At 74.5% G+C, this 57,671-nt stretch carries 22 protein-coding genes and 1 pseudogene (1 of these 23 running past the window's edge); 15 read left to right on the forward strand and 8 right to left on the reverse strand.

The genetic code is table 11. The features are described 5' to 3' along the window. The 3 genes and pseudogenes from ABZ862_RS32130 to ABZ862_RS32140 form a co-directional block, all read left to right on the forward strand. Window positions 1-438: pseudogene (locus ABZ862_RS32130) on the forward strand (2-oxoacid:ferredoxin oxidoreductase subunit beta); the annotation flags it as partial. A gap of 141 nt (window positions 439-579) precedes the next feature. Then, window positions 580-3,312 (forward strand): LuxR C-terminal-related transcriptional regulator, encoded by a 2,733-nt coding sequence (locus ABZ862_RS32135; protein ID WP_360965901.1) that lies wholly within the window; start codon window positions 580-582, stop codon window positions 3,310-3,312. 168 nt (window positions 3,313-3,480) lie between these two features. Further along, window positions 3,481-3,687, forward strand: a complete 207-nt coding sequence (locus ABZ862_RS32140; RefSeq protein WP_360965904.1) for an acyl-CoA carboxylase subunit epsilon — start codon at window positions 3,481-3,483, stop codon at window positions 3,685-3,687. Window positions 3,688-3,831: 144 nt separating this feature from the next. Here the strand turns inward: ABZ862_RS32140 and ABZ862_RS32145 are convergent, their stop codons facing one another. Together ABZ862_RS32145 and ABZ862_RS32150 are read right to left on the reverse strand one after the other, a co-directional pair. Beyond that, on the reverse strand, window positions 3,832-4,545 hold the full coding sequence (locus ABZ862_RS32145; RefSeq protein ID WP_360965907.1) for a PAS domain-containing protein: 714 nt from the start codon (window positions 4,543-4,545) through the stop codon (window positions 3,832-3,834). Between the two features lie 454 nt (window positions 4,546-4,999). Continuing rightward, window positions 5,000-7,867, reverse strand: coding sequence for an AfsR/SARP family transcriptional regulator (locus ABZ862_RS32150; protein WP_360965910.1), 2,868 nt, complete (start codon window positions 7,865-7,867; stop codon window positions 5,000-5,002). A 383-nt stretch (window positions 7,868-8,250) separates the two neighbouring features. Here ABZ862_RS32150 and ABZ862_RS32155 point away from each other — a divergent pair, with 383 nt between their 5' ends. From ABZ862_RS32155 to ABZ862_RS32195, 9 genes are all read left to right on the forward strand, one after another. Continuing rightward, complete coding sequence (locus tag ABZ862_RS32155) at window positions 8,251-10,161, forward strand: fatty acyl-AMP ligase (protein ID WP_360965912.1); 1,911 nt, start codon at window positions 8,251-8,253, stop codon at window positions 10,159-10,161. After that, window positions 10,155-11,975: an acyl-CoA dehydrogenase family protein gene (locus ABZ862_RS32160; RefSeq protein WP_360965914.1), complete on the forward strand. Its 1,821-nt coding sequence runs from the start codon at window positions 10,155-10,157 to the stop codon at window positions 11,973-11,975. The genes ABZ862_RS32155 and ABZ862_RS32160 overlap by 7 nt, the downstream gene beginning before the upstream one ends. A gap of 38 nt (window positions 11,976-12,013) precedes the next feature. Further along, entirely contained in the window at window positions 12,014-12,295 is a 282-nt protein-coding gene (locus ABZ862_RS32165) for an acyl carrier protein (protein WP_360965917.1), read from the forward strand. Between the two features lie 110 nt (window positions 12,296-12,405). Next, window positions 12,406-15,546: a beta-ketoacyl synthase N-terminal-like domain-containing protein gene (locus tag ABZ862_RS32170; RefSeq protein ID WP_360965920.1), complete on the forward strand. Its 3,141-nt coding sequence runs from the start codon at window positions 12,406-12,408 to the stop codon at window positions 15,544-15,546. Continuing rightward, window positions 15,543-16,622 (forward strand): 3-oxoacyl-ACP synthase III family protein, encoded by a 1,080-nt coding sequence (locus ABZ862_RS32175; RefSeq protein ID WP_360965923.1) that lies wholly within the window; start codon window positions 15,543-15,545, stop codon window positions 16,620-16,622. The genes ABZ862_RS32170 and ABZ862_RS32175 overlap by 4 nt, the downstream gene beginning before the upstream one ends. Further along, window positions 16,622-16,939, forward strand: a complete 318-nt coding sequence (locus tag ABZ862_RS32180) for a hypothetical protein (RefSeq protein WP_360965926.1) — start codon at window positions 16,622-16,624, stop codon at window positions 16,937-16,939. The genes ABZ862_RS32175 and ABZ862_RS32180 overlap by 1 nt, the downstream gene beginning before the upstream one ends. A gap of 148 nt (window positions 16,940-17,087) precedes the next feature. Next, window positions 17,088-19,016: an HAD-IIIC family phosphatase gene (locus tag ABZ862_RS32185; RefSeq protein ID WP_360965928.1), complete on the forward strand. Its 1,929-nt coding sequence runs from the start codon at window positions 17,088-17,090 to the stop codon at window positions 19,014-19,016. Continuing rightward, window positions 19,006-19,323, forward strand: a complete 318-nt coding sequence (locus tag ABZ862_RS32190; protein WP_360965930.1) for a hypothetical protein — start codon at window positions 19,006-19,008, stop codon at window positions 19,321-19,323. The genes ABZ862_RS32185 and ABZ862_RS32190 overlap by 11 nt, the downstream gene beginning before the upstream one ends. Continuing rightward, the gene (locus ABZ862_RS32195; RefSeq protein WP_360965933.1) at window positions 19,320-20,180 is read left to right on the forward strand and encodes a 4'-phosphopantetheinyl transferase superfamily protein; all 861 of its coding nucleotides are present in this window, start codon (window positions 19,320-19,322) and stop codon (window positions 20,178-20,180) included. The genes ABZ862_RS32190 and ABZ862_RS32195 overlap by 4 nt, the downstream gene beginning before the upstream one ends. Here the strand turns inward: ABZ862_RS32195 and ABZ862_RS32200 are convergent. Continuing rightward, window positions 20,160-21,152 carry an AfsA-related hotdog domain-containing protein gene (locus ABZ862_RS32200; RefSeq protein WP_360965936.1) on the reverse strand — a complete coding sequence of 331 codons (993 nt, stop codon included), beginning with the start codon at window positions 21,150-21,152 and terminating at the stop codon, window positions 20,160-20,162. The two genes, ABZ862_RS32195 and ABZ862_RS32200, sit on opposite strands and share 21 nt — an antisense overlap. Window positions 21,153-21,286: 134 nt before the next feature. Further along, window positions 21,287-22,270 carry a hypothetical protein gene (locus ABZ862_RS32205; RefSeq protein ID WP_360965939.1) on the reverse strand — a complete coding sequence of 328 codons (984 nt, stop codon included), beginning with the start codon at window positions 22,268-22,270 and terminating at the stop codon, window positions 21,287-21,289. Window positions 22,271-22,437: 167 nt separating this feature from the next. Here ABZ862_RS32205 and ABZ862_RS32210 point away from each other — a divergent pair, with 167 nt between their 5' ends. Beyond that, window positions 22,438-22,617, forward strand: a complete 180-nt coding sequence (locus ABZ862_RS32210; RefSeq protein WP_360965942.1) for a hypothetical protein — start codon at window positions 22,438-22,440, stop codon at window positions 22,615-22,617. Window positions 22,618-23,676: 1,059 nt separating this feature from the next. Here the strand turns inward: ABZ862_RS32210 and ABZ862_RS32215 are convergent. The 4 genes from ABZ862_RS32215 to ABZ862_RS32230 all read right to left on the reverse strand — a co-directional run bounded on the left by ABZ862_RS32215 (window position 23,677) and on the right by ABZ862_RS32230 (window position 30,529). After that, on the reverse strand, window positions 23,677-26,223 hold the full coding sequence (locus tag ABZ862_RS32215) for a LuxR family transcriptional regulator (protein WP_360965945.1): 2,547 nt from the start codon (window positions 26,221-26,223) through the stop codon (window positions 23,677-23,679). A gap of 951 nt (window positions 26,224-27,174) precedes the next feature. Beyond that, window positions 27,175-27,924, reverse strand: a complete 750-nt coding sequence (locus tag ABZ862_RS32220) for a VC0807 family protein (protein ID WP_360965947.1) — start codon at window positions 27,922-27,924, stop codon at window positions 27,175-27,177. Window positions 27,925-28,004: 80 nt separating this feature from the next. Continuing rightward, complete coding sequence (locus ABZ862_RS32225; protein WP_360965949.1) at window positions 28,005-29,141, reverse strand: Gfo/Idh/MocA family oxidoreductase; 1,137 nt, start codon at window positions 29,139-29,141, stop codon at window positions 28,005-28,007. Continuing rightward, window positions 29,138-30,529 carry an NDP-hexose 2,3-dehydratase family protein gene (locus tag ABZ862_RS32230; RefSeq protein WP_360965952.1) on the reverse strand — a complete coding sequence of 464 codons (1,392 nt, stop codon included), beginning with the start codon at window positions 30,527-30,529 and terminating at the stop codon, window positions 29,138-29,140. Before ABZ862_RS32230 ends, ABZ862_RS32225 begins: the two co-directional genes overlap by 4 nt. Before the next feature lie 367 nt (window positions 30,530-30,896). Here ABZ862_RS32230 and ABZ862_RS32235 point away from each other — a divergent pair, with 367 nt between their 5' ends. Then, entirely contained in the window at window positions 30,897-43,559 is a 12,663-nt protein-coding gene (locus tag ABZ862_RS32235; protein ID WP_360965954.1) for a type I polyketide synthase, read from the forward strand. Between the two features lie 48 nt (window positions 43,560-43,607). Continuing rightward, on the forward strand, window positions 43,608-57,671 hold the 5' portion of the coding sequence (locus ABZ862_RS32240) for a type I polyketide synthase (protein ID WP_360965957.1). It continues 1,086 nt past the right edge of the window; only the first 14,064 of its 15,150 coding nucleotides appear in the window; it begins with the start codon at window positions 43,608-43,610; its stop codon lies off the right edge, out of view.

A 57,671-nucleotide genomic window follows, 5' to 3' on the forward strand; every position in this document is an offset into this window, starting at 1 on the left:
CTCGTCGAGATCTACCAGAACTGCAACATCTTCAACGACGGCGCCTTCGACGCCCTCAAGGACAAGCAGCAGGCCGAACAGGCACTGATCCGCCTGGAGCACGGGCAGCCCGTCCGCTTCGGCACCGACCTGTCCAAGGGCGTGGTACGCGACCGGAGCACCGGTGACCTGGAGGTCGTCGACGTGACACCCGAGAACGAAGGACGTGTCCTCGTGCACGACGCGCACGCCGCTTCGCCCGTCACCGCCTTCGCGCTGTCCCGGCTCGCCGACCCCGACACCCTCCACCACACCCCCATCGGGGTCTTCCGATCCCTCGAACGGGCCGTATACGACACCCAGATGGCCGACCAACTCGAAGCCTCCATCGAGCAGTTCGGCAAGGGAGACCTGTCGTTGCTGCTCAGGGGCAAGGACACCTGGACCGTCGCCGGCTGACACCCGCCGCCGGCCGACCGCCTCCCCCGGTACTTCCTGCCGTGCAGCCACCGGACAGCGTTGCGCGCCCCTAGGGCGCGCATATGCCTTCCTAAACTGCAGACACCAGAGCAGGGAATCCGACCGGGAGGGGGCGGGTCCATGGTGCTCCTGCACCGTGACGACGCGACCGCACGGCTCGACAAGGCGCTGCGTGCCTGCGCGGACGGCACGGCCCAGTTGGTGCTCACCGAAGGCGCTCCCGGCTGCGGGAAGACGCGCTTCCTCTGGTACGCCGCGGACACCGCCGCCGCGCAGGGCTTCACCGTGCTGCATCTCGCCGCCGACCCCGCCGGCCGGCGCCGCGACCGGGCGCTGCTGCGCCGCCTCACCGCCGTGCTCACCACCCTGTACCCCCCGGGCGAGGACGCCGCACCCGGCGGCGGGTTCGGTGACCTGCTCACCGCCGCCTGCGCCCGCGGACCCGTGGCCCTGTGCGTCGACGACGTGCAGTACGCCGACCGCGGCTCGCTCGACGAACTCCTGCGCCTCGCCCACGCGTTGCGCGGCGCGCCCCTGATCACCGTGCTGACCCGCTCCCCGCACCACCGTTCCGACGGCGCCGGACTGCACACCGAACTGCTGCGCCACCCGGGGTTCGTCCGCATCCCGCTCGCCCGCCTCGATGTCCGCGACACCGCCGAACTGGCCCGCTTCTGGGGCATGGCCGTGCCCGCCGACGCCGCCTTACGCCTCCACCGCCTCAGCGGCGGCAACCCGCTCCTGGTGCGCGCCCTCCTCGCCGAGACGGCCGGTGCCACCGGCAGCCCCGCCGATACGAGCGGATCCGACGGCGCCGGGCCCGATCCCGAGCCCGGCGGCCCCTTCTCCGAGGCGTTCGTGACCTGCGTACGGCGCTGCGGTCCCGCCGCCCGGCGGCTCGCGCTCGCGCTCGCCGTGCTCGGACCGCAGGCCGACCTGCCCCGCGCCGCCCGCCTCGCCCGCCTCGGTGCCGACGCCGCCGTACGCGCGCGGAACGTACTGCGGGCCGCCGGGCTCGTCACCGACACCGGCCGGCTCCCGCACCCCGTCGCCGAGTCCGCCGTCCTCGCCACGCTGCCCGCCGAGCAGCGCCGGGCGATGCACCGGGACGCCGCCCGGGTGCTCCACCACGCGCTGGCCGAACCGGTCCTCGTGGCACGCCAGTTGCTCGCCGCCGGGGCCGCCGCGCACGACTGGGAGATCCAGGCGCTGCGGGACGCCGCCCCGTACGAACCGGGCCCCGCCACCGGACTCGACGGCGCCCAGGCCTTTCTGCGGCTGGCCCGCGCGGGGTGCCGCGACGAGCCGACCCGGCACCGGGTCACCCTGCAACTCGCCTCCTACACATGGCGGTTGCATCCCGCCGCCGCCCACCGGCTGCTCGACGAGCCGTACGCGGCCCTGCGCGCCGGACAGCTCTCGCCCGCCGACGCCGGCTGGCTCGCCAGGCTGCTCGCCGCCCAGGGACGGGTCGCGGAGGCCGACGAAGCCCTCGCGCACGCCGATCCCGACGTCCGCCCCGCGCCCGACGGGCTGCCGCTCCGGCTGCTCGGCACCGGATCGCCCGGCACCCACGACCGGCCCGGCGGGCAGCCGGCGCGGGCCGCCGCCCGGTGGCTGGTCCCGGGCAGCCGCGACGATGTCGGCGCTGCCGAACGGCAGCTCGACGAGACCCCGTTGACGCCGGCCACCTACGAGTCCGTCAGCCGCGCCCTGCGTACGCTCGTGCATCACCGGCCGTACCGGGCCGCCGCCTGGTGCGCCCGGCTCGCGGCGCAGCCCCTCACCCGGGAGGCCCCGGGCTGGCAGGCCGCGTTCGCCACCGCCCACGCCGACGCCCTGCTGCGGCTCGGCGACCTCGACGGCGCCCGGCGCGCCGCCGCCTCCGCGATCGACCTGCTCGGCGGCCGGGGAGGCCCGTTCCTGCTGGCCCCGCTCGCCCTGCTGGTGCAGGCGCTCACCGAACAGGGCGAGTACGCCGCGGCCGCCGTCCATCTGCACCCCACGCTGCCCGGTGAGCCGTACTCCACCGTGCACGCCCTCGCCTTCCTGCGCGCCCGCGGCCGTCACGCGCTGGCCACCGGGCGGCCCCAGGCGGCCCTCGACGAGTTCCTGGAAGCCGGCCGCATCGCCGGACGCTGGGGCGCCGACCAGCCCGACCTGCTGCCCTGGCGCACCGACGCCGCCGAGGCCCTGCTCGCCCTCGGGCGGCCCGCCGAGGCCCAGGCCCTGATCGCCGACCAGCTCGCCCTACCGGTCGGTACCGGGGCACGGGTGCGCGGAGTGACGCTGCGGCTCAGCGCCGCCACCGCCGAACCCCGGCGCCGCGTCGCTCTCCTCGCCGACGCGGTCGAGGAGCTGCGCGACTACGGCGACCGCCTCGAACTCGCCCGCTGCCTCGCGGATCTGGGCGGCGCGCTGCGGCTGAGCGGCGAGGGCAACCGGGCCGGGACCGTCATCCGGCGGGCCTGGCAGCTGGCGGCGGACTGCGGCGCCGTACCGCTGCGGGAGCGGATCCGGCCGACCACGGGGGCCGAGCGGGCCCCGGAGCTGCCGGAGCTTCCGGAGCGGCCGGGGCAGCCGGAACAGTCGGAGCGGCTGGGAGGGGCGGAGGCTGTGGCGGAGGCTGTCCGCCGGGGTGGGGACGACGTCCGGCTCAGCGGTGCCGAGGAGCGGGTCGCCGCCCTCGCCGCGCACGGGCACACCAACCGCGAGATCGCGGCCAGGCTCTTCGTCAGCGCCAGCACCGTCGAGCGCCATCTCACCTGCGTCTACCGCAAGCTCGGCATCGCGCGCAGGCAGGACCTGCCGCTGGAGCTGCGGATGGGTGCCTTCGAGCCCGCCGAGGGCTGAGCAGCCCCTGGGGGCCCTGCGGGGAACCCCTGTGCGTCGCCGACCCGCGTGCCGCGCACGTTACCCGTGCCCGTGCTGGTTCCCGTGCTCGTTCAACGGATCTCCAGTCGGCCGCGAGAGCGCGTGGAGAGCCGTGCCACACAGTGTCCGTGAGACTGAAGGAGAACCATGGACCTGGTGAATGACGGGGGTGGCGCGTCCGCGCTGCGGGTCGAGCGCGGGCAGGCCAGCGAGGAGGAACTGGCGGCGATCACCGTCGTCCTGCTCGCCCTGCGCGCGGGCGGTACGACGGACGCCGGCGGCAGGCCGGGAGCGGGGCGTGCCCGCTGGCGCAACGGCCCGGACACCTACAAGGCACCGCACAGCTGGCGGTGAGTGGCCGGAAACCGACGGTGCGTGCGGACGGTGGCCCCGTGCCCCTACGGGGCCGTCCGCTCGGCGGTGGGACAGGAACCCGGACGAGGAACCCGGACACCGGGGCGGACGCAAACGTTTCGGCTACCGAACGTCCGCGCGCGCTTACTTGATGAACTCCGGCGGCACCCGCGGCGGCCACTGGCCCACCGTCAGCATGCCCAGCGAGTGCGCCCGTGCGACCAGCGCCGCCCGGTTCGGGGCCTTGAGGTTCCTGAGCATCAGCCCGACGTGGTACTCCACGCCCTGGCGGCTCAGGTAGAGCCGTGCGGCGAGCTGCACGGTGGAGGCACCCGCGGCGACCCCCTCCAGGACCTGCGCGTCGAGCTTGCTCAGCAGCCGCTCCTTGGGGTGCGCGGCGGGCTCCGCGCCGCCCGGCGCGCCCGCGCCCTCCTGGTCGGGGCGCACCTGGACGACGATGCCCGCGAGGTCCCCGCTGGTGTCGTGCACCGCGATCCCGGTCAGCCCGGCGGAGAACACCCGGCCCGCGCCGTTCAGCCCCACCATGCGCTCGTCGAAGCGGTTGCAGCGGCCTTCGGACAGCCGGGCGAAGTGCCGGTCGAGGTAGGTCGGGGAACTCGGGTGGAGCAGCTCGTAGAGGCTGCGGCCGCAGGTGTCGGCCGCGGTCCGCCCGAACTGCCGGGCGAAGTCGGGCTCGGCCGCGACGATCTGCCGCTCGGGGTCGAGGTGGGCGGTGTAGGTGCGCCGGTCGCCCGGCGGCAGGGGCCGGACGGAGTGCGTGTACCGGTGTCCGACTGCGGCGCGCGGCGTGGTGATCCGGTGGTCGGCGGGCAGGACATCTGTGATACGAGTGGTCATTTCGTACCGCTTTCTGTTTCCACATCCACGTACGGGGCACAGTGCTTGCCGCCTTGCACGGCCGGCCTTCGCGCAACACCGGGCGAGGGCCGGGGATCAAGGAGCGGGCCTGGTTCTCGTCGTCTCGCAGTCCCCTCGTCCGATCGGGGACGGGAAGGGACTTTTACGACTCCACCACCGGCCGCTTGTGGTTTCGTTGTGCCGGGCATGCGGTTCTCTTTCGGCCACCGTTCACTGCTCAACTACAAGGGCGGGGCAAGCGAGCGGCCCTGCTGGGCTGGGCGGGACCACCTGGCACGGGTGACCGAACGCCGTACTCCGGCCACGCGCTGTCACACCGGAAGTGAGAAAGGCGGTTCCGCGCCGCCCTCGCGACGCGGAACCGCCAACGTTGTCAGCGCGCCGGTCGTGGATCCGGGGACCCGCGGCCCGGGGTGCGCGGTGCCGTACGCGTTCAGTCCAGGCAGGGCACCAGCCGCCACACCCCCGGCCGGACCTCGGACCAGCCCTCCGGGCGGTGGCCCCGGCCGCTGACCCGGTCCAGCCAGCGCTGGGCGTACGACTCCAGGTGCGGGTCGCTGAGCGCCGCCGCCATGTCCAGGCAGTCCGCGAAGTGCGCCCCGGCGGCGTCCGGGCCGGCGTTCTCCAGCGCCAGCAGCCCGAGCGCGCGGTGTGCCTCGTAGCGGCCCCGCGGGTCGTCGGCCACGGCGTCCAGGGCGGGGGAGAGCAGCGTCGCCGCCTCCTCCAGACCGCCCGCGTCCAGTTGCAGATCGGCGAGCCCCACCAGCGCCCGGCCCCGCTCCACGGTCGCCGGTGCCGCGTCCGCCGTCAGCAGGGCCCGCTCGTAGAACTCGCCCGCCGCCACCAACTGCCTCCGCTGCCAGGCCAGATCACCGAGCGAGCGCAGCAGCCGCGCCTCGGCCGCCAGGTCCTCCTGCTGGCGCGCGGCGTCCAGGGCCAGGGTGTGGCAGGTGTCCCAGGCGTCCCAGGACGCCCGCGCCTCCAGGAACTCCGTCATGGCGTCGGCCAGTTCCATGGTCTGCGCCCACAACCCGACCGCGTGACACTGCCGTACGACGTCCACCAGGCCCTTCTCCCGGCTGCTGAACCACTCCAGCGGATGCGGCGCGTCGGGCTTGGTGCCGGCGTGGGCCGCGCGCAGCTGCGCGGTGAACTCGGCCGCCAGCCGCGCCGTCGCCGAGCGCGCCTCCGCCGCCGGGCTCTCGGAGGCCAGGCACTCCAGTGCCAGCAGCCGCCACAGCGGGTGCAGCCGGTAGTGCGTGCCGTGCTCCGGACCGCTCGCCACCCGGCGCAGCAACTGGGCCCCGACCAGCGCGTTGAGCACGTCCACGGTCTTCGCGACGTCCTCGCCGAGCACCGCGGCGGCGCCCCGCGGGCAGAACGGCCCCGCCGGCAGCAGCCCCAGCAGCCGGAACGCGTGCCGCAGCACCGGCTCGGTCTCCTCGTAGCCGGAGCGCAGCCGCGCGTGGAAACCGGGCGCCGCCGCGCTCAGCTCGGCCAGCCGCCGCTGCTCGCTGCGCAGCCGGGCCGCCAGCATCTCGGTGCCCCAGTGCGGCCGCGAGGCCAGCCGGGCGGCCGCCGCGCGCAGCGCCAGCGGCAGCCCCTCGCACAGGGCGGCGATCTCCCGTACCGCCGCCTCGCCGCCGTGCTGCGGGATCAGCCGTCCGGCCGCCGCGGTGAACAGCTGCCGTGCCTCGTCCTGGGGCAGCACGTCGAGTTCGAGCACCCGGTCGGTCAGGCCCTCGGGCAGCCGGCGGCAGGTGAGGAGCGCGGTGCTGCCCGGGGTGTCCGGCAGCAGCGCCCGTACCTGCTCGGCGGACTCGGCGCCGTCCAGGATCAGCAGCAGACGCCGCCCCTCGGTGAGCCGGTGCAGGACGCCGCGCAGTCCGTCCTCGTCGGCGGGCAGCGGTCCCGGTGCCTCCAACTGGTGCAGCAGCCGGGTCAGCGCGGTCGCCGGGTCGGGGGGCTGGGAGGCGTCGATCTCCAGGAACACCCTTCCGTCCGGGAAGAGTTCGGCCAGGGTGTGACCCGCGGCGACGGCGAGCGCGGTCTTGCCGATCCCGGCGGCGCCGGTCACCGCCGCGCAGCCGCCGGGGGGCACGTCACGCAACAGGACGCCCAGCTGGTCCAGTTCGTCGGGCCGGCCGGTGAACGCCGGGTCGCGGGGCGGTATGTGGTCGAGGGGGAGGACCGGTGACACGGGGTGAGGAAGGTGTGCGGGGCGCGGGGGGTCCTGGGGGTGGCGTCGCCGGGTGTCCGCGGCGGACCTCTCCGGTACGGCGGTGACGGCGGACGTCGGTGTCCGCGGCCGCGTCTGTGCCGATTCCTGTGCCTGCGCTAGAGCGGGGGTTGCGGCGCTCGTGCCGGGGACCTGGTGCGGTTCCGGTTCCGGGTGCGGGGCGGGTGCCGGAAGCGGTACCGGCATCGGCTCCGCACCCGGCGCCGTGATGGTGGGGCCCGCGGCCGGTACCCGCTCCCGTTCCGCCTCGGACCGCGTGCCCGCCGCACCCGCCGTCCGTACCGCGCCCGACGGATACAGCAGTTCCGGGTCCCCGGCGAGGATCCGCTGGTGCAGCCGCTGGAGCTGCGCTCCCGGCTCTATGGCCAGCTCGGCCACCAGGCTGCGGCGCAGCTGGGCGAAGATGCGCAGCGCGTCGGCCTGCCGTCCGGCCCGGTACAGGGCCGTCATCAGCAGCATGTGGAACTCCTCGCGCATCGGCATCTCGGCCACCGCGGAGTGGAGTTCGCCGATCAGCTGCTGATGGCGGCCGAGCTGGAGCTCGGCGCGGAGCCGCTGCTCGAGGGCGGCCGCGCGCATCTCGCCGAGCCGTACCGAGGTGCGGGCGAGCAGCGGGCCGTGCGGGGTGTCGGAGGCCAGCGGGGCGCGCCACAGCCGGAGGGCGCGGCGCTGGAGGTCGGCCGCGGCCGCCGCCTCGCCGCGCAGCAGCGCCGCCTGGCCGCTCTGGTGCAGTTCCTCGAACACCACCAGGTCGAGCTGCGCCGGGTCCAGGTACAGCGCGTAGCCGGGCGGTCGGGTGACGAGCGCGTCCCGGCCGTACTCGGGATCGGCGGCGTCCAGCAGTTTACGCAACTGGGAGACGTAGACCTGGAGGGTGGTGGTCGCGGTGCGCGGCGGGTTCTCGCCCCACAGTTCGTCGATGAGGTGGTCCACCGCGACGATCTCGTTCGGCCGGACCAGTAAAGTGGCCAGCACCACGCGGATCTTGGCCGCCTTGGGCCGGAGCGGTTCGGCCGCTCTGGACGAGGTGATCTCCAGTGGACCCAGGATCCGAAAACGCATGTTCCCACCCTCTTCTCGGTCGCGCGCCGGTCGGCGGGATCGGACGGCTGCGGGCTTCTTCGGGTTCCCGGGCTTCCCGGGTCCTGCCTGGCCCGCCGCGCCGCCCGCTCGGGGCTGCCTCGGTGGAGGTCCGACGACGGAGACGACGGATATGACGGATACAACGGATGTGGCGGATACGACGGTTCGTGGTGCGTCAGGTCGTTTCCGTGTCCCAATGTAGGCGTCGGCCACACCCCAGAATCGGACAGCCGTACCCCTGATTTCCGTGAAGCGGGTTGTATTGCAAGCCGCGCTTTAGCCCTTGATCCCACGATGGTTGCGCTTCGGCGGCAGAGGGGTGTCCTGTGCCCCGCTTCGTACGCACCATGAGGGGGCTGACGTTGACCGCTGCATTCACCACCTTCACCCGGCGGCTGCAGGAACGCGCTGCCACGCTCGGTGACGCCGACGCCCTGGTGTTCCTGCGCGACGGCGCGGACCGGGGGCACCGTCCGGCCGCCGCGGACCCCGGCGTGAGCGCGGGTGCCGAGCACCTGACGTACGCCACGCTCGACCGCCGGGCCCGCGCCCTCGCCGTACGGCTGCGCGAACACGGCGCGGAGGGGCGGCCGGTGCTGCTGCTGTACCCGCCCGGTCCCGAGTTCCTCGTCGCGTTCGCGGGCTGCCTCTACGCCGGTGCGGTCGCCGTGCCCGCGCCGCTGCCCGGTGACCGGGGCGAGCGGCTGCAACGGGTGTCGGGCATCCTCAAGGACACCCTGGCCCGGCTGGTGCTGACCGACACGGCGCACGCCGCGGACACCTCGCTGTGGCTGGCCGTGTCCGGCGGCGGAGAAACGGTTTGTCTGGCCACCGACATCGATACCGGCCTCCCCGGCGCCGCCGGCAGCGGTCCGGACGCGGACGACTGGCGTCCGCCGGCCACCGGCCCGGACGACCTCGCCTTCCTCCAGTACACCTCCGGCTCCACCAGCAAGCCCCGCGGCGTGATGGTCACCCACCGCAATCTGATGGCCAACCAGGCGGCGCTGCAACGCCTGCTGGGGACGACCGCCGAGGACCGCTTCGGCAACTGGCTGCCGCACTACCATGACATGGGACTCATCGCCCATCTGCTGCACCCCCTCTACCTGGGCACCGCCGCCGTGCAGATGGCCCCCGCCGCCTTCATCAAACGGCCGGTCGGCTGGCTGCGCGCCTTCGGGGAGTACGGCCTGACCGTCGGCGGCGGCCCCAACTTCAGCTACGACCTCTGCACCCGCCGTGTCACCGACGCCCAGCTCGACGAACTCGACCTGTCCGGCTGGCGGCTGGCCCTGTGCGGCGCGGAACCGGTGCGCGCCCGCACCCTGGACGCCTTCGCCCGCCGCTTCGCCCCCGCCGGGCTGCGCGCCAGCAGCCTCTACCCCGGCTACGGCCTCGCCGAGGCCACCCTCGCCGTCTCCGGCGGCCGGCCGGGCCTCCCCGCCGGCCGGCTGACGGTCGACGCGGCCGGCCTCGAACACGACGAACTCCGTCCGCCCGCCGCCGGCCGGCCCATCCGCACGCTCGTCGGCGCCGGCCGGATCCTCGACGACGACTTCGATCTGCGGGTCGTCGACCCGGTGGCCTGCGCCGAGATGCCGCCCGGCCGGGTCGGGGAGATCTGGCTGCGCGGCGCCAGCGTCGCCCGGGGCTACTGGCACCGCCCGCTGGAGACCGACGACACCTTCCGCGCCACGCTGGCCGGCACCCCGGGCGAGTTCCTGCGCACCGGCGACCTCGGCGTCGTCGACGACGGCGAGCTCTACATCACCGGGCGCCTCAAAGAGGTCGTCATCCTCAACGGGCGCAACATCTACCCGCAGGACGTGGAGTGGGCGATCCGCGAGGTCGGGCCCGCCCTCGGCACCGGGCACGGCGCCGTGTTCACCGTCGGCGCCGACCGCGAGCAGCTCGTCGTCGTCCAGGAGGCCCGCGTCCCGCGCCAGGACGCCGACCGGCTGCGCGACCTCACCCGCGCCGTCCAGACCCTCGTCGGCCAGGACTTCGACGTCCCGGCCGGCAACGTCGTCCTGGTGCGGCCCGGCACCGTACGCCGTACCACCAGCGGGAAGGTCCAGCGCACCCTGATGCGCAGCCTGTTCCTCGCCGGTGAGATCACCCCCCTGTACGAGGTCCTCGACCCGGCCGTGCGCGACCTGATCACCGCCTCCTCGGCGACCGCCGGGTCTCCGGCGACCGCCGTCCCCGCCACGGAGGCCGAGGACGCCCCCGCCGCCGCCCACGACATGGTGCGGAGCACCCGATGGTGACCTCCGCGTCTCCGTCCGCGCTGCTCACCCAGCCCCTGCCGGCCGGCTCACCGCCCGGCACCTCCCCCGGCTCCCCGGCCGGCGGTGGAACGGCGGCGGAGCGTGTCGCGCGCATCGAGACGCTGCTCGGCGACCCCACCGACCCCGGCAACCCGGTCGGCCACATCGCGCTGCTGCGCGCCGACCGGCGGGCCGTGCTGTCCGCCGACGCCGAGGCGCTGCTCGACGACTTCGGCATGAACCGCGAGTTCGTGCCGGTCCGCCTCGGTGGCCGCTTCGACTCCGCCGAGACCCTGCTGCGGCTGATGCGGCCCGTGTTCCGGCGCGACGTGGCGCTCGGCGCGGGCTACGGCATGACCACCTTCATGGCCGCCTCCGACGTCTGGATGACCGGCACCGCCGACCAGCAGAACTGGCTGGCCGCACTGCTGCTCGCCGGTTCCAAGGCGGCCATCGCCCAGCACGAGACCGCCCACACCAACGACTTCGTACGCAGCGGGGTACGCGCCCGCGGCCACCCCGGCGGACTGTCCGTCACCGGCGCCAAGCCGATCATCAACAACCTGCACCGCTCCGACGCCCTCGTGCTGTTCTGCCGTACCGGACCGGAGACCGCCCCCGGGGCCGCGACCGTCGCGGGCAGCCACTCCGCGCTGCTCCTCGACCCGCACACCCTGCCCCCCGACCGCTACCGGGTCACCCGCCGGCCCGCCGTCCTCGGCCTGCGCGGCTGCTACTTCGCCGGGGTCGAGCTCGACGAGTGCGTCGTCCCGTACGACACCCTGCTCGGTCCGCTCGGCGGCGGCGCCGCCACCGCGCTGCGCTCCTTCCAGGTCAGCCGCACCCTCATGGCGTCCCTGGTGTCGGCCGCCGTCGACACCGGGCTGCGCACCGCCGTCTCGGTCGACCGCAGCCACCGCCCCGGCCGCGGCGGAGCCGACCCCGCCGACCCGCAGCACACCGCGGGCACCCTCGCCGGGGCCTTCGTCAACCTGCTCGTCTACGACTGCCTCGCCGTCGTCGCCACCCGGGCACTGCACCTGCTGCCCGCCGAGACCAGCGTCTACTCCGCCGCCATCAAACTGCTCCTGCCCCAGGTGCTCAGCGACACCATGTACGACCTCGCGACCGTCCTCGGCTCGCAGATCTACACCCGGGAAGGCACCGTCGGGATCTTCCAGAAGCACATCCGCGACGTGCCCGTCGTCAGCCTCGGCCACGCCGGCACCGTCGCCTGCCAGGCCACCATCATCCCGCAACTGCGCTCCCTCGCCGAGGACTCCTGGTTCGCCGGGACCGAGGCGCCCGCCGAGCTGTTCCGGCCCGGCGCGCCCCTGCCACCGTTCGACTACGGCCGTCTCGCCCTGGCCTGCGGCCGCGACAGCGTCAGCGCCACCCTCCTCGCGGTCGCGGGCTCCCTGCCCGGCGCCGACCCCGTCGAGCGGGCCCTGCGCACCCTGGCCGAACAGATGATCGCCGAACTGCACGAACTGCGCGGCCGGGTGCTCGCCCTGCCGCCGCTGAGCGCCGACCAGCCGGTCGGCCCCGCCTGGTTCGCGCTGACCGACCGCTACGTGCTGCTGCTGGCCGCCGCCGGTGTCCTCGGGGTCTGGCACCACAACCGGGGCGGCCCCGACCCCTTCCTCGCCGACCCGGCCTGGGCCGTCGCGGCCCTGCACCGCATCGCCCAGCGCCTGGGGATCCCCGCCGTCGAACTGCCCGCCGAGTGCACCGCGCGCGTGCACCGGGAGGTCCTGGCCCGCTACGGCGACCGGCGCAGCTTCGACCTGTACAACACACCGATTCCGGGCTGAGCGAGGGCCCGCAGCATCAGAACAAGGAGCCTTCAGGGATGAGCCCCTCCCCGCCCCGGCACACCGAGGTCCCGCTCCAGCAGTGGCTGACCACGCATCTCGCGGTCTACCTGGACCGGCTGCCCGAGAGCATCGAGGCGACGGTGCCCCTGGCCGAGTACGGCATGGACTCGGTGTGCGCGCTGAGCCTGTGCGGCGACATCGAGGACGACTTCGGCATCGTCGTCGAGCCGTCGCTGGCCTGGGACCATCCGACGGTCGCCCAGCTCGCCGCCTACCTGGTGACACGCGGCGCCGACCTCGAACGGGGGAAGCGGTGAACGCGGGGGCAGCCGGGGTCGGGGGCGAAAGTACGGGGGCCGACACGGCCGGTGCCGTTGCCGACGCTTCGGCCGGCGCTGCTGCGGGGCCCGCGGAGGCCGGGGTTGCCGTGGGTGCGGCCGGTGCCGAGGCGGAAAGCCGGGCCGCCACCGACGCCGTCGGCGATGACGGCACTGCGGTGCGGCCCGGTGTCGTGGCCGGGGCCGTGGCGATCGTCGGGCTGGACTGTGTCTTCCCCGGGGCGCAGGACGCCGAGGCGTACTGGGATCTGCTGATGCGGGGCGGCGACGCCGTCGGGCCGCTGCCGTCCGACCGCGGCGGGCCCGGGTTCGACGACGGGGTGCGCGGCGGATTCGTCGACGCCGTCAGCGTCTTCGACAACGACTTCTTCGCCATCGCCTCCCGCGAGGCCGCCGCCATGGACCCGCAGCAGCGGCTGCTGCTGCAATGCGCCTGGCGGGCCCTGGAGGACTCCGGCCGGGCCCCCTCCACCCTGGCCGGCAGCGACACCGGGGTCTTCGTCGGCGTGATGGGCAGCGAGTGGGCCCAGCTCCACATGGGCGACTACGCGCACATCACCCCGCAGCTCGGCGTCGGCAGCAGCGCCGGTATGACCGCCAACCGGATCTCCTACCACCTCGATCTGCGCGGCCCCAGCCTCGCCGTGGACACCGCCTGCTCGTCCTCCCTGGTCGCCGTCCACCTCGCCGTCAACTCGCTGCTGTCCGGGGAGTGTTCGACGGCACTCGCGGCGGGCGTCAACGTGGTGCTCACCCCCGCGCTCGGCATGGTCTACCAGCAGATGGGACTGCGCGCCCCGGACGGCCGCTGCAAACCGTTCAGCGCCGACTCCGACGGCATCGGCCGCAGCGACGGCGCCGGTGTCGTCGTACTGCGCCGTCTGGAGGACGCGCTCGCCGACCGCCAGCGCGTCTACGCCGTCATCCGCGGCACCGCCGTCAACCAGGACGGCCGCAGCAACGGCGTCACCGCGCCCAGCCGCTGGTCGCAGCAGGCGGTGGTGGCCGCCGCGTACCGCAGGGCGCGCATCGCGGCGGACCGGGTCCGCTTCATCGAGGCGCACGGCACCGGCACCGTGCTCGGCGACCTCATCGAGTGCGCCGCCCTCGGCGAGGTGCACGCCGTACCCCGTGAACAGCCCTGCGCCATCGGCTCGGTGAAGGGCAACATCGGCCACACCGAGGGCGCCGCGGGCATCGCCGGACTCATCAAGACCGCCCTCGCCCTGCACCACCGCATCGTGCCCGCCAGCCGCTTCGCCGCCCGCGAGAACCCCCGGCTCCGGCTCGCGGAACGGGGACTGGCGCTGCTCAAGGCACCGCTCAGGCTGCCGCCCGGCGAAGTCCTCGCCGGAGTCAGCAGTTTCGGCATGGGCGGCACCAACGCGCACGCCGTCCTCGCCTCCGCGCCCCGGGTACCGGTCACCGCCGCACGCGGCCCCGCCGGCGCCGGGGTGTTCACCCTCTCCGCCGACACGCCCGAGGCGCTGCGCCGCAACCTCGCCGCACAGGCCGACGCCCTCACCCGGCGCCCGCGCGGCGACGCCGCCTCCGTCTGCTGGACCAGCAACCAGGCCAAGACCGGACTGCCCTACCGCGCCGCGTTCACCGTCCGCGACACCGTCGATCTCGCCGCCGCGCTGCGCACCGCCGCCGGGGACGACGAACAGACCTGGGCCCGGGTCACCGACCGCGCCCTGCGCCCTCCGGTCATCGCCTTCCTCTATCCCGGGCAGGGCGGCCAGGAGCCGGGCACGACCGCCGTCCTCTACCGCGAATCCGCCGTCTACCGGCGCCATCTGGACGAGGCCGACGACGTACTGCGCCCGCACACCGGCCGCTCGGTGCGCGATCTGATCATCGCCGCCGACCCCGAGATCCACCGCCCCCGCTGGGCCCGGCCCGCCCTGTTCGCCGTCGCCCACGCCCTCACCGCCACCCTCGCCGACCTGGGGGTGGTCCCCGACGCCGTCCTCGGCCACGGCACCGGCGAACTCGCCGCCGCGGTGGCCGCCGGGGTGCTGACCCTGGAGGACGCGGCCCGCCTCGCCGTGGCGCACGGCACCGTCGCCGACGCCCTGCCCGCGTGCGCCGCGCTCGCCGTCCGCGGCTCGCGCGAGGAGATCGCCGACGTCCTCGCCGCCCACCCCGGTATCACCCTCGCCGCGGTCGACGGCCCCCGTGACCTCGTCCTCGCGGGCCCCCACGGGCTGCTGACCCAGGCCGCGCGGGCGCTCGACGCGCTCGGGGTGGGCAGCAGCCCGCTGCCCGGCCGCCACGTCGGCGCCGGTGCGGCGGGCGACGCCGACGCGGCGCGGATCGCCGAGCTCGCGGGCCCGGTGACCGCCGCCCCGGCCCGTATCGTGCTGGCCTCCGCCGCGCAGGGCCGGCTGCTCGAGGACGAGCTCCCGGACACCGGGTACTGGGCCGGGCTCGCCACGGCACCCGTGCGGTTCGGCGACGCGCTGGCCGCCCTCGTCACCGGCACCGCCCCGACCTGCCTGGTCGAACTCGGCCCCGCCCCGCACCTGCTGCGCACCGCCGAACGCGCGGGGCTGCCCGCGGGCATCCGCCTGCTGCATCCCGCCCCGGGCCGCGCCGCCGGGCACACCGAACTCGCCCAGATGATGGGCGAGTTGTACCTCAGCGGGGTCGAGCCCAGCTGGGACGCCCTCTACGAACCGGGCCGCCGCCGCACCGAGCGCCTCGCACCGTACGTCTTCTCCGACGCCCGCCGGTTCCGGCACACGGTGCCGGGTGCGCCGGGTGCGCCGAACGTGCCGAACCAGCGGACGACGGTGGCTCCGGTGACCGCGTCGGTCACCGCGACGGTGAACTCTTCGGCGAGCGCTCCGGTGAGTGCTTCGGGTACGGCACCGGCTGCCGTTCCGGCGGTTCCGGCTGCTCCGGTGGCTCCGGAGGTGGAGAGGCCGCCCGCCGTGACGGTCGCCGCCCCCGCCCCCTGCGCCCCGGACGCCGCGCTGTCCGTCGTCGTGGAGGCGGTCATGGAGATCGGCGCGTACCCGCGCGAGCAGGTCGGCACCGACACCCGCATCTACGAGGACCTGGGCTTCGACTCCGTGATGATCATGCAGCTGAAGAACCGCCTGGAGCAGCGGCTGCCGCCCTCCGGAGGGATCACCGTGCAGCAACTGCTGCCTGCGCTGAAGTCGGTGGGCACGCTGGCCGCGTTCGTACGAGAGCTGACCGGTTCGGAGGTCACCGCATGACCGGCACCGTCGGACCCACCGCACCCCCGCCGTCCCCGCCCGCCCTGATGCACATCGCCGGCACCGGCAGCGCGCTGCCCGGCGAGCCCGTCGACAACGCGGCCCTCAGCGGGGTCTTCGGGATCAGCGAGGACTGGATCGACATCTTCGTCGGCACCCGCACCCGGCACTTCGGCTGGGACGCGGCGAGCGGGAAGGTCACCCACACCCTGGCCGACCTGTGTGCCGAGGCCGCCGGACGGGCGCTGGCCGCCTCCGGGCTGGGCCCCGCCGACCTGGACTTCCTCATCCTGTCCACCGCGACCCCGGACGCCCTGCTGCCGTCCACCGCCACCGAGACCGCCGACTACCTGGGCCTCAACCAGTTGCCCGTCCACCAGATCCAGGCCGGCTGCTCCGGTGCCGTACAGGCCCTCGACCTGGCCCGTGCCCTGCTGGCGGGCGGTCACCGGACGGGCCTGGTGGTGTCCGGCGACGTCTCCGCCCGCTTCCTGCGGCACGGCCAGGACGCCGCCGAACTGGCCACCCAGGAACTGGTCAACTACGTGCTGTTCGGCGACGGCGCCGGGGCCGCGGTGGTGACGACGGAGCCGTACGACGACTCGGCGGTGGCCGTACGCGCCCTGCTGCACCGTTTCGCCGGGCGGGGCCGTGCGCCCGGGCAGATCGTGAACTGGCGCGGCCTCGCCGAGACCGAACCGGACCGGCCGATGCTCTTCGAGGACTACAAGACCATCGAGGAGCAGGTCCCCGCCCTCACCGGCGAGATCGTGTGGGAACTGCTCGACTCGGCGGGCTGGAGCGCGCAGCAGCTCGACTATCTGCTGCCGCCGCAGCTGTCGGGGCACATGACCGACCGTATCGTCGCCGGGCTCGGACTGCCGCCGGGGTGCCGCGAGGTGTCCTGCGTCCGCGACACCGGCAACACCGGCAACGCCCTGCCGCTGCTGCAGCTCGACCTGCTGTCGGACCGGCTGGCCCCGGGGGAGCGGGCGCTGGCGGTGTCGGTGGAGTCCAGCAAGTGGATCAAGACGGGGCTGGCCCTGGAACGCCCCGCGCAGACAGGACGGCCCTGATGGACGATGCCCGGCACACCCTCCGCGACGTCTACGACACCGGCCAGCTGGCCGTCTCCTGCCCGGCGACGGCGGGCCTGCTGGCGTGGCTCGCGCTGTCGGTGGCGATACAGCCGACCGCGAGCCCACCCCGGCCGGACCGCCGGCCATCGGACCACCGTGCGCCGGACCACCGTGCGCCGGACCACCGCCCGCCGGACCATCGGCCATCGGACCACCGGCCGGACCAGCGTCCCGTGCGGGGCCCGGACGACCTCGCGCCTGCGCCCGCCCGCGTCCGCTCCTCCGCGCCCGCACGCAACGGGGTGAACCGGTGAACGCCACCCCGGCCGCCTGCCGTGGTGCGGTCCGGTCCCGGCGCGCGGTTCCCGTCCGTCAGGTGCCCGGTGAACGGGCGGTGTCCGGGGAACCGGCGGTGCCCGGCCGGGGCCGTCCCGCCGGACCGGTGCCGAGGGGGGCCCGATGATGACGGCCACCCCCCTCGGCATCCTCCGTGAGCTGTATCGCGCCGGTCGGCTCGCCGCCTCCTACCCGGAGGTGGCGGGCCTTCTCGCGCGGGTCACCGACGCCGCCGACCGGTCCGGGGAACAGATCGCCGACGACCTCGCCCGCTGCGGCGCCGTACTGGCCAGGGTGCGGCCCGAGGAGGTGCTCGCCCACCACCCCGGCACCCCCGTCGTCACCGTCGCCGTCACCGGGCACTCCACCACCGCCCAGCTCACCGACCCGCTCGTCGCCGAGCTGGCCCGGCACGGTCTGCCGACCCGTACCGTCACCGGCGACCACGGCGCCTACCTGCGTGATCTCACCGACCGGCACAGCGAGTTGCGGCGCTGCGAGCCGGAACTGACCGTGTGCGTGCTCGGTGCGGAGGCCGTGCTGGAGGAGCTGCCGCTGCCCTGGGGCGTACCCGATGTCGAACAGGCGTGCGACAGGCTCCTGGGGCGGATACACGCCGTCGCCGACGCCCACGACGCGTACGGCACCGGCGTCCTCGTCCTCACCACCGTGCCGCTGCCCCGCGCCGCCACCCACCAGCTCGTCGGCCTGCGGCAGCGGGCCCTGCTCGGCGCGGTGTGGCGGGAGTTCAACGCCCGCCTGCTGCGGCTGGGCGCCGAGCGGCCCGCCGTCGCCGTCGTCGACCTCGAACCGCTCGTCGGGGCCGGCGGACCGGTCGCCGACGAGCGGCTGGCGCTCTACACCCGCAGCCCCTACAGCGCCGCCCTGTTCGCCGCCCTCGCCCGCGAGGCCGTGCATGTGCTGCGTGCCCGGCGGGGCATGACCCGCAAGTGTCTCGTGCTCGACCTCGACCACACCCTGTGGGACGGCGTGCTCGCCGAGGACGGCCCCGACGGCATCCACTGCGGGCCCACGCCACGCGGGGAGCCGTACGCCGCCTTCCAGCGGGTGGCCCGGCAACTCGCCGCGCAGGGCGTACTGCTGGCCGTCAGCAGCAAGAACGACCCGGGACCGGTGCGTGACGTACTGGCGGACCATCCCGACATGACCCTGCGCGAGGCCGACTTCGTGACCGTACGGGCCGGCTGGGACGGCAAGGACGAGGCCCTGCGCTCCATCGCCGGAGAGCTCGGCATCGGGCTCGACGCCCTGGTGTTCGCCGACGACAGCGCCGCCGAGCGAGCCCTCGTACGGCACCGGCTGCCCGACGTCACCGTCGTACCGCTCGGCGACGAACCCGCCCTGCACATCGGCCGGTTGCTCGCCGACGGATGGTTCGACACCCCGCACCTCACCGACGACGACCGGAACCGCACCGGACGCTACCGGGCCGCCGCCGCCCGCGAACGGCTGCGCGCGGAGACCGGCTCCCACGACGCGTACCTGCGTGAACTGGACATCGTCGTACGGCTCTCCCCGCCCCTGCCGCACGAGATCGAACGCATCGCACAACTCTCCCTGCGCACCAACCAGTTCAATCTCACCGGCGAACGCGTGCCCGCCGAGCGGATCCTCGGACCCGGACGGCGCCCGCTCGCGATACGGGTCAGTGACCGCTACGGCGACAACGGGCTGGTCGGCGCGGTCCTCGCCCGGGAAGACGCCGACGGGCTGCACATCGACAACATGCTCCTCAGCTGCCGGGTCCTGGCCCGCGGCATCGAGGACGGCTGCCTGACCGCCGTACTGTCCCACGCCCGCGGGCGCGGACTGCCCGCCGTCCGCGCCCGTTACCGGGCCACCCGCCGCAACGGCAGGGCGAGCGGCTTCTACCCCTCCCTCGGCTTCCGGCCCGAGCCGCACCTCGCCGATGCCGCCGACGGCACTCAGCCGGGCACGGAGACCTTCTTCCGGCACGATCTGGCCGACATCCCCGCCATGCCCGGCCATCTCACCGTGCGGGCCGACCTCGAAGGAGACGCCGATGAGCCGTGACCGTCCCACCGGTCCCACCGGCCCCACAGACATCGCCGCCTCCGATACGGCCCGCTTCCTCGATCTGCTGCGCGACGGTCTCGGTCTCGACCTCACCGAGGAACAGGCCGCCGCCGACTTCGACACCCTGTCCGACTGGGACTCGGTCCAGCTGCTGCGCCTGGTGATGGTGCTGGAGCGCGAGACGGGCCGTCCCGTCCCGGTCGGCCGTGTGCTGCGGGCCCGCAGCATGCGCGAGATCCAAGAGCTGGTCGGACCGGTCGAGCCGGTCGAGCAGGTCACGAACGAACGGACGGACACCCGATGAACGCCGCGGGCGGGGACCTGGTCGAGGTCACCGCTGAGGACACCGACTGGGCGGAGGTCCGCGAGGACCTGCGCCGGCACGGCACGGCCGTCGTCCACGGACGGCTCGCCGACTGGCGCCCGCGCGCGCCGGACGGCCCCGCGCTGCGCGCCGTGCTGGGCCGCGACTGGTCGCGCTACCGGGCCATCGGCCACCCCGACATCCGCGAGCGGTACGCGGCCTCCCGGCGCCTCCTCAAACATGCCGCGGCGGCCGCGCTGCGCGCCGAGGCGATCGACCTCGAACTGGCGTACGGGCCGACCGGGCGGCCGTATCTGCGGGGCTGCGACCAGATCGACATCAGCCTCAGCCACACCGACGACCTGCTGCTGGTCGGCCTGACCACCCGCGGGCTGATCGGCGTGGACGCCGAACGCGCCGACCGCAGCATCTACGCGCGCGGCCTGACCCGGCTGATCTGCACCCCGCACGAGAGCCGGATGCTGACCCGGCTGCCGGAACCCGAGCGCAACCCGAGCCTGGTCCGGCTGTGGACGCTGAAGGAGGCGTACAGCAAGGCCATCGGCCAGGGCATGCAGTTCCGCTTCAACGAGTTCGGATTCGGACCGGAGAGCCGCCCGGTCCAGCTGAACCGCCCCGACGGCACACCCGGCGCCGGGGACGAGTGGACGCTGCGCACCGCCGTGCTCGACAGCGGCGGCACCGCGTTCGTGGTCTCCGTCGCCGTCTACGACGCCGGCCTCGGCCGCACCCTCGACACCGAGATCACCACGATGCTCGACGCCGAGGCCGCGGCCGTCATCCGGGCGGCGCTGGAGGCCGAGCGGAGGGACTGGTCACAGATCCTCGACGACTGACATGACCGCCTCGGTCACCGCCCGCCCGGCCTGCGAGAGGGCGAGCGTCAGCGACACCAGCGGCCGTCCCAGCGGGTCCTGTCCGACCGGCTGCGCCACCGCGACGCAGCGCAGCGGCAGATCGGGTTCGGCATGGCCGCGGAAGTGGGTGTGCAGGGCGACCGGCGCGCAGTGCCGCGGGTCGAGTCCGTGCAGCCGGTGCACGGTCAGCAGCGCGGTCTGGCGCAGTACCTCGAGCAGCAGCACCGAGGACACCGCCCCGTCCGGCCGGGCGAGCGCCTGAGGCCACCGGGCGGGCGGCTGCACCGCCGCCGACAGCCGCTGCCCGCCCACGGTCACCGGGGAGCGCAGCAGCACGTTCGCCACGGCGGCCCGGCCCACCTCGCCGGGTTCCGGCGCCGGGGTGCGGGGGCCGGTGCGGTCCTGCTCCGGGTGCCGGCCTGCCGCGGCGGCCAGCGCGGAAGTGCGCGAGTGCTCGCGGTGGTTGTGGTGCGCGAGCGGTGCGAGGAAGAGCAGGCTGGCCGAGCCGGTGCCCGCCGCGACCCCGTCGATCTCCAGGCCGACGTCGAACTCCAGGGCCCGCGGGACACCGCCGATCACCTTGTCGGGCCGTACCCGCAGGGCCGCGGTGAGGGTGCCGGGGCCGGTGTGCCGACGCCACGCGCTCACGTCGTCGGTCTGCACCCCGAAGCGGTAGAACACCGGCACCCGGTCGGCGGCGACCCCGAAGTGCGCCTGGCCGATGCCCCCGCTGACCTGGCGGACCATCGCCATGGCCGCCTGCAGGTCGTGGCACCGGTCCGGTCCGTCGTTGAACAGCGGGTGGCCGGTGGGGAGATCGCCGGTGAGGACGAACTCCTGGGTACGGTCGTCGGGACTGCCCGGCAGCCGCGGGCTCCAGTGCCGGGGCCGGTGCACCAGATGGCGGCTGCCGAGTCCGTGGCCCGCCGATGCGGGCAGCGAAGTCTCCAAGCTCGCCCTCCTGGACGTGTCCTGAAACGGTCCCCCACAGCCTGCCGTCCCACGGGGCGCGTATGCCACTTGACACGGTGGCAGGTTGTGACGTGGCAGCCAGTACCGGGCCGCCACAGGGACGCCGCGTCACGTCATGTCAGGTCGTGCAGGCCCGCCTGGGCGATGTTCACCCCGGCCTGGAAACGGCTGGTGGCGTCCACGCTCAGCATGATCTGGGAGATGTAACGGCGGCAGGTGCGCACCGACATGCCGAGCCGGCGCGCCACCAGCTCGTCCTTGTAGCCCTGCGCCATCAGCTTGATGATCGACCGCTTCAGGTCGTCGGTGATCTCCGAGCTGTCCTCGGCGCCGGGCGTGAACTGGGTGGCCCCGGTCCACAGATGCTCGTAGACCCGGCAGATGAACGCGACCAGGGTCGGCTCGCGCACCACCACCGCCCCGCGTGCCCTGCCGTCCACCGGTGGTTCGGGCAGAAAGGCCACCTCACGGTCGTAGATGACGATGCGGTCGATCAGCTCGTCGGTGGTGCGCACCTCCGCGCCGTGCTCGGTCACCGCCCGCACGTACGACGTGGTGGCGAGGTCGCTGCGCGCCGTGTGCTGGTAGAGGTGCCGGATCCGCACCCCGCGGTTGAGGCGCTCCAGGGTCTTGGGCCGGGCGTTGGCCAGCAGATTGGAGGGCCGGGCGCCGCCCGGCTGCGCGGTGAGCATCTCGCTGCGGCAGCGCTCGCCCTGCTCGTCCAGCACGGCCTGTAGGGCGTGCACGTCGCTGATCACGTCGAACGCCTCGGCCTGGTTGCGCTGCTGCCGGCTGGCGAAGTACGTGGAGCGCAGGGCGCCCATGGCGCTGCGGATGTCGGTGACCTCCCGCTGGAGGTCACGGATGCGGCTCTCGGCCGGCCCCACCAGGTCGGCCACCGCGGTGTCGGGGCTCACCGGTATCAGCAGGTCCGGCTCACCGGGCATGGGACGCAGCAGGCTGAGCGCGATCAGGCGCCGCTCGACACGGGCGGCCTTTTCGAGCGAGACACCCAGTGCGGTCGCCATCTCCTCGCGGACAAAGCGGCCCAGCAGCACGGCATTGCGGTACGCGCTTGCCTCGGAGTCGTCCAGCATGGCGAAAGTGCCTGCCGGGAGCGGACTTTCCGGCATTGGTGGCTCACCTCCCCCCGCGACGGAACTTCTGGCCAGGCAACTTTACGACACCAGGAATCCCTTGGGTTGAAAACCCGGCTCATGGAGTCTTGTGAGTGCCCGGCCAACTGTTGAACTAAGGGGTAGGTATGAGCAAGCTCGCGCTGCGAATCACGACCGGACTTCTGGCCGCCGCCGCATTCGTCGGTGCGCTCGGGGTCGGGATTACGACGACCACCAATGCGCTGGGGGGTGCGGCGGGGGTGACCATGGCCGTACCGGCGCATTCCGCCTTCGTGGCGACGCCCGCCGACGACCAGTGGGGCTGATGCATCGAGTGTGACAGGGCGGACCGGCGAGACCATGGTCCGCCCCGCTCGCATGTCCGTGATGTGACGTCCCGCCCCCGCTTCGCTGAACAGCCGGCCACGAAGAAGAACGAAGGCCCGCCGCCTCCCGCGGCGGGCCTTCGTCGTGCCGTGGCCCGGTCCTGGCCCGCCCCGTGTCCGGCTCTCACCGTGCCGGGGCCTGCGGGTGCGTCCGCACCGGGTACCCCGGGGGGTTTCCAGGGGCGAACATGGCCGCGGTGACGGGGGGACGGTACCGCGACGTCCGCGTTGCTCCCGGTCGCTCCGGTTCGATCCGGGTCGCTCCCGGTGACTCCCGGTGGTTCCGGGGGCGCTCCTTTTCGGCCCTGTCCGGATCCTTTCCGCGCGGTGGGACGTCCGGCCCGCAGTCCTCGGGTGAATTGTTCGGCTGTCGCGCGCTTTCGCCTCTTTCTCCGTACCTGTCGGAACGCTGTCGGCCGCCCGGCCGGCCGCCGGACCCCCTTGAGTGCACTCCACCACCGGCGGAAAACCACCTAACCGTATGGTCGGTCGGTTTGCCCCGGCGTGATGCGCCGAGAAGGACGCACCGCTCGCCGGGACGCTCTCCGACGGCCGCCGGACAGCCCCCGGGCGGCTCCCGGACGGTCCTTCGGCGGCCGTCCGGCAGACCTCCGGCGAGCGCGGAAACGGTTCGGCCGGCCGGTCCCGCAGGGCCGTGCCTGCGGCTTCGGCATCCGTCCGGGTCCGCGGGGCGCCGATGGCCGGAGCGCGGCGCCGGAACGATCCTGCATTTGCTGCCGCAATGACGAAGGGGCGTTCCGGGCGCCCCGGCCGCATACGGCGGATGGCCTGTTCCGCTGCGGGCGGGGCCGCGGGCCGTCCGGCTGATCCGCAGGTCGCGGGCGGGCGCGGGGCGGACCGTCCCGCGCCGGGGCCCCGCTCCCGCCGGGCCCGCCGCCCGCCGGGTTCCGCCCGCGTCACGGCCCTCGCGGGACCGGCCCGCGAGGGCGGGGCGGGAGGTCGGGCGGGGGAGGCGGGTGGCGAGGCCGGGCGGGGAGGTCAGTCCGCGGGCCCGGCCCCGGGGCCGGGCCGTTCCCGCGGTGCGGGCGGAGATTTCTCCTCGGAATCCGTGAGCGAGAGGAAAAGGACGACCTGCGCACGGGATTTCACGCCGAGCTTCTTGAAGATACGGCCCATGTGCGTCTCGACCGTTTTCACGCTGATCTTCATGCGTTCCGCGATCTGCTGATTCGTGAGACCGGGTCCGATGAGGCTCGCTATTTCCTTCTCCCGGGCACTCAGCGGGACGGGACCGGATCCCGCCGAATTCGTTCCGGGCGGATTCTCCAGAGTCTCGATCAGATCCCGTGCCTCGTCCGCCGCCTCGAAAGCCGTGAGCCGGTCGAATTCCGCCGCCGCCAGACGCGCGTGGCACACCGGAGTACGGTGCCCGGAATTCATTCCCAGCCGTGCCAGCGCCAGCGCGAAAGGAGCCAGCGCGTTTCCCTGCCCGTACAGCAGCGCCAGATCGAGACCGTGCTGGAAACACCGGCGGGCCTCTCTCGGGTCACCGGTGTCCACCGCACTCTCGCCGAGCCGCAGCCACGCCTCCACGACCACGGCGGCCTCCGCACGGCCGAGCCCGCTCAGCAGCGGAGCGGTCTCCGCCGCCAGTTCCCGTGCCGTCCCCTCCGCTCCCGCCGCCGCGTGCGCGGCGGTCAGCAGGGCCAGGGCACGGCCGTACGCGGCCACGTCGCCCTCCGGTACGGAACGCACCGCGCGGCGGGCCGCGGACAGCGCCGCCCGCCACATCGGCCGCCCGGACTCCAGCAGCAGCGTGGCCAGTTCGGCCCGTACCGCGGCGCCCGCCGCGCCGGTGACGCCGTCCTGGGCGAGCACCGCGCGCAGCACCCGCCTGGCCTGCGCACGGGCGCCGAGCAGTCGCAGTGCGCGGGCCCGCCACACGGCGGCCTCGGCCCACTGCTCCGCGGTGCCGGTCTCCGGCCCGGCCGCGGCCCGGGGCGGCGTCCCCGCCGGCGTCTCGGCCGTCCCGGGCGGTGCCCCCTCCGGGGGGCCGTCCGCGCCCGTCCGCGGCCACAGGCGGGCGTACTCGGTGAGTGCCTCGGCGGGGCGCCCGCACAGCACCAGCGCCTGGCAGTGCAGCAGCCGTACGCCCGGTGGCGGGTCGGGGTGCTGGGCCGCCCTGGCCGCCGCCCACGCGGCCCGCGCGGGCTGGGTGAAGACCGCTTCCCGGGCCCATGCCGCCAGCCGCTCCGCCTCCCGGGCCGTGGGCGGCACGGCCGCCTCCAGCAGCGCCGCGACCTCGGCGTCGGCCCGGTCGCCGCCGGTCGGCCGGGCGCGCGCCAGGTCCCGCGCCGCCCGCCGGTACGTCTCCCCCGCCGCGCGGTGCAGCAGCGAGCGCAGCACGGGCCGGCGGAACCGGAACAGCCCGCTCACGCCGTCCGGTCCGGCGATGCCCTCGGCGCACAGCTCGTCCACGGCGCACAGCGCCTCGCCGAGGCCGAGCCCGGTCACGGCGGCCACCGCCTCCGGGGTGAACGGGTCGCCCACCGCCGCCGCGGCCAGGGCCGCCGCGCGGGCCGGCGGGGAGAGCGGGCCCAGGTCCGGTGCGGTGGCCGACAGGGGTAACGGGCAGGGCCCGCAGGTCAGTTCCAGGCTGCTGTAGGGGGCGTACGGGGGGTGGGGCGGACGCGGGCCGTGCGGGACGCCCGCATCGTCGGCGCCGTCCGTGCCGTAGGCACCGTATGCGCCGTAGGTGCCGTCCGGGGCCGCCATGCCGTCCGTGCCCTCCACGGCCGCCCCGTCCTCCGCTTCCGCGCCGTCGGACAGCACCCGCAGCAGTCCCGGCACCCCGGCCGCGTCCCGCAGCACCAGCGCCCGGCGCAGCGGGCTCAGCCCGGCGGGCAGCAGCGCCGCGGCCTCGTGCCGGGGCAGCGGCCGCAGCACGATGTGGCGCGCGGCGCCCTCCGGATGGGCCAGCGCGGCCAGCCTGCGCGCGGCCGGGCCGCCGCCGCGGAACGCGAGCACCGTCAGCAGCGGAGCCCGCGGCGGATGACGCAGCAGGTGGTCGGCGAGCTCGGCCGTCTCGGGTCCGGCGCGGTGCGCGTCGTCCAGGACCAGCAGCAGCCCCCGCCCGTACGTCTCGCCCGCCAGATGCTCCAGCAGCGTGCCCAGGGCCCGCACGACGGCGTGGACGTCGAGGTCCCCCGGGCCGTCCAGGGGACCGCCGAGCGCCGGGAAGACGCGGGCCAGTGCGTTCAGACGGGCCGCGCCGAGCCGGGCCAGGGCGGCGGGGCGGGTGGCGGCGAGCCGGGCGAGCTGGTCGTCCAGGGCGTCCACCACGGCGTGGAAGGGGCGGGCGGTGCTGTTCCGGGCCGCTCTGCCGCAGGCCACGGTCCAGCTCCGGCGCCGGGCCGCGCGGGCCAGTTCGAGCGTCAGCCGGGTCTTGCCGGTCCAGGGCTCGCCGGACAGCAGCACCAGCCCGGCGCTCGTGTGCGTGTGTTCCAGTTCCTCGGTCAGGAGGGCCGGTCCGGATGCCCGGGCGCCCGGTCGGCGGTCTCCCGTGGTCTTGGTCCCGTGCGGCACGGGGCCTCCTTCGTCGTTGCGGCTGCCCCCGCAGGCTGGCGCAATCGTCAGGTGCGTTCCAAGCGGTCGGTGCTGGCCGGTGGGTGCATGGCAGGAAGTGCAGGTGGGCATGGGTGCGGGCGAGTCGGTGTAGGGGAATTCCCCGATAGGTGGTGAAGCCCCCGAATAGCCGGTGCTCCGGCAACAGGTGCATCGAGCAGCCGGGTGGGGCGGGCGCTGAAAGTGTCGGAAATCTGCGTTCCTCCTCCTCTATTCAAGCGATTTTCGAGCAGGTCTGGACTTGGTCTCAAGCATGTGTGCGTTCCTCGCGGGCGTGTGCGAACCGGTCTTTCCGCCAAGGAAGTTGGGGCACAGTAGACGGAGCGTGCCAAGCCGGGAAGCCGTACGCCGGGGAATCGCGGCCGGGCGCGCGCGGTCCGCCGCCGATGCCGCCCGTGTTCTCGCCCTTTCGGCGTGCGGCCGGTTGTAGCGGCGGCGGCCCCCCGGACCGGGGCGCACGGATATTCCACCGGGCTAAACCTGTGAGTGGACCGTGCCCCTGCGTCACGCGCTCCGCGCGGTCCGTGAGGGCTGCCTGGTCGGTCCGGGTCGCCGGGTCGCCGGGTCCGTCCGGGCCGCACGGGCCGTGGCCGGTGCGCCGGACCTCTTCACATCGGCCTTCGCGGCGCAGGGGGCCGGTGTGCCCGGCAGGGCCGAGAACCCGCCGCGGGGGAGGGGCGGGCGGCGGGGCGCGGCGACGGCGCGGTTCCCGGAGTGCTTCCCGGGGCGCTTCCGCGGAGGCGGTGCCGCGGCCCGGGTCCGAATGTTTGCTCGACACCGGGGCGGCGAAGAACCGCGCGGGACCTACATGGGTGGTTTCAGGACATGGACCGACATTGCGGAACTATTGCTTAAACCTTTTTTCAAGGGGCAAAGGAATCATGAAAAACGACCGCGGAGTCTGGTCCGGCCTCAGCCGCCGTCCCGTTTCGTCCCGGTCCCCGCACGTCCGGGCAGCCCCTCGGGGAAGATCTTGGCGAACGTGCCCGATCGGTACAGCGAAATCTGTGTGACGACCTGCAGCACCACCCAGGTGACCGCGTACAGCGCCGCGTCGAGTGCCGGAACGGTGTCCACCGGCAGGGTGTAGGCCATCACCAGACGCAGCAGGGCGTCCACGAGCAGCCCGAGCCCCCACACCACGGTCAGCGCGCGCCAGATCCGCCGGAACGCGCCGTCCGTTTCCCACAGCCCCTCCAGCACCCCGGCCCGGCCCGGCAGCAGCGCCTTCACGGCCTGGTAGGTGAAGGGCCGGGCGGTGAACAGGGTGACCAGCAGCCACCCTCCGGCGAGCGCCGTGAACAGGCTGTTGCGCGCCAGCACGATCCGGGGGCTCGCGGTGAGCAGCGACGCCACGGCGCTCACCACGAGCAGCGACACCGTGAACATGCCGATCGCGTCCAGCCTGCGGTGCCGGACGGCCGAGTGCAGGGTGTGCAGGGCGGGCGCGCTGCCGCTCACCAGCAGGGCGGTCAGCTCGCCCGCGCCCAGGGCCCGCAGCAGGTAGTACAGGCCGACGGGCAGCACGATGTCGCAGACGACGGTGACGACGAACGCCCAGGAGCCGCCCTTGGCGGGCGGTGCGGCGGGTGCGGCGGCGGGGGCGGAGGTGGTGGGGGAGGGTGAGGCGGACGGGCCGGGTGACGGGGCGGGGGGAACCATGAGGGTGCTCCTGTGCGGGGGCAGGCTCGGGCGTACGGCGCGGTGCCCGGCCCCGGAGTGCGGGGCCGGGCCGGGACGGCTCAGTTGCTCGGGACGGTGACGGCAGGTCTGTTGCGTTCTTCCCTGCCGGCGTCCTGGGACACCGGCACCCGTACAGCCTCCTTCTGCACCGCGTCCACCAGCTCCATGCCGGCCACCGCCGACTCCCGCGCCGCGGCCTCGGCCGCGCCGCTGCCCGCGTCGCCCCGGCGTACCGCGGCGGCGAAGGAGGTGAGGCAGCCGCGCAGCTGGTCGGCGGCCGGAAGCGTGAACCGTTCCTCGTGGTCCTGTTCCTCCAGCACCAGCACCGGCTGGAACGCCGGCGGCGGTGTGAACGCCCTCGGCACCGTGAGCCGGGCGCGGTCACCCCACAGGGTGTACGTCGACGCGTAGGCGTGCTCGAAGCCGAACGTCGCCTCGGCGAGGACGCCGTCCGGGGACGCCAGGAGTGCCTGGCCCGACAGATCGAGCCCGTCCTCCTCGCGTACCCGCAGCACCGCGCTGAGCACCCGCAGTCCGGTGCCCAGCAGCAACTGGGCCGCGCGCAGCGGATAGACGCCCACGTCGAGCAGCGCGCCGCCGCCCATGCCGGGCGTGTAGCGGATGTCGTCGGCGGGCAGCGGCGGGATGCAGAACGCGGCCTGGAGCGTGGTGACCCGGCCGAGCCGCCCCTGCCGGAACAGGTCCGCCGCGTAGGTGTGCTGCGGGTGGTGCAGGAACATGAAGTTCTCCCGCAGCACCAGACCGCGCGCCTCGGCGAGGTCCGCCAGCTCCCGCGCCTCGTGGGCGTTCACGCCGATCGGCTTCTCGACCAGCACATGCTTGCCGGCGAGCAGCGCGCGCCGTGCCCAGACGTGGTGCAGCGCGGTGGGCGTGGAGATGTACACCGCCTCGATGTCGGGGCGGGCCAGCAGCGCCGTGAAGTCCGTCTCCGCCGCGCAGCCGAACCGTTCGGCGAACCCGGCCGTCTTCCGCGCCGACCGCCCGGCCACGGCGACCAGGTCGACCTCCGGCGTGGCCACCGCCGTGGGCAGCACCCGCCGGGCCGCGATGGACGACGTGCCGAGCGCGCCGATCCGCACCGGACCGGTACCGGGGGTGCCGGCGGTGCCAGGGGTGCCAGGCGTGGCGGTGCCGGGCGTGGCGGGCCTTCGCGGAGCCGTTCCCGCCGTGCTCACAGCGTCCTCAGCGCCGCGACCAGCGTCCTTGCCTGGACGTTCAAATGGTGGCTGTAGCGCAGCAGTTCGTCGAGCTGACGCAGGGTCAGCCAGCGGAACTCGTCGGAGACGGCGGGGAACTCCCGCTCCGTCTCGACGATCATGTAGTGGCTCTGGGCGTTGCGGAACCGGCCGCCCTCCTCCGACAGCACCACGTCGTACCGGGCGCCCGCGCGCCGCTCCAGGGCCTCGGCGAGATACGGCGGCCGGTCCTCCGACGGCAGGTGCTCGTAGTTCTCCGGCACGCACTGGACCGTCGGGCCCAGCTCCACCACGTCCAGGAACCCGGGCTCGGCCCGCGCGCGCAGCAGCACGTGCGGCACGCCGTCGATCCGTTTCACGAACAGCGCCGCGACGCCCATGCCCCGGGGCTCCAGCAGCGGCTGCGTCCAGGCGGGCACCTCACGGCCGCGCGAGGACACGTCCACGGCGACGACGTCGAAATACAGCCCGTTGCAGTGCGTCACCGCGTGCGGGGTGCGCAGCCAGCCGTTCGTCTGCGCCAGCGGGATCGGGGCGACCACGACCTCGTGCTCCGCGCGCCGCCGGGTGATCCACGTACGGATCTCCCGGTCCGGGTGCAGCGACCAGCCGGCGTCGCCGGCCGGGCCGTCGTCCGCGCCCCGCCAGTCCGGCAGACAGGACAGCACCGTACGGGCGTCCATGTTCACCACGTTGTCGTGCCGCATCAGCAGATTGACCTGGCCGAGCGTCAGCCAGGCGAAGTCGTCCCCGGCCCGCACCTCCGGGCCGACCTCCACGATCATGTTGCGGTTGCGCTTGTGCAGGAACCAGGAGCCCTGCTCCGACTGGAGCACGTCCGCGACCACCCGCCCGGGGTCCGGCCTGCGGAACGCGTCCAGATACGGCACCGCCGAACCGCCGTGCACGCGCGTGTAGTTGCTCTTCGTCGCCTGCACCGTCGGGGACAGCTGCACGCCGTTGACGTTGCCCGGCTCCGACTTCGCCTGCATCAGCAGATGCGGTACGCCGTCGAAGTCCCGCAGGGCGATGCCGAGGATGCCGATCTCCGGCTGCTGGATGATCGGCTGCTGCCAGGAGCGCACCGGCCCGAAGTCCGACTTCACCGTGAGGCCCCGCACCGAGAAGAAACGGCCGCTGTCGTGCCGCAGGTCGCCGGTCCGGTTGTCGAAGCGCCAGCCGCGCAGCGCCGTGAACGGCACGCGCTCCACGTGCTGTTGCTGCTCGGCCTGCCGTTCGGCGAGCCAGGTGAACATCTCCGCGTTGCTCATCACCCCGCCCTCGACCGCCGCCGCCGACACCGCAAGCCGGGACAGCAGGGGAGGAGCCGAGGTGCCGGGCGACAGCACCAGGTCGGTCGCGGTCATGGCATCCGCCTCATCTCGCTCATCTCGCTCAAGTGCTCGGGGTGCGTCGACGACGACTCGCGGGTCCGGCGGTACGGACGGCCGTCCGGGCGGCCGGCGTGCCCGCGCGGGCTCACGGCAGTCGACCGCCGCCGTACGAGGGTGCCGTGCCGAGTTCGGGCATACGCCTAGACTTGCCCCCCTTGCCCGGACCCTCCCGCGCCCGCTATGGCGCAGGTCCGAGGGCCCCCGGGCGCCGGTCGCCGACCCGGTGGGCAGGGCCTAGAAATTCCCCTAGAGCACCTGGCAGGAGCGCTGAGCGCGCCGGACGCCGTGCCACCGTGAGGGCTGCCCCGACCCCGTCGCCTTGGTGTTTGGAGTGCCATCCATGAACGAGCCGGTACCCGCGGACGCCGCCGCCCAGAGCCCCGTTCCGGCCCACGAGACCGTGGGCGAGGACGCGCGCGCGGCCGAGCCCGGGGGCGGGTCCGGAGCCGAGTTCGTCGCCGACGCGTCCGTGGAACCCGTCGCCGTGGTCGGGCTGGCCTGCCGGCTGCCCGGCGCCGACGGGCCGGACGCGTACTGGAGCCTGCTCACCGAAGGGCGCAGCGCCCTCACCGACGCGCCCGGCGACCGCCGCCCCGCGGGTGAGGGCGACGTCATGGGCCACAGCACCTCCGTCCCGTATCGCGGCGGATTCCTCGACGCCCCCGGCGACTTCGACGCCGGCTTCTTCGGGATCTCGCCCCGCGAGGCCCAGGCCATGGACCCGCAGGCGCGGCTGGTCCTCGAACTCGGCTGGGAGGCCCTGGAGAACGCGGCCCTCCCGCAGGCCCGGCTCCCGCACGCCACCGGCGTGTTCATCGGTGCCGACGCCGCCGACTACGCCGGTCTCGTGCACCGGCAGGGCAGTGCGGGCGTCGGCCACCACACCACCACCGGTCTCAGCCGCGGCCTCATCGCCAACCGCCTCTCCTACGCCCTGGGCATCGGCGGCCCCAGTCTGAGCGTCGACACCGCCCAGTCCTCCGCGCTCGTCGCCGTCCAGCTCGCCTGCGACAGCCTGCGGGCCGGGGAGTGCGAACTCGCCCTCGCCGGCGGCGTCCACCTCAACCTGGTCCCTGAAAGCACCCTGGCCCTCGCCGAGTTCGGCGGCCTCAGCCCCGACGGCCTGTGCCACACCTTCGACGCCCGCGCCAACGGGTTCGTGCGGGGGGAGGGTGCCGGTCTCGTCGTCCTCAAGCCGCTGTCCCTGGCCCGGCGCGACGGCGACCACGTGTACGCCGTCATCCGCGGCGGTGCCGTCAACAACGACGGCACCGGAGCCACCCTCACCACCCCCGACGCCGCCGCCCAGGAAGCCGTGCTGCGCAGCGCGTACGCCCGCGCCGGCGTCGCCCCCGGCAGCGTCGACTACGTCGAACTGCACGGCACCGGCACCCGGGTCGGCGACCCCGTCGAGGCCACCGCGCTCGGCGCCGCCCTCGGCACCGACCCCGCCCGTACCGCCCCGCTGTCCGTCGGCTCCGTGAAGACCAACATCGGCCATCTGGAGGGCGCGGCCGGGATCGCCGGGCTGCTCAAGGTGGTCCTCTGCCTCGCCCACGGGCACCTCGTGCCCACCCTCAACCACACCACCCCCCACCCCGCGATCGACCTGGCCGGACTCGGCCTGCGCGTCCAGCTGGAGACCGCCGAGTGGATCCCGGCGCAGGCCGGACGGCCGCTGCGGGCGGGCGTGTCGGCCTTCGGGATGGGCGGCACCAACGCCCACCTGGTGCTCGAACAGGCCCTGGTTCCCACACCGTCGGGCGACACGCCGGCGTCAGGCGACACGCTCGTCTCCGGTGCCGAACGCCCGGCGGTGCCCTGGCTGTTGTCCGCCCGCAGCCCCGAAGCCCTGTGCGCCCAGGCCGAGAAGCTCGCCGCGCATCCCGCAGCCGGCGCCGACCCCCTGGACGTCGGCTGGTCCCTGCTGACCACCCGGACCCCCCTCCCGTACCGCGCCGTGGGCACCGGCACGGACGCCGCCGACATCCTGCGGCAGCTCGCGCTCGCCGTCCCCGCGGGCCCCGCCGCCGCGTCCGGCACCACCGGCCGTCCGGTGTTCGTCTTCCCCGGGCAGGGCAGCCAGTGGCTCGGTATGGCCGTCGAACTCCTCGACACGGCACCGGTGTTCGCCCGGCGGATCGCCGAGTGCGAGGCCGCCCTCGCCCCGCACGTGGGCTGGTCGCTCACCGCCGTCCTGCGCGGCGACCCCGGCGCACCCTCCCTCGACCGCTCCGACGTGGAGATCGTCCAGCCCGTGCTGTGGGCGGTGATGGTGTCACTGGCCGCGCTGTGGGAGTCGTACGGCGTGCGGCCCGCCGCGGTCGTCGGACACTCCCAGGGCGAGATCGCCGCCGCCGTCGTCGCGGGCGCGCTCGACCTGGCCGACGGCGCCCTGGCCGTCGCCCTGCGCAGCCGGGCCCTCGTCGCCCTCAAGGGCCTCGGCGGCATGATGTCCGTGGCTCTGCCCGAGGCGGCGGCCCGCGACCTCATCGCCGTATGGGACGGCCGGATCTCCGTCGCCGCCGTCAACGGCCCCGGCTCCGTGGTGGTCTCCGGTGAACCCGACGCCCTCGACGCCCTCGCCGCCGAGGCGGAACGCCGCGACGTACGCGTACGGCGTATCGACGTCGACTACGCCTCCCACTCCGCGCACGTCGAAGCGGTCCGCGACGAGGTGCTGAGCCTGCTCGCCCCGATCGTCCCGCGCACCCCCGGGATCCCGTTCATGTCGACGGTCACCGGGCAGTGGCTGGAGCCGGCCGCCACCGGCGCCGCCTACTGGTACGCCAACCTGCGCCGGACCGTGCTCCTGGAACCCGCCCTGCGCGCCCTGACCGCCGCGGGACACACCACGTTCGTCGAGGTCAGCCCGCACCCGGTGCTGACGGTGCCGGTGAAGGAGACCCTGGCGGCCGTCGGCGGCGACACCGGACCCGCCCTCGTCACCGGCACCCTGCGGCGCGGCGAGGGCGGACTCGCCCGCTTCCACACCTCGCTCGGGGAACTCTGGGCGAGCGGCGCCGACGTCGACTGGACCCCGGCGTTCACCGGCAAGGGACGGCGGGAACCGCGGCGGGTCGCGCTGCCCACCTACGCGTTCCAGCGGCGGCGGTACTGGGTGGAGGAGGGCGTCGGATCCGTCGGACCCGTCGCGGCGGCGGCTCCCACGGTCTCCTCGCCGGCACCCCTCTCGGGAGGGGGCGCGGAGCCCGGTGACAGCCTGCGGCTGGTGAAGGAGGGCGCGGCCGCCGTTCTCGGGCACGCCGACGCCGAGGCCGTGGACCCCGGCCGGACCTTCAAGGAGCTCGGGCTCGACTCGGTCACCGCCGTCGAGCTGTGCGAACGCCTCAACCGGGCCACCGGACTGCGGCTGCCCGCCACCGTCGTGTACGAGTACCCGACCCCCGCCCGACTGGCCCGCCATCTCGACGCGGCCCGCGAGGGCGGCACCGCCGACACCTCCGCAGGGGTGTCGGCCCGGGGCACCGCGGCCGACGAGCCGGTCGCGATCGTGTCGATGGGCTGCCGTTTCCCGGGCGGGGTGCGTTCGCCGGAGGATCTGTGGCGGGTGGTGCGGGACGAGGCGGATGTCATCGGGGCGATGCCGGCCGACCGCGGCTGGGACCTCGACGCCCTCTACGACCCCGACCCCGAGCGCAGCGGCACCAGCTACGTCCGCGAAGGCGGATTCCTGCACGACGCACCCGGGTTCGACGCCTCCTTCTTCGGTATCTCCCCGCGCGAGGCCCTCGCCATGGACCCGCAGCAGCGCCTCCTCCTGGAGACCGCCTGGGAGGCCATGGAGCGCGCCGGAATCACCCCGGACACCCTCCAGGGCAGCGCGACCGGTGTGTTCATCGGGGCGACCGCCCCCGAGTACGGGCCCCGGCTGCACGAAGCGACCGAGGCGGTGGAGGGCCACGTCCTCACCGGCGTCTCGGCGAGCGTCGCCTCCGGCCGCATCGCCTACACCCTGGGCCTGGAGGGCCCGGCGGTGACCGTGGACACGGCGTGCTCGTCGTCGCTGGTCGCCCTGCACATGGCCGTACGGTCGCTCAGGTCCGGCGAGTGCTCCCTCGCCTTCGCGGGCGGCGCCACCGTGATGAGCGGTCCGGGCATGTTCGTGGAGTTCAGCAGGCAGCGCGGTCTCGCCGCGGACGGCCGCTGCAAGCCGTTCGCGGAGAGCGCGGACGGCACCGGCTGGGGCGAGGGTGTGGGGGTGCTGTTGCTGGAGCGGTTGTCGGACGCGCGGCGCAACGGGCATCGGGTGCTGGCGGTGGTGCGGGGTTCGGCGATCAATCAGGACGGTGCGAGCAATGGTCTGACGGCGCCGAACGGGTTGTCGCAGCAGCGGGTGATCCGGGCGGCGCTGGCCGACGCCGGTCTGTCGGCCGCCGACGTGGACGCGGTCGAGGCGCACGGCACCGGCACGAAGCTCGGCGACCCGATCGAGGCGCAGGCACTGCTGGCCACGTACGGGCAAGGGCGCGAGGCCGACCGGCCGCTGTGGCTCGGCTCCCTCAAGGCCAACATCGGCCACACCCAGGCGGCGGCGGGCGTCGCCGGTGTCATCAAGATGGTGCAGGCCCTGCGGGAGGGGCTGCTGCCCAGGTCACTGCACGGGGACGACCCCACGTCCTACGTGGACTGGTCGGTGGGTGGCGTGGAGGTGCTGGGGCGGGCCCGGGAGTGGGATGCGGAGGGTGGGCGTCCCCGGCGGGCCGGGGTGTCGTCGTTCGGGATCAGCGGGACGAACGCCCACGTGATCATCGAGGAGGGCGAGCAGAGCGCGGCACCGCCCGAGGCTCCGGAGGCCACGGGTACGGATCCGGTGGTTCCGTTGCTGCTCTCGGCACGCTCCGAGAACGCCCTGAGCGGGCAGGTCGAGCAGCTGGTGTCCCATGGGGAGGAGTCCGGGGCGCGGCCGGTGGATGTGGCGTGGTCGCTGCTGAGCGAGCGGGCGTTGTTCGAGCATCGTGCGGTGGTGATGGGGTCGGAGGTCGTCGCCTCCGGAACCGCCGGGCGGTCGAGGCCGGTGGTGTTCGTGTTCCCGGGGCAGGGTGCGCAGTGGGTGGGGATGGCGGTCGAACTCCTCGACTCGTCCCCGGTGTTCGCGGCCCGGTTCGGGGAGTGCGGGGCGGCGCTGGCGCCCTTCGTCGACTTCGACCTGGTGGAAGTGGTCCGGGAGGGGCGGGACTTCGACCGGGTGGACGTCATCCAGCCGGTGCTGTGGGCGGTGATGGTGTCGCTGGCGGCGGTCTGGGAGTCGTTCGGCGTGTCGCCGTCGGCGGTGATCGGGCATTCCCAGGGTGAGATCGCGGCGGCGGCCGTTGCCGGTGCCTTGTCGCTGGACGACGCGGCGCGGGTGGTGGCGTTGCGGAGCAGGGCGATCATCGCGTTGGCCGGGCGGGGTGGGATGGTGTCCGTCGCGCTGACGCGGGACGGTGTGGAAGGGCTGATCGCCCGCTGGGACGGGCGGGTCTCCGTCGCCGCCGTCAACGGGCCCACCTCCGTGGTCGTCTCCGGTGACGCGGACGCGCTGGACGAGCTGGTCGCGTACGCCGACGGCAACGACATCCGCGCCCGTCGTATCGAGGTGGACTACGCCTCCCACTCCGCCCATGTGGAGCTGATCCGGGAGGAGTTGCTGGAGGTTCTGGCGCCGATCACTGCGCTGGAGCCGACGGTGCCGTTCCTCTCCACGGTGACGGGGGAGTGGGTGGAGTCGGCTCTCACGGACGCGGAGTACTGGTACACCAACCTCCGCCGGACGGTGCAACTGGAGCCCGCGGTGAGGAAGCTGGCCGCCACGCACGGTGCGTTCCTGGAGATGAGCCCGCACCCGGTGCTCACCGTCCCCGTCGCGGAGACCGTCGAGTCGGCGGGCGTAGAGGCCCTGGTCACCGGCACTCTGCGGCGCGGCCAGGGCGGTCTGACCCGCCTCTACGCCTCCCTCGGCGAAGCCTGGACGCACGGTATCGCCGTCGACTGGAGCCCCGTCTTCGCCGGCACCCGTCCCCGCCGCACCGACCTCCCCACCTACCCCTTCCAGCACCACCGCTACTGGCTGGACACCCCGAAGCCCGCCACCGCCACCGCCGCCGACCCGGTCGACGAGGCCTTCTGGAAGACCGTCGAGGAGGGCGACCTCGCCGAGTTCGCCCGCACCCTCGGCCTCCCGGAGGACTCCGAGACGCTCGGCTCCGTCGTACCGGCCCTCTCCTCCTGGCGCCGCACCCGCCGCGACCGCAGCACGCTGGACACCTGGCGCTACCGCGTCACGTGGCGTCCCCTTCCCGCCGCCCCGGAGGCCACCGGCGCCCGACTGAGCGGCGTATGGCTGGTCGTCGTACCCGAGACGTTCCGTGACGACCCGCAGATCCTGGCCGTCCTCGCCGCCGTCACCGAACAGGCCGACGGAGTCAGCGTGCTGACCGTCGACACGGCGGCCGACGGCTGTGACCGGGAGCGGCTGCACGCCCGGATCACGGCGGAGGGCGAACTCGGCGGGGTGCTCTCCTTCACCGGACTCGACGAGCACCCGCACCCCGAACACCCCTCTGTGCCGCAGGGCCTGGCGGCGAGCCTGGCGCTGTTGCAGGCACTCGGCGACGCCGGTGCCGAGGCACCGCTGTGGTGTGTCACCCGGGGTGCCGTGGCCGCGTCGGTGGCCGCGGCCGACGAACCGGCGCCCGCCGCCCCCGTCCAGGCGGGCGTCTGGGGACTCGGCCGGGTCGCCGCCCTGGAACACCCCAAGCGCTGGGGCGGCCTGATCGATCTCCCCGAGGCAGCCGCCGACTTCGTGCCGGACCTGCTCATCGGCCTCCTGGCGGGCGACGGCGGCGAGGACCAGGTCGCCCTGCGGGGCACCGCGGTGCTCGGCCGCCGCCTGGTCCGCGCCCCGCTCGGCGGCGCCACCCCGCCCCGCTCCTGGACACCGCGCGGGACCGTACTGGTCACGGGCGGTACCGGCGCCCTCGGCGCCCGGATGGCACGCTGGCTGGTCGGCAACGGCGCCGAACACCTCGTCCTGACCGGGCGCCGGGGTGCCGACACACCCGGTACGGCCGAACTCCGCCAGGAAATAGAGGAGCAGGGCATCCCGGTCACCGTCGTCGCCTGCGACATGGCCGACCGGGACTCCGTGACCGCGCTGCTGGAGCACCTGGAGGGGAAGGGCGTGCCGCCGGTCCGTACGGTGCTGCACGCCGCCGGGGTCAGCGCCCTAGGCTCCCTCGCCGACACCGGCCCCGCCGACCTCGCGGCCACCCTCTCCGGAAAGGTGCTCGGCGCCGACCACCTCGACGCCGTACTGGACCCGGCCGGCCTCGACGCCGTCGTCTACTTCTCCTCCATCTCCGGCACCTGGGGCGTCGCCGACCACGGCGCCTACGCCGCCGCCAACGCCGTCCTCGACGCGCGGGCCGCGCAACGCCGCGCCGCCGGGGTGCCCGTGCTGTCCGTGGCCTGGGGACCCTGGGCGGGCGGCGGCATGATCGCGGAGGAGATCCAGGACGTCCTGCGCCGCCGCGGTGTGCCGGTCATCGACCCGGACACCGCCGTCACCGGCCTCCAGCAGGCCCTGGACCACGACGAGACGGCCGTCGCCGTCGCCGACGTCGACTGGCGGCGCTTCGCCGGGGTCTTCACCTCGGTCCGGCGCAGCCCGCTGCTCGCCGAACTCCCCGAGGCACAGCCGGAGAACGCTCCGGAGAGCGATCCGGGGACCGCCGCCGAGGCTGCCACCGGCCTGCTGCGCGACCTGGCCCGGCTGGACACGGCGGGCCGTACGGCCGCCCTGGCCGAACTGGTCAGCGGCCAGGTCGCCGACGTCCTCGGCCACGACAGCGCGACCGCCGTCGACACCACGCTCGCCTTCAAGGACCTCGGCTTCGACTCGCTCACCGCCGTCGAACTGCGTAACCGCCTCGGCCGCAGCACCGGTCTGAAGCTGCCCACCACCGTCGTCTTCGACCACCCCAGCATCACGGCGCTGGCCGGGTTCCTGGCGGAACGGGCCTTCGGCGCCGAGCAGTCGGCGCCCGCCGCCGCACCGGTGACGGGCAGGGCCCTCGCCGGTGACGAGCCGGTCGCGATCGTGTCGATGGGCTGCCGTTTCCCGGGTGGGGTGCGTTCGCCGGAGGATCTGTGGCGGGTGGTGCGGGACGAGGCGGATGTCATCGGGGCGATGCCGGCCGACCGCGGCTGGGACCTCGACGCCCTCTACGACCCCGACCCCGACCGCAGCGGCACCAGTTACGTCCGCGAGAGCGGATTCCTCTACGACGCCGCCGAGTTCGACGCCTCGTTCTTCGGTATCTCCCCGCGCGAGGCCCTCGCCATGGACCCGCAGCAGCGGCTCCTCCTGGAGACCGCCTGGGAGGCCCTGGAACGTGCCGGACTCGACCCGAAGTCCCTGCGCGGCACCAGTACCGGCGTCTACGTCGGCCTCACCGAGCAGGAGTACGTCGCCCATCTGCGGGCCACCGAGGAGGGCCAGGCCTACCTCGCCACCGGCGCCGCCTCCAGCGTCGCGTCCGGCCGGATCGCCTACACCCTGGGCCTGGAGGGACCGGCCGTGACCATGGACACGGCGTGTTCGTCGTCGCTGGTCGCCCTGCACACGGCGGTACGGGCCCTGCGCACCGGCGAGTGTGATCTCGCGCTCGCGGGTGCGGCCACGGTGATGTCCGGGCCCAGCCAGTTCGTCGCCTTCAGCAGGCAGCGGGCCCTCGCGGCCGACGGTCGCTGCAAGTCGTTCTCCGCCGCCGCCGACGGTTTCTCGCTCGCGGAGGGTGTGGGGGTGTTGCTGCTGGAGCGGTTGTCCGATGCGCGGCGCAACGGGCATCGGGTGCTGGCGGTGGTGCGGGGTTCGGCGATCAATCAGGACGGTGCGAGCAATGGTCTGACGGCGCCGAACGGGTTGTCGCAGCAGCGGGTGATCCGGGCGGCGCTGGCCGACGCCGGTCTGTCGGCCGCCGACGTGGACGCGGTCGAGGCCCACGGCACCGGCACCAGGCTCGGCGACCCGATCGAGGCCGAGGCACTGCTCGCGACCTACGGCCAGGAACGGCCCGGCGCGGACCGGCCGCTGTGGCTCGGCTCCGTGAAGTCCAACATCGGCCACTCGCAGGCCGCTTCGGGCATGGCCGGCATCATCAAGATGGTGCAGGCCATGCGGTACGGCATCCTGCCGAGGTCGCTGCACGCCGACGAGGTGTCGCCCTACGTGGACTGGTCGGCGGGTGGCGTGGAGGTGCTGGGGCGGGCCCGGGAGTGGGATGCGGAGGGCGGGCGTCCCCGGCGGGCGGGGGTGTCGTCGTTCGGGATCAGCGGGACGAACGCCCACGTGATCATCGAGGAGGGGGCGGAGACCGCGGCGCCGCCGGAGGCTCCGGCTACGGATCCGGTGGTTCCGTTGCTGGTCTCAGCGCGTTCGGAGGCGTCGCTCGACGCGCAGACGGAGCGGGTGGTCGCGCATCTGCGGGGCGCGGAGGCGCGGCCGGTGGATGTGGCGTGGTCGCTGCTGAGCGAGCGGGCGTTGTTCGAGCATCGTGCGGTGGTGGTGGGGTCGGAGGTCGTCGCCTCGGGTACTGCGGGTCGGCCGGGGCCGGTGGTGTTCGTGTTCCCGGGGCAGGGTGCGCAGTGGGTGGGGATGGCGGTCGAACTCCTCGACTCGTCCCCGGTGTTCGCGGCCCGGTTCGGGGAGTGCGCCGCCGCGCTGGATGCCTTTGTCGACTGGTCGTTGGTGGAGGTGGTGCGGGGCGCGGAGGGCGCTCCGGGATTCGACCGGGTGGACGTCATCCAGCCGGTGCTGTGGGCGGTGATGGTGTCGCTCGCGGCGGTGTGGGAGTCGTTCGGCGTACGCCCCTCCGCCGTCGTCGGTCACTCGCAGGGCGAGATCGCGGCGGCCGTGGTCGCCGGGGCGCTGTCGCTCCAGGACGGTGCGCGGGTGGTGGCGCTGCGGAGCAGGGCGATCATCGCGTTGGCCGGGCGCGGTGGGATGGTGTCCGTCGCGCTGACCCGGGACGGTGTGGAAGGGCTGATCGCCCGTTGGGACGGGCGGGTCTCCGTCGCCGCCGTCAACGGGCCCACCTCCGTGGTCGTCTCCGGTGACGCGGACGCGCTGGACGAGCTGGTCGCGTACGCCGACGGAAACGGCATCCGCGCCCGCCGCATCGAGGTGGACTACGCCTCCCACTCCGCGCACGTCGAGCTGATCCGCGACGAGCTGCTGGCACTCCTGGCGCCCATCGTGCCCCGGGTCCCCGAGGTGCCGTTCCTCTCCACGGTCACCGGTGAATGGCTCGACCAGGACGTCACCGACGCGGAGTACTGGTACACCAACCTCCGCCGGACGGTGCAACTGGAGCCCGCGGTGAGGAAGCTGGCCGCCACGCACGGTGCGTTCCTGGAGATGAGCCCGCACCCGGTGCTCACCGTCCCCGTCGCGGAGACCGTCGAGTCGGCGGGCGTAGAAGCCCTGGTCACCGGCACTCTGCGGCGCGGCCAGGGCGGTCTGACCCGCCTCCACGCCTCCCTCGGCGAAGCCTGGACGCACGGTATCGCCGTCGACTGGACCCCCGTCTTCGACGGCACCCGTCCCCGCCGCACCGACCTCCCCACCTACCCCTTCCAGCACCACCGCTACTGGCTGCACGCCCCGAAGCCCACGGCCACCACCGCCACCGCCGATCCGGTCGACGACGAGTTCTGGACGACCGTCGAGGGCGGTGACGTGGCGGCCCTCGCCGAGACGCTCGGTCTCCCGGACTCCGAGTCGCTCGAGGCCGTCGTACCGGCCCTCTCCTCCTGGCGCCGCGCCCGCCGGGACCGCTCGACGCTGGACAGCTGGCGTTACCGGGTCGTCTGGCGCCCGCAGCCCGAACCGGCCTCGCTCGCGCCGCGGTTGGACGGGACCTGGCTCGTCGTCGTGCCCGAGGGACACAAGGACGAGGACGGCCTGGTGGCCGCCACCGCCGACGCCCTGCGCACCGCGGGCGCCCGCGCCGTCGAACTGGCCGTACCCGGGTCCGGCAGCCGAGCCGACCTGGCCGACCGGCTGCGCGGGGCGCTTCCCGCGGACGTACCGCCGGCCGGTGTCGTCTCCTTGCCGGTGCCGGACAGCGAGCCGGACGAGCGCGCCCACGGCATCGCCTCCGCCGGCCTCCTCGCCACGATGACCCTGGCCCAGGCCCTGGAGGACGCCGGGATCACCGGCCCCCTGTGGTGCCTGACCCGGGGCGCGGTCGCGGCCGGCGCCGACGACCCGGCACCCGATCCGGCACAGGCCGCCGTCTGGGGACTGGCCCGGGTGATCGGGCTGGACGCACCCGAGCGCTTCGGCGGCCTCGTCGACCTGCCCGCCGGAGACCTCGGCACCGCCGTGAGCCGTCTCCCCGCGCTGCTGGCCGGCGGGACCGGGCCGGACGGCGGCCGGGAGACCGAGTTCGCGGTACGCGCCGCCGGGATCAGCGTGCGCCGCATGATCCGTACGCCGTCCGGGGACGGCACGGCCGCCGACGCATGGCAGCCGCGCGGTACCGTCCTGGTCACCGGCGGCACCGGCGCCCTCGGTGCGCACGTCGCCCGCTTCCTCGCGCGGGCCGGTGCCGAGCACCTGGTCCTGGCCGGCCGGCGCGGTCCCGAGGCCCCCGGAGCCGCCGCACTGCGCGCGGAACTCGCCGAATCGGGCTGCGAGGTGACCGTCGCCGCCTGCGATGTCGCCGACCGCGCCCAACTCGCCGCCCTGCTCGACGAGATACCCGGTACCGCCCTGACCGCCGTGGTCCACACGGCGGGCGCGGTCGAGGAGGCCCGCCCGCTCGGCGAGCTGACGCCCGACGACGCCCTCGCCGTGATGCGCGCCAAGGTGCTCGGCGCCCGGCACCTCGACGAACTCCTCGCCGACCGCCCGCTGGACGCCTTCGTCCTGTTCTCCTCCGGCGCCGGCGTCTGGGGCAACGGCGGACAGGCCCCGTACGCCGCCGCCAACGCCCACCTCGACGCACTCGCCGAACAGCGCCGTGCCCGGGGACTGCCCGGCACCTCGATCGCCTGGGGCGCCTGGGCGGGCGGCGGCATGGTCGACGAGGCGGTCGGCGAGCAGCTGCTGCGCCGTGGCGTCCCGGCCATGGACCCCGGCCTCGCGGTCCGCGCGGTGACCGGCGGCAGCGGTCCTGCGGGCACGCTGGTCGTCGCCGACATCCGCTGGGACCGCTTCCTCCCTGCCTACTGCGCCCGGGGCCACCGCCCGCTCCTCGACGAGGTGCCCGAGGTGCGCGACCTCCTCGCCGCGCGGGACGCCGGGCGGCGCGACGACGTTCCGGAGGAGGGCGCCACCTCGGCCGCCGCCACTCTGCTGGCCGAACTCGCCGCGCTGCCGGAGGCCAGGCGCCGCCGCAAGCTCGTCGACCTGATCCGCACCCATGTCGGTGCCGTCCTGGGCCACGGCCCGGGTGACACCGTCAAGGCGGGCCGCGCCTTCCGCGACATGGGCTTCGACTCCCTGACCGCGGTGGAACTGCGCAACCGGCTCAGTACGGCCGTCGGTACCCGGCTGTCGGCGACGATCGTCTTCGACCACCCCACGCCGAACGCCCTCGCCGACCACCTACAGACGGAACTCCTGCCCCCGGCCACGGCATCGGCACCGGCGGACGCACCGACCAACGCGCCCACGGTCGCCGCCCCCGGCGTCGACCAGCTGGCGGCCGCCTACCGGCAGGCCACCGACCCCGCCGCACGTCACGCACTCACCGAAGCGCTGCGCACGCTCCTGGACACCTGGACGGCCTCCGCCCCACCGGACGACACGGCCGGCGACGCCGCCCAGCACCCCGGACCCCCACCGGTCCCGAACCCGAACCCGAACCCGAACCCGGACCCGAAGAACCCAGACCCGGACCCAGAGCCAGGGACGGCGGTCGACGAGGAACTGCTCACCGCCTCCGACGAGGACATGTTCGACCTGATCGACAGGGAACTCGGGATCTCCTGAGCGGAACCCCGTCACGGCTCCCGATTCTCGAAGGGCTGACTTTTCGCCATGGCACACATGGAAAACACCGAGGGCAACGCGAGCACCGAGGACAAGCTCCGTGACTACCTCAAGCGGGTCACCACGGACCTGCGGCAGACCCGCCGCAGGCTCGCCGAGTTCGAGTCCCGCGAGCACGAACCCGTCGCCGTCGTGGCCACCGCCTGCCGTATGCCCGGCGGGGTGCGCACCCCGGAGGACCTCTGGACGCTGGTGACCGAGGGCACCGACACCGTCGGCGCCATGCCCACCGACCGCGGCTGGGACCTCGACGCCCTCTACGACCCGGACCCCGACCGGCCCGGCACCAGTTACGTCCGCGAAGGCGCCTTCCTCTACGACGCGGCCGGGTTCGACGCCTCGTTCTTCGGTATCTCCCCGCGCGAGGCCCTCGCCATGGACCCCCAGCAGCGGCTCCTCCTGGAGACCACCTGGGAGCTGTTCGAGCGGGCCGGCATCGACGTGAACACCCTGCGCGGCAGCAGCACCGGCGTGTTCATCGGCTCCAGCAACCAGGGGTACGCCGTCGACGGCAGCAGCGCGCCCGACGGCGTCGAGGGCCATCTGCTCACCGGCGGTTCCGCGGCCGTCCTGTCCGGCCGCCTCTCCTACAGCTTCGGCTTCGAGGGGCCCGCCGTCAGCCTCGACACCATGTGCTCGTCGTCCCTGGTGGCCCTGCACCTCGCCCTGCAATCGTTGCGCAGCGGCCAGTGCGCGATGGCGGTCAGCGGCGGCGCCACCGTCATGTCGACCACCCGCAACTTCGTGGAGTTCAGCCGCCAGCGCGGTCTCGCCGCCGACGGCCGGTGCAAGCCGTTCGCGGAGAGCGCGGACGGCACCGGCTGGGGCGAGGCCGTCGGCGTACTGCTCCTGGAGCGGCTCTCCGACGCGCGGCGCAACGGGCACCAGGTGCTCGCCGTGATCCGCGGCTCCGCCATCAACCAGGACGGCGCGAGCAACGGTCTCACCGCTCCCAACGGCCCCTCCCAGCAGCGCGTCATCCGCGCCGCCCTCGCCGACGCCGAACTCACCCCCGCCGACGTCGACATGGTCGAGGCGCACGGCACCGGCACCAAGCTCGGCGACCCCATCGAGGCACAGGCCCTGATCGCCACGTACGGTCAGGACCGCCCCGCCGACCGGCCGCTGTGGCTCGGCTCCGTGAAGTCCAACATCGGCCACACCCAGGCCGCTTCGGGCGTCGCCGCCGTCATCAAGACCGTCGAGTCGCTGCGGCACGGCGTCCTGCCGAAGACCCTGCACCTCGACGAGCCGTCCTCCCACGTCGACTGGTCCGGCGGCACCCTGAAGCTCCTCACGGAGTCCGTCGACTGGCCCGAGAGTGACCGGCCCCGCCGCGCCGGTGTCTCCTCCTTCGGCGGCAGCGGCACCAACGCGCACGTCGTGCTGGAGCAGGCGCCGGACGACGACACCGCCGGCACCCTGGAGCCGGTGTCCGCCTCCACCGTTCCGGTGGCGCTGCCCTGGCTGCTGTCCGCCCGCTCCGAGCAGGCGCTGCGCGCCCAGGCCGAGCGGCTCGCCACCGCCGTGGAGGCCGGCGACCTCGACGCCGTCGACGTCGCCCACACCCTCGCGACCGGCCGCAGCGCCCTGGAGGAGCGGGCCGCCGTCGTCGGCGCCGACCGCGCCGAACTTCTGGCCGCCCTGCACGCCGTGGCGCGCGGTGAACAGCCCGCCACCGTCGCCCGCGGCCTCGCGGAGAACCCCGGCGACAGCGTCGACACCGTCTTCGTCTTCCCGGGGCAGGGCGCCCAGTGGGTGGGAATGGCGGTCGAACTCCTCGACTCCTCGCCGGTGTTCGCGGCCCGCTTCCGGGAGTGCGGGGCGGCCCTCGCGCCCTTCGTCGACTTCGATCTGGTGGAAGTGGTCCGGGAGGGGCGGGACTTCGACCGGGTGGACGTCATCCAGCCGGTGCTGTGGGCGGTCATGGTGTCGCTCGCGGCGGTCTGGGAGTCGTACGGCGTACGCCCCTCCGCCGTCGTCGGTCACTCGCAGGGCGAGATCGCGGCGGCCGTGGTCGCCGGGGCGCTGTCGCTCCAGGACGCGGCCCGGGTGGTGGCGCTGCGGAGCAGGGCGATCATCGCGTTGGCCGGGCGGGGTGGGATGGTGTCCGTCGCGCTGACGCGGGAGGGCGTGGAGGAGTTGATCGCCCGCTGGGACGGGCGGGTCTCCGTCGCCGCCGTCAACGGGCCCACCTCCGTGGTCGTCTCCGGTGACGCGGACGCGCTGGACGAACTGGTCGCGTACGCCGACGGAAACGGCATCCGCGCCCGCCGTATCGAGGTGGACTACGCCTCCCACTCCGCGCACGTCGAGCTGATCCGCGACGAGCTGCTGGACGTCCTCGCTCCGATCACCGCCCTCGAGCCCGACGTGCCGTTCCTCTCCACGGTCACCGGCGAATGGGTCGAGTCGGCGGCCACGGACGCCGCCTACTGGTACACCAACCTCCGTGAGACGGTCCGGCTGGAGCCCGCGATCCGCGAGCTGGTCGCCGACGGCCACGGCGCGTTCCTGGAGATGAGCCCGCACCCGGTCCTCACCGTCCCCGTCGCGGAGACCGCCGAGGCCGCCGGAGCCGCCGAGATCCTGGTCACCGGCACTCTCCGGCGCGGCCAGGGCGGCCTGACCCGCCTCCACACCTCCCTCGGCGAGGCATGGGCGCACGGCGTCACGGTCGACTGGAGCCCCGTCTTCGACGGCACCCACCCCCGCCGCACCGACCTCCCCACCTACGCCTTCCAGCACCAGCGCTACTGGCTCGACGCGCCCAGGCCCGCCGCCACCGCCGCCGACCCGCTCGACGAGGCCTTCTGGAAGACCGTCGAGGAGGGCGACCTCGCCGAGTTCGCCCGCACCCTCGGTCTCCCGGAGGACTCCGAGACGCTCGGCTCCGTCGTACCGGCCCTCTCCTCCTGGCACCGCACCCGCCGCGACCGCGGCACCGTCGACTCCTGGCGCTACCGCGTCGTCTGGCGCCCGCAGCCCGAACAGCCCGAACAGCCCGAACAGGCCGGGCAGGCCGGGCAGGGAACGACGCTGGACGGCACCTGGCTCGTCGTCGTCCCCGACGCGCACCAGGACGACGCGATCGTCGGGGACGTGACCCGCCTGCTCGTCCAGGCCGGTGCCGCCGCCGTGCCCGTCGTGATGGACGCCGCCGACCTCGACCGGGCCGCCGTCGCCGAGCAGCTCACCGACATCGCCGCCGCCGACGCCGACAACCCGGTACGCGGCGTGGTCTCCCTCCTCGCCCTCGACGAACGACCCGCGCCCGCCCACACCGGACCGACCGTCGGCCTCACCCAGACGGTCGCCCTGCTCCAGGGCCTCATCGACGCCGGCACCGCAGCCCGCCTCTACCTCCTCACCACCGAGTCCGCCACGACCGGCCACGCCGACGACGCCGTACGGCACCCCCTCCAGGCCGCCGTCTGGGGCCTCGGCCGGGTCGCCGCCCTCGAACAGCCGAAGCTGTGGGGCGGGTTGATCGACCTGCCCGCCGAACTCGACGAACGCACCGGCGCGGCCCTCGTCGCCGTCCTCGCCGCCGCCGGTGACGAGGACCAGCTCGCGCTGCGCCCCACCGGCACCTACCTCCGCCGCCTGGTCCGCGCCCCGCTGTCCGGCCGTACCGCCTCCCGCACCTGGACCACCGGCGGCACCGCCCTGGTCACCGGCGGCACCGGCGGTCTCGGCGGGCACGCCGCGCGCCTCCTCGCCCGCAGTGGCGCCGAACACCTCGTCCTCACCAGCCGGCACGGCCCCGACGCCACCGGCGCCCAGGCGCTGCACGACGAACTCACCGCGCTGGGCTGCCGGGTGACCATCGCCGCCTGCGACGTCGCCGACCGTGACGCCCTCACCGACCTGGTCGCACGGGTCGAGGCGGACGGCCCCGCCATCCGTACCGTCGTCCACACGGCGGGCGTCGGACTCCTCGCCCCGCTCGCCGACACCGATCTCGACCTCTTCGCCGAGGGCCTGCGCGCCAAGGTGCTCGGCGCCGCCAACCTCGACGCGGTCTTCGGCGCCGACCACGCCCCCCTCGACGCGTTCGTGCTCTACTCCTCCGTCGCCGGCACCTGGGGCAGCGGCGACCACGGCGCCTACTCCGCGGGCAACGCCTACGTCGACGCGCTCGCCGACCACCGCCGCGCCCGCGGCCTCGCCGGAACCTCCCTCGCCTGGGGCATCTGGAGTCCCGAGGGCGGCGGCATGGCCGTCAACATCGTCCGGGAACAGCTGAAGTGGCGTGGCATCCCGTTCATGGAGCCGACGCTCGCCGTCGAGGGACTGCGGCAGGCCCTCGACCACGACGACACCTTCCTCGCCGTCGCCGACGTCGACTGGGAGCGCTTCGTCCCCGTCTTCACCGCCGCCCACCCGCGCCCCCTGCTGCACGAGGTGCCCGAGGTCGCCGAGGCGATGAAGGCCGACGAGGCCGTCGTCGCGAGTGCCGTCAGCCGCGCCGACACCCTGCGCGCCGAACTGGCCGCGATGAACCCCGCCGAACGTGACCGCACCCTGTCCGACCTGGTGCGCACCGAGGTCGCCGGCGTCCTCGGCCACGCCGACGGTGCCGACATCGCCGTCAACCGCGCCTTCCGCGAACTCGGCTTCGACTCGCTCACCGCCGTGGAACTGCGCAACCGCCTCAACGCGGCCACCGGTCTCGGACTTCCGGCGACGATCGTCTTCGACCACCCCAACATCCGCGAACTGGTCCGCTTCCTGCGCACCGGCCTCGTACCCGACGACACGCCCGCCACCGGCGCCGGCGCCCCGGCGAACCTCCCCGCGCTGCCGGCGGCCGTGCCCGGCTCCCACGACGACGAGCCCGTCGCCATCGTCTCCATGGGCTGCCGCTTCCCCGGCGGCGTCACCACGCCCGACGACCTGTGGCGGCTGGTCGTCGAGGAGACCGACGCCGTGTCCTTCCTGCCCACCGACCGCGGCTGGGACGTCGACGACCTCTACGACCCCGACCCCGACCGGCACGGCAAGACCTACGCCCGCGAGGGCGGATTCCTGCACGACGCGGCCGAGTTCGACGCCTCCTTCTTCGGCATCTCGCCCCGCGAGGCCACCGCGATGGACCCGCAGCAGCGGCTCCTGCTGGAGACCAGCTGGGAAGTCCTGGAACGCGCCGGGATCGCCCCCGACAGCCTGCACGGCAGCCCCACCGGCGTCTTCATCGGTGCCTCCCACCAGGGCTACGGCTCCCGCACCGAGGTGCCGGAGGGCCTGGAGGGCCATCTGATCACCGGCACCGTCACCAGCATCGCCTCCGGCCGTATCTCCTACACCCTCGGCCTGGAGGGCCCGGCCGTCACCATGGACACCGGCTGCTCCTCCGCGCTGGTCGCCCTGCACCTCGCCGTCCGCGCGCTGCGCTCCGGGGAGTGCTCCCTCGCCCTCACCGGCGGCGCCGCGATCATGGGTGAGCCCATCGGCCTCGTCGGCTTCAGCCGCCAGCGGGGTCTCGCCGTCGACGGCCGCTGCAAGCCGTTCTCCGCCGAGGCCGACGGCATGGGCATGGCCGAGGGCGTCGGCATGGTCCTGCTGGAGCGGCTCTCCGACGCGCGGCGCAACGGGCACCAGGTGCTCGCCGTGATCCGCGGCTCCGCCATCAACCAGGACGGCGCGAGCAACGGCCTCACCGCCCCCAACGGGCTCTCCCAGCAGCGCGTCATCCGCGCCGCCCTCGCCGACGCCGGGCTGTCCACGGCGGACATCGACGTCGTCGAGGCGCACGGCACCGGCACCAAGCTCGGCGACCCCATCGAGGCCCAGGCCCTGCTCGCCACCTACGGGCAGGGACGGCCCGCCGGCAACCCGCTGTGGCTCGGCTCCGTGAAGTCCAACATCGGTCACGCGCAGGCCGCTTCGGGCATGGCCGGCATCATCAAGATGGTCCAGGCGATCCGCCATGGCGTCCTGCCCAGGTCACTCCACGCCGACGAGGTGTCCCCGTACGTCGACTGGTCCTCCGGCGCCGTCGAGGTGCTGTCCGAGGCCCGGCCCTGGGAGACCCACGACCACCCCCGCCGCGCCGGCATCTCCTCCTTCGGCGTCAGCGGCACCAACGCGCACGTGATCATCGAGCAGCCGGAGGCCGAGCCCGAGCCGGAGACCCGTACCCCCGGGTCGGCCGCCCCCGCCGCGCTGCCCTGGCTGCTGTCGGCCCGCTCCACGCAGGCGCTGCGCGCCCAGGCCGAGCGGCTGCTGTCCGCCGTGACCGCCGGGGACCTCGACACGGTCGACGTCTCGCACGCGCTGGCCACCGGACGCGCCGCGCTGGAGGAGCGGGCCGTCGTCACCGGCGCCGACCGCGACGGCCTCCTCGCCGCGCTGACCGCACTCGCCGCCGGCGAGACGGACCCCTCCGTCGTCCGGGGCGTCACCGCGCGGGTCGGCGAACACATCGACACCGTCTTCGTCTTCCCCGGGCAGGGCGCCCAGTGGGTGGGCATGGCGGTCGAACTCCTCGACTCCTCCACCGTGTTCGCCGCCCGGTTCGGGGAGTGCGCCGCGGCCCTCAGCCCCTTCGTCGACTGGTCCCTCGTGGAAGTGGTCCGGGAGGGGCGGGACTTCGACCGGGTGGATGTGATCCAGCCGGTGCTGTGGGCTGTGATGGTGTCGCTGGCGGCGGTGTGGGAGTCGTTCGGCGTGCGGCCCTCGGCGGTGATCGGTCACTCGCAGGGTGAGATCGCGGCGGCCGTGGTGGCCGGGGCGCTGTCGCTCCAGGACGCGGCGCGGGTGGTGGCGCTGCGCAGCAGGGCGATCATCGCGTTGGCCGGACGCGGTGGGATGGTGTCCGTCGCGCTGACCCGGGACGGTGTGGAGGAGCTGATCGCCCGCTGGGACGGGCGGGTCTCCGTCGCCGCCGTCAACGGGCCCACCTCCGTGGTCGTCTCCGGTGACGCGGACGCGCTGGACGAGCTGGTCGCGTACGCCGACGGAAACGGCATCCGCGCCCGCCGTATCGAGGTGGACTACGCCTCCCACTCCGCGCACGTCGAGCTGATCCGCGACGAGCTGCTGGCACTCCTGGCGCCCATCGTGCCCCGGGTCCCCGAGGTGCCGTTCCTCTCCACGGTCACCGGTGAATGGCTCGACCAGGACGTCACCGACGCGGAGTACTGGTACACCAACCTCCGCCGGACGGTGCAACTGGAGCCCGCGGTGAGGAAGCTGGCCGCCACGCACGGTGCGTTCCTGGAGATGAGCCCGCACCCGGTGCTCACTGTCCCCGTCGCGGAGACCGTCGAGTCGGCGGGCGTAGAAGCCCTGGTCACCGGCACTCTGCGGCGCGGCCAGGGCGGTCTGACCCGCCTCCACGCCTCCCTCGGCGAAGCCTGGACGCACGGTATCGCCGTCGACTGGAGCCCCGTCTTCGACGGCACCCGTCCCCACCCCACCGAACTCCCCACCTACGCCTTCCAGCACCAGCGTTACTGGCTCGACGCCCCCGAACCCGCCGGCCCCTTCGCCGACCCGGTCATGCTGGCCGGCGTCGACCTCGCCGACGACGGCTTCTGGGCCTCCGTCGAGGACGGCGACGTCAGCGCACTCGCCGAGACGCTCGGTCTGGACGACCTCGAGTCGCTCGAGTCGCTGGGCACCGTCGTACCGGCCCTGTCCTCCTGGCGCCGCACCCGGCTCGAGCGCTCCACCACGGACAGCTGGCGCTACCGCATCGTCTGGCGCCCGAAGACCGAACAGGGCACACCCCTCACACGGTTGGACGGCACCTGGCTCGTCGTCGTCCCCGAGGGCCACGAGGACGACACCCTCGTCCAGGACGTCACGGCCGCCGTACGCGACCGCGCCGGCGCCCTGCGCATCCTCGTCGCCGGCGACCCCGAGGCCGAACGCGACCAACTCGCCGACCTGCTGCGCCTGGAGACCGCCGACGGACCCGTCACCGGAGTGCTGTCGCTGCTCGCCCTCGACGAACGCCCCTGGGCCGACGGGACCGCCCTGCCCACCGGCCTCGTCCTGATGACCAGCCTCATCCAGGCCCTCGGCGACGCCGGGATCGACGCACCCCTGTGGTGCGCCACCCGGGGCGGCGTCGCCGCCCACCGCAACGACCCGCCCGAGCACCCCCTCCAGGCCATGGCCTGGGGCCTCGGCCGCATCGCCTCCATGGAGTACCCGCAGCGCTGGGGCGGCCTCATCGACCTGCCCGACACGATCGACGAACGCGCCGGCCGGCGCCTGGCCACCGTGCTCTCCGACCGCCTCGACGAGGACCACATCGCCCTGCGCGGCTCCGGCCTCTTCACCCGCCGCCTGGTACGCGCCGGAGACGGCCCCCGCCCCGACGGACCGGCCTGGCAGCCCGGCGGCACCGTCCTGGTCACCGGCGGCACCGGCGGACTCGGCCGGCATGTCGCCCGCTGGCTCGCCCGCGGCGGCGCCGAACACCTCGTCCTGGTCAGCAGGCACGGACCCGACGCCCCCGGCGCCGCCGAACTCGTCGCGGAGATCGCGGAACTGGGCGCCGCGGCCACCGTCGTCGCCTGCGACGTCGCCGACCGCGACGCCGTACGACGGCTCGTCGACGACCTGCCCGGCGGCGGCACCCTGACCGCAGTCGTCCACACCGCCGGCATCATCGACGACGGCGTCATCGACGCCCTCACCCCGCAGCGCGCCCACGGCGTCCTGCGCCCCAAGGTCGACGCCGCACTCGCCCTCCACGAGGCCACCCGCCACCTCGACCTCTCCGCGTTCGTCCTCTTCTCCTCCATGGCCGGCACCCTCGGCCGCGCCGGCCAGGGCAGCTACGCCGCCGCCAACGCCTTCCTCGACGCCTTCGCCGCCCGCCGCCGCGCCGACGGACTGCCCGCCACCTCCCTCGCCTGGGGCACCTGGGCCGGAGGCGGCATGGTCAGCGACGAGGTCGCCGAACGGCTGCGCCGCGACGGCGTACCGCCCATGGAACCCGACCTCGCCGTCGCCGCGCTCCAGACCGCCCTCGACCAGGACGAGGAGTTCCTCGTCGTCGCCGACGTCGACTGGAAACTCGTCACCGTCCGCGCCTTCGCCGCCCTGCGCGACTTCCCCGAGGCCCGCGGCACCGCCGTCCCCGCCCTCCCGCAGGGCAGCCCCGAGAAGGAGGGCGGCGTCCAGGACGGACCGCCGCTGACCGCCCGGCTGCGCCGCCTCACCCCCGCCGACCGCCGCGCCGCACTGCTCGCCGAGGTCCGCACCCAGGCCGCGGCGGTACTCGGCCACACCGACGCCGAAGCCGTCTCCGACACCCGCGCCTTCCGCGACCTCGGCTTCGACTCGCTGACCGCCGTCGAACTCCGCAACCGCCTCGCCGAGGCCACCGGCCTGCGCATGCCCGTCACCCTGGTCTTCGACCACCCCTCGGCCGCCGCACTCGCCGCCCACCTCGACGCCGAACTCTTCGACGGCCTCGACGACGGCCCGGCACTCTCCGAATCCGACGGCGCGGCCGTCGCACGGACGGCGCAACCCGTCGCCGACGACCCGATCGTCATCGTCGGCATGGGCTGCCGCTTCCCCGGCGGCGTCACCTCGCCCGAGGAACTGTGGCGGCTGGTCGCCGACGGCACCGACGCCATCTCCGAGTTCCCCGACAACCGCGGCTGGGACGTCGACAGCCTCTACGACCCCGACCCCGACAAGCCCGGCCACAGCTACGCCCGGCACGGCGGATTCCTCTACGACGCCGACGCCTTCGACCCCGCCTTCTTCGGTATCTCGCCCCGCGAGGCCGTCGCGATCGACCCCCAGCACCGGCTGCTCCTGGAGACCTCCTGGGAAGCACTGGAACGGGCCGGGATCGACCCCGGGCAGGTCCGCGGCAGCCGCACCGGCGTGTTCGTCGGCTCCAACTACAACGACTACGGAACCAGGGCCCGCCAGGCCCCCGACGGCCTCGAGGGCTACCTGGCCACCGGCAGCGCCAGCAGCGTCGCCTCCGGCCGCATCGCCTACACCTTCGGCCTCGAAGGCCCGGCGGTGACCGTGGACACGGCCTGCTCGTCGTCCCTCGTCGCCCTGCACCTCGCCGTGCAGGCCCTGCGCTCCGGCGAGTGCACGCTCGCCCTCGCGGGCGGCGTCACCGTCATCTCCACCCCGGACACCTTCGTCGAGTTCAGCCGCCAGCGCGCCCTGTCCCCCGACGGCCGCTGCAAGGCGTTCTCCGCCGACGCCGACGGCGCCGGCTGGGCCGAGGGCGTCGGCCTGCTCCTCCTGGAACGTCTCTCCGACGCCCGCCGCCACGGCCACCAGGTCCTCGCCGCCGTCGCCGGCACCGCCGTCAACCAGGACGGCGCCTCCAACGGCCTCACCGCACCCAGCGGACCCGCCCAGCAGCGCGTCATCCGGGCCGCCCTCGACGCCGCCGGACTCACCCCCGCCGACGTCGACGCCGTCGAGGCGCACGGCACCGGCACCAAGCTCGGCGACCCCATCGAGGCCCAGGCCCTCCTCGCCACCTACGGCCAGGAACGCCCCGCCGACCGGCCGCTGTGGCTCGGCGCCCTGAAGTCCAACATCGGCCACACCCAGGCCGCTTCGGGTGTCGCCGGCATCATCAAGATGGTCATGGCGCTGCGCAACGGCGTCCTGCCGCGCACCCTGCACGCCGGCACCCCCTCACCGCACATCGACTGGGAGTCGGGCGCGGTACGGCTGCTCGACGAGGAACAGGTGTGGGAACGGGGCGACGCGCCGCGCCGGGCCGGCGTCTCGGCGTTCGGCGTCAGCGGCACCAACGCGCACGTCATCCTCCAGGAGGCGGAACCCGAGGCACCGCACAGCGACACCGGGCCCCAGGCCTCGCCCGCGACCCCCGTGGCCTTCACCGCCCCGGTGGCCGTGCCCTGGCTGCTGTCCGCCCGCAGCGCCGCCGCCCTGCGCGACCAGGCACGCCGCCTGCTCGACCACGTCGCGGCCGACCCCGCCGTGATCCCGGCCGACATCGCGCTCTCCCTGGCCACCGGCCGGGCCGCCTTCGACCACCGGGCCGCCGTCGTCGCCGACGACCCCGCCGTCTTCACCGAGGCCCTCACCGCCCTCGCCGAGAACCGCGACCACCCCGAACTCACCGTGGACAAGGCCCGTTCCGGCAAGGTCGCCTTCCTCTTCTCCGGCCAGGGCGCCCAGCGCCCCGGCACCGGCCGCGCCCTCTACGCCCACTACGACGCCTTCGCCGACGCCCTCGACACCGTCTGTGCCCACCTCGACCCCCACCTCGAAACCCCCCTGCGGAACGTCCTGTTCGCCGAGCCGGACACCCCGGAGGCCGCCCTCCTCGACCGCACCGACTACACCCAGACCGGCCTGTTCGCCCTCGAAGTCGCCCTCTACCGGCTGATGGAGAGCACCGGCCTCAAGCCCGACGTCGTCCTCGGCCACTCCGTCGGCGAGATCGCCGCCGCCCACATCGCCGGGGTGCTCTCCCTAGACGACGCCTGCCTGCTGGTCGCCGGCCGGGGCCGCCTGATGGCCGCCCTCCCGGAAGGCGGCGCCATGATCTCCGTACAGGCGTCCGAGGAGGAAGTGCTCGACCTGCTCGCGGAGTACGAGGGCCGGGCCTCCGTCGCCGCCCTCAACAGCCCCCTCGCCACCGTGATCTCCGGCGACGAGGACGCCGTCACCGCGGTCGCCGACACCCTCGCCGCCCAGGGCCGCAAGACCCGGCGCCTGAACGTCAGCCACGCCTTCCACTCGCTCCGCATGGACGCCATGCTCGACGAGTTCACCACCCTCACCTCCCACCTCACCTGCAACGCACCCGAACTGCCCGTCGTCTCCGCCGTCACCGGCGCACCCTACGGAGCCGCCGAACTCGGCGACCCCGCCCACTGGGCCCGCCAGGTCCGCGAGGCCGTACGGTTCGCCGACGGCGTCCGCACCCTGGAGGAACAGGGCGTCACGACCTACGTCGAGATCGGCCCCGGCGCGGTGCTCACCGCCCTGACCGGCGAGACCGTCACCGGCGACACCGGCCTCGTACCGCTGCTGCGCCGCGACACCGACGAACCCGAGTCGTTCACCGCCGCCCTCGCCCGGCTGCACGTCCGCGGCCACGCACCCGACTGGGCCGCCCTGCTCGCACCGCTCGGCGCGCGCCAGGTCGACCTGCCCACCTACCCGTTCCAGCGCGGCCGCTACTGGCTGGAGTCCACCCCGGGCGTACGGGACCTCGCCCGCACCGGCGTCGAGGCCGCCGGGCACCCGCTGCTCGACGTGGCCGTACCGCTGGCCGGCTCCGACGGCGTCCTGCTCACCGGCACCGTCTCCGTGGAACGCCAGCCCTGGCTGCGCGACCACGCCCTCGGCGACACCGTCCTCCTCCCGGGCACCGCGTTCCTCGAACTCGCCCTGCACGCCCGCGAACGCGCCGGTGCCGCCCGCATCACCGACCTCACCCTGGAAGCCCCCCTGGTCCTCCCGGCCACCGGCACCGTCCAGCTCCAGGTCACCGTCGCCCCCTCCGACGGCTCCGGCAACCGCGCCCTCACCGTGCACGCCCGGCCGCTGAGCACCCACGGCGACGAGGGCCTGCCCTGGACCCGGCACGCCGAGGGCACCCTCACCGACGCACCGGGAACCGCGGCTCCCGAACCCCTCGGCACGACGTCCTGGCCGCCCGCCGGAGCCGAACCCCTCGACGTCTCCGACCTCTACGACCGCATCGCCGCCGGAGGCTTCGACTACGGCCCCGCCTTCCGCGGCCTGCGCGCCGCATGGCGCCTCGGCGACGACGTCTACGCCGACATCGCACCCGGAGCGACCGGCGCACCCGGCGAAGGTGCTCCGCGTGCCGAGGACTTCACCGTCCACCCGGCCCTGCTGGACGCCGCCCTGCACACCGTCGCCCTCGCCGCCGACCCCGACGGCCCCACCCTGATGCCGTTCGGCTTCACCGGAGTCACGGTGGGCGCCGCCGGACCCGCCGCACTGCGGGTACGGCTCACCCCGGCGGGCGAGCAGCGCTACGCGGTCCTGGTCGCCGACGCCACCGGCGCGCCGGTCGCCGGCATCGACGGGCTCGTCCTGCGCCCGGCCGAGGCGCGGCGCCCGGTCACCGGGGCGGCGGAACTCCACCGGGTGCGGTGGGTGCACGCCGACCTGCGGGACGGGGACGACGGCTCCCTCGCCGTCATCGGCAGCGTTGATGCCCTGCCCGTGGCGGGCGTGACGCGCCACGACACCCTCGACGCGCTGCGCGCCGCCGTCGACGCCGGGGCACCGCTCCCGGCGACGGTGCTGGCCGCCGTACCCGCCACCGAGGGCGCTCTCGACGAGGCGGCACGGCTGACCACGGCGCGGGCGCTGGAGCAGGCGGTCGCCTGGCTGGGCGACGAGACGTTCGCCGACGCCAGACTGGTCCTCGCCACCCGCCACGCCGTGGCGGTGTCGGACACGGACGCGGCCCTCACCGACCCGGCACAGGCCGCCGTATGGGGCCTGATCCGCACCGCGAAGAACGAGAACCCGGGCCGCTTCGGCCTCCTCGACCACGACGGCACCCCCGCCTCCCTGGCCCTGCTGCCCACGGCCCTCGCGGGCGGCGAGGCGGAGACGGCCCTGCGCGACGGCACGGTCTTCGCGCCCCGCCTGATCCGCACCCCCGCCCCCGCTCCCGCCGACGCCACCGCCGACGCGGCACCGGCCGTCCGCCTCGACGCGTCGTCCGGCACCGTCCTGGTCACCGGGGCGTCCGGAGTCCTGGCCCGCCAGGTGGCCCGCCATCTGGCCACCGCGCACTCCGCCCGCGCCCTGCTGCTGGTCAGCAGGCGTGGCGCGGACGCCGAGGGCATGCCCGAACTGGCCGACGAACTGCGCGGCCACGGCACCGAGGTGACGCTCGCCGCCTGCGACACGGCCGACCGCGCCGCGCTCACGGAACTCCTCGGACAGCTCCCCGCCGACCGCCCGCTGACCGCCGTGATCCACACGGCGGGCGTCCTGGACGACGGCGTACTGGAGTCCCTGACGCCCGAACGCCTCGACACCGTCCTGCGGGCCAAGGCCGACTCCGCGCTGCACCTCGAC

It is taken from the genome of Streptomyces sp. NPDC047000 (assembly GCF_040644295.1).
Classification (GTDB): Bacteria; Actinomycetota; Actinomycetes; order Streptomycetales; family Streptomycetaceae; genus Streptomyces.

Excerpts from the sequence above, each read along its gene's own strand:
- ABZ862_RS32135 (WP_360965901.1), top strand. The coding sequence starts at position 580 with ATGGTGCTCCTGCACCGTGACGACGCGACCGCACGGCTCGACAAGGCG.
- ABZ862_RS32140 (WP_360965904.1), top strand. The coding sequence starts at position 3,481 with ATGGACCTGGTGAATGACGGGGGTGGCGCGTCCGCGCTGCGGGTCGAG.
- ABZ862_RS32145 (WP_360965907.1), bottom strand. The coding sequence starts at position 4,545 with ATGACCACTCGTATCACAGATGTCCTGCCCGCCGACCACCGGATCACC.
- ABZ862_RS32150 (WP_360965910.1), bottom strand. The coding sequence starts at position 7,867 with ATGCGTTTTCGGATCCTGGGTCCACTGGAGATCACCTCGTCCAGAGCG.
- ABZ862_RS32160 (WP_360965914.1), top strand. The coding sequence starts at position 10,155 with ATGGTGACCTCCGCGTCTCCGTCCGCGCTGCTCACCCAGCCCCTGCCG.
- ABZ862_RS32165 (WP_360965917.1), top strand. The coding sequence starts at position 12,014 with ATGAGCCCCTCCCCGCCCCGGCACACCGAGGTCCCGCTCCAGCAGTGG.
- ABZ862_RS32175 (WP_360965923.1), top strand. The coding sequence starts at position 15,543 with ATGACCGGCACCGTCGGACCCACCGCACCCCCGCCGTCCCCGCCCGCC.
- ABZ862_RS32180 (WP_360965926.1), top strand. The coding sequence starts at position 16,622 with ATGGACGATGCCCGGCACACCCTCCGCGACGTCTACGACACCGGCCAG.
- ABZ862_RS32185 (WP_360965928.1), top strand. The coding sequence starts at position 17,088 with ATGACGGCCACCCCCCTCGGCATCCTCCGTGAGCTGTATCGCGCCGGT.
- ABZ862_RS32190 (WP_360965930.1), top strand. The coding sequence starts at position 19,006 with ATGAGCCGTGACCGTCCCACCGGTCCCACCGGCCCCACAGACATCGCC.
- ABZ862_RS32195 (WP_360965933.1), top strand. The coding sequence starts at position 19,320 with ATGAACGCCGCGGGCGGGGACCTGGTCGAGGTCACCGCTGAGGACACC.
- ABZ862_RS32205 (WP_360965939.1), bottom strand. The coding sequence starts at position 22,270 with ATGCTGGACGACTCCGAGGCAAGCGCGTACCGCAATGCCGTGCTGCTG.
- ABZ862_RS32210 (WP_360965942.1), top strand. The coding sequence starts at position 22,438 with ATGAGCAAGCTCGCGCTGCGAATCACGACCGGACTTCTGGCCGCCGCC.
- ABZ862_RS32220 (WP_360965947.1), bottom strand. The coding sequence starts at position 27,924 with ATGGTTCCCCCCGCCCCGTCACCCGGCCCGTCCGCCTCACCCTCCCCC.
- ABZ862_RS32230 (WP_360965952.1), bottom strand. The coding sequence starts at position 30,529 with ATGACCGCGACCGACCTGGTGCTGTCGCCCGGCACCTCGGCTCCTCCC.
- ABZ862_RS32235 (WP_360965954.1), top strand. The coding sequence starts at position 30,897 with ATGAACGAGCCGGTACCCGCGGACGCCGCCGCCCAGAGCCCCGTTCCG.